This is a genomic window from Mesorhizobium sp. CA16 (assembly GCF_020165175.1).
GTDB lineage: Bacteria > Pseudomonadota > Alphaproteobacteria > Rhizobiales > Rhizobiaceae > Mesorhizobium.
In genome coordinates this window covers 171491-227819 of sequence record NZ_JAIUHP010000002.1, presented here as the reverse complement: position 1 = coordinate 227819, position 56329 = coordinate 171491, and the positions used below count along the sequence as shown (strand labels likewise).

The 56329-nt window shown below is 64.1% G+C and carries 52 protein-coding genes and 1 riboswitch (2 of these 53 cut by a window edge); of the genes, 23 read left to right on the top strand and 29 right to left on the bottom strand.

Features of this window, described 5'->3' with window-relative positions; genetic code table 11:
- Both LB525_RS04870 and LB525_RS04865 read right to left on the bottom strand, forming a co-directional pair.
- Window positions 1–421, bottom strand: the 5' portion of a protein-coding gene (locus LB525_RS04870) for a hypothetical protein (RefSeq protein WP_224543748.1). Its footprint begins 1157 nt before the window's first position; the window shows 421 of its 1578 coding nt (coding positions 1–421); it begins with the start codon at window positions 419–421; its stop codon lies beyond the left edge, outside the window.
- A 149-nt stretch (window positions 422–570) separates the two neighbouring features.
- The gene (locus LB525_RS04865) at window positions 571–1146 is read right to left on the bottom strand and encodes a GNAT family N-acetyltransferase (protein WP_224543747.1); all 576 of its coding nucleotides are present in this window, start codon (window positions 1144–1146) and stop codon (window positions 571–573) included.
- A gap of 65 nt (window positions 1147–1211) precedes the next feature.
- Between LB525_RS04865 and LB525_RS04860 the strand changes: the two genes are divergently transcribed.
- Entirely contained in the window at window positions 1212–2540 is a 1329-nt protein-coding gene (locus LB525_RS04860; protein ID WP_224543744.1) for a DNA polymerase IV, read from the top strand.
- A gap of 4 nt (window positions 2541–2544) precedes the next feature.
- On the opposite strand, the gene LB525_RS04855 is transcribed toward LB525_RS04860, so the two are convergent.
- Window positions 2545–3048 (bottom strand): hypothetical protein, encoded by a 504-nt coding sequence (locus LB525_RS04855; protein ID WP_224543743.1) that lies wholly within the window; start codon window positions 3046–3048, stop codon window positions 2545–2547.
- Between the two features lie 179 nt (window positions 3049–3227).
- Here LB525_RS04855 and LB525_RS04850 point away from each other — a divergent pair, with 179 nt between their 5' ends.
- Window positions 3228–4115, top strand: a complete 888-nt coding sequence (locus LB525_RS04850; RefSeq protein WP_224543741.1) for a DMT family transporter — start codon at window positions 3228–3230, stop codon at window positions 4113–4115.
- 146 nt (window positions 4116–4261) lie between these two features.
- Here LB525_RS04850 and dnaE read toward each other — a convergent pair whose 3' ends face one another.
- On the bottom strand, window positions 4262–7786 hold the full coding sequence (dnaE, locus tag LB525_RS04845; RefSeq protein WP_224543740.1) for a DNA polymerase III subunit alpha: 3525 nt from the start codon (window positions 7784–7786) through the stop codon (window positions 4262–4264).
- 116 nt (window positions 7787–7902) lie between these two features.
- On the bottom strand, window positions 7903–9915 hold the full coding sequence (locus LB525_RS04840) for an acetyl/propionyl/methylcrotonyl-CoA carboxylase subunit alpha (RefSeq protein WP_224543738.1): 2013 nt from the start codon (window positions 9913–9915) through the stop codon (window positions 7903–7905).
- A 268-nt stretch (window positions 9916–10183) separates the two neighbouring features.
- Between LB525_RS04840 and LB525_RS04835 the strand changes: the two genes are divergently transcribed.
- The 7 genes from LB525_RS04835 (at window position 10184) to LB525_RS04805 (ending at window position 15372) form a co-directional block, all read left to right on the top strand.
- A complete protein-coding gene (locus LB525_RS04835) occupies window positions 10184–11311 on the top strand; it encodes an S-(hydroxymethyl)glutathione dehydrogenase/class III alcohol dehydrogenase (RefSeq protein WP_224525396.1) in 1128 nt (375 codons plus the stop codon).
- A 65-nt stretch (window positions 11312–11376) separates the two neighbouring features.
- Window positions 11377–11946: an S-(hydroxymethyl)glutathione synthase gene (gene gfa, locus LB525_RS04830; protein ID WP_224525394.1), complete on the top strand. Its 570-nt coding sequence runs from the start codon at window positions 11377–11379 to the stop codon at window positions 11944–11946.
- Between the two features lie 66 nt (window positions 11947–12012).
- Window positions 12013–12480, top strand: coding sequence for a YaiI/YqxD family protein (locus LB525_RS04825; RefSeq protein ID WP_224525393.1), 468 nt, complete (start codon window positions 12013–12015; stop codon window positions 12478–12480).
- 26 nt (window positions 12481–12506) lie between these two features.
- A complete protein-coding gene (locus LB525_RS04820) occupies window positions 12507–13178 on the top strand; it encodes a DUF1345 domain-containing protein (protein WP_224543737.1) in 672 nt (223 codons plus the stop codon).
- Between the two features lie 98 nt (window positions 13179–13276).
- Complete coding sequence (locus tag LB525_RS04815; protein WP_224543735.1) at window positions 13277–14149, top strand: cytochrome b/b6 domain-containing protein; 873 nt, start codon at window positions 13277–13279, stop codon at window positions 14147–14149.
- A gap of 1 nt (window position 14150) precedes the next feature.
- Window positions 14151–14942, top strand: coding sequence for a molybdopterin-binding protein (locus tag LB525_RS04810; RefSeq protein ID WP_224543733.1), 792 nt, complete (start codon window positions 14151–14153; stop codon window positions 14940–14942).
- Window positions 14929–15372, top strand: coding sequence for a GNAT family N-acetyltransferase (locus tag LB525_RS04805; protein WP_224543732.1), 444 nt, complete (start codon window positions 14929–14931; stop codon window positions 15370–15372). The genes LB525_RS04810 and LB525_RS04805 overlap by 14 nt, the downstream gene beginning before the upstream one ends.
- Here LB525_RS04805 and LB525_RS04800 read toward each other — a convergent pair.
- Window positions 15369–16373, bottom strand: a complete 1005-nt coding sequence (locus tag LB525_RS04800; RefSeq protein WP_224543730.1) for a hypothetical protein — start codon at window positions 16371–16373, stop codon at window positions 15369–15371. The genes LB525_RS04805 and LB525_RS04800 overlap by 4 nt on opposite strands.
- 223 nt (window positions 16374–16596) lie before the next feature.
- A riboswitch (glycine riboswitch) is annotated at window positions 16597–16683 on the top strand.
- Between the two features lie 149 nt (window positions 16684–16832).
- On the opposite strand from LB525_RS04800, the gene gcvT reads away from it, so the two are divergent.
- Genes gcvT through gcvP form a run of 3 tightly spaced genes read left to right on the top strand, consistent with a single transcriptional unit; the run spans window position 16833 to window position 21136 of the window.
- Window positions 16833–17933, top strand: coding sequence for a glycine cleavage system aminomethyltransferase GcvT (gene gcvT / locus LB525_RS04795; protein WP_224543729.1), 1101 nt, complete (start codon window positions 16833–16835; stop codon window positions 17931–17933).
- 7 nt (window positions 17934–17940) lie between these two features.
- Entirely contained in the window at window positions 17941–18309 is a 369-nt protein-coding gene (gene gcvH / locus LB525_RS04790) for a glycine cleavage system protein GcvH (RefSeq protein WP_095765085.1), read from the top strand.
- 16 nt (window positions 18310–18325) lie between these two features.
- On the top strand, window positions 18326–21136 hold the full coding sequence (gcvP, locus tag LB525_RS04785; protein WP_224543727.1) for an aminomethyl-transferring glycine dehydrogenase: 2811 nt from the start codon (window positions 18326–18328) through the stop codon (window positions 21134–21136).
- Between the two features lie 7 nt (window positions 21137–21143).
- On the opposite strand, the gene LB525_RS04780 is transcribed toward gcvP, so the two are convergent.
- From LB525_RS04780 to cpaB, 9 genes are all read right to left on the bottom strand, one after another.
- Window positions 21144–22316 (bottom strand): GGDEF domain-containing protein, encoded by a 1173-nt coding sequence (locus tag LB525_RS04780; RefSeq protein WP_224543724.1) that lies wholly within the window; start codon window positions 22314–22316, stop codon window positions 21144–21146.
- Window positions 22317–22497: 181 nt separating this feature from the next.
- Complete coding sequence (locus LB525_RS04775; protein WP_224543722.1) at window positions 22498–22971, bottom strand: tetratricopeptide repeat protein; 474 nt, start codon at window positions 22969–22971, stop codon at window positions 22498–22500.
- Between the two features lie 228 nt (window positions 22972–23199).
- Window positions 23200–24162, bottom strand: coding sequence for a type II secretion system F family protein (locus LB525_RS04770; protein ID WP_224543720.1), 963 nt, complete (start codon window positions 24160–24162; stop codon window positions 23200–23202).
- A gap of 1 nt (window position 24163) precedes the next feature.
- The gene (locus LB525_RS04765) at window positions 24164–25129 is read right to left on the bottom strand and encodes a type II secretion system F family protein (protein WP_224543718.1); all 966 of its coding nucleotides are present in this window, start codon (window positions 25127–25129) and stop codon (window positions 24164–24166) included.
- A 4-nt stretch (window positions 25130–25133) separates the two neighbouring features.
- Window positions 25134–26555, bottom strand: coding sequence for a CpaF family protein (locus LB525_RS04760; protein ID WP_224543716.1), 1422 nt, complete (start codon window positions 26553–26555; stop codon window positions 25134–25136).
- On the bottom strand, window positions 26552–27766 hold the full coding sequence (locus LB525_RS04755) for a CpaE family protein (protein WP_095765078.1): 1215 nt from the start codon (window positions 27764–27766) through the stop codon (window positions 26552–26554). Before LB525_RS04755 ends, LB525_RS04760 begins: the two co-directional genes overlap by 4 nt.
- Before the next feature lie 13 nt (window positions 27767–27779).
- Window positions 27780–28052 (bottom strand): hypothetical protein, encoded by a 273-nt coding sequence (locus tag LB525_RS04750; protein ID WP_140690575.1) that lies wholly within the window; start codon window positions 28050–28052, stop codon window positions 27780–27782.
- A gap of 4 nt (window positions 28053–28056) precedes the next feature.
- Window positions 28057–29496 carry a type II and III secretion system protein family protein gene (locus LB525_RS04745; protein ID WP_224525373.1) on the bottom strand — a complete coding sequence of 480 codons (1440 nt, stop codon included), beginning with the start codon at window positions 29494–29496 and terminating at the stop codon, window positions 28057–28059.
- Window positions 29497–29525: 29 nt separating this feature from the next.
- Window positions 29526–30440, bottom strand: a complete 915-nt coding sequence (cpaB, locus tag LB525_RS04740; protein WP_224543713.1) for a Flp pilus assembly protein CpaB — start codon at window positions 30438–30440, stop codon at window positions 29526–29528.
- 251 nt (window positions 30441–30691) lie between these two features.
- Between cpaB and parE the strand changes: the two genes are divergently transcribed.
- From parE to LB525_RS04725, 3 genes are all read left to right on the top strand, one after another.
- Window positions 30692–32746, top strand: a complete 2055-nt coding sequence (gene parE / locus LB525_RS04735) for a DNA topoisomerase IV subunit B (RefSeq protein WP_224525371.1) — start codon at window positions 30692–30694, stop codon at window positions 32744–32746.
- 42 nt (window positions 32747–32788) lie between these two features.
- On the top strand, window positions 32789–34870 hold the full coding sequence (locus tag LB525_RS04730) for an FUSC family protein (protein WP_224525369.1): 2082 nt from the start codon (window positions 32789–32791) through the stop codon (window positions 34868–34870).
- 81 nt (window positions 34871–34951) lie between these two features.
- Complete coding sequence (locus LB525_RS04725) at window positions 34952–35389, top strand: VOC family protein (protein WP_224525367.1); 438 nt, start codon at window positions 34952–34954, stop codon at window positions 35387–35389.
- A 16-nt stretch (window positions 35390–35405) separates the two neighbouring features.
- Here LB525_RS04725 and LB525_RS04720 read toward each other — a convergent pair whose 3' ends face one another.
- Window positions 35406–36527 carry a DUF2336 domain-containing protein gene (locus LB525_RS04720; protein ID WP_224525365.1) on the bottom strand — a complete coding sequence of 374 codons (1122 nt, stop codon included), beginning with the start codon at window positions 36525–36527 and terminating at the stop codon, window positions 35406–35408.
- Between the two features lie 152 nt (window positions 36528–36679).
- Between LB525_RS04720 and LB525_RS04715 the strand changes: the two genes are divergently transcribed.
- Window positions 36680–37132: a MaoC family dehydratase gene (locus LB525_RS04715; protein ID WP_224543712.1), complete on the top strand. Its 453-nt coding sequence runs from the start codon at window positions 36680–36682 to the stop codon at window positions 37130–37132.
- On the top strand, window positions 37132–38013 hold the full coding sequence (locus LB525_RS04710) for an HpcH/HpaI aldolase/citrate lyase family protein (RefSeq protein WP_224543710.1): 882 nt from the start codon (window positions 37132–37134) through the stop codon (window positions 38011–38013). The genes LB525_RS04715 and LB525_RS04710 overlap by 1 nt, the downstream gene beginning before the upstream one ends.
- 2 nt (window positions 38014–38015) lie before the next feature.
- Here LB525_RS04710 and LB525_RS04705 read toward each other — a convergent pair whose 3' ends face one another.
- Both LB525_RS04705 and LB525_RS04700 read right to left on the bottom strand, forming a co-directional pair.
- Window positions 38016–38690 carry a methyltransferase family protein gene (locus LB525_RS04705; protein ID WP_224543708.1) on the bottom strand — a complete coding sequence of 225 codons (675 nt, stop codon included), beginning with the start codon at window positions 38688–38690 and terminating at the stop codon, window positions 38016–38018.
- Between the two features lie 76 nt (window positions 38691–38766).
- Window positions 38767–39351, bottom strand: coding sequence for a nitroreductase (locus tag LB525_RS04700; protein WP_095765068.1), 585 nt, complete (start codon window positions 39349–39351; stop codon window positions 38767–38769).
- A gap of 284 nt (window positions 39352–39635) precedes the next feature.
- On the opposite strand from LB525_RS04700, the gene LB525_RS04695 reads away from it, so the two are divergent.
- Window positions 39636–40601, top strand: coding sequence for a hypothetical protein (locus tag LB525_RS04695; protein WP_224543706.1), 966 nt, complete (start codon window positions 39636–39638; stop codon window positions 40599–40601).
- Between the two features lie 9 nt (window positions 40602–40610).
- Here LB525_RS04695 and LB525_RS04690 read toward each other — a convergent pair whose 3' ends face one another.
- The 5 genes from LB525_RS04690 to LB525_RS04670 form a co-directional block, all read right to left on the bottom strand.
- Window positions 40611–41552: a lysophospholipid acyltransferase family protein gene (locus LB525_RS04690; protein WP_224543704.1), complete on the bottom strand. Its 942-nt coding sequence runs from the start codon at window positions 41550–41552 to the stop codon at window positions 40611–40613.
- An 83-nt stretch (window positions 41553–41635) separates the two neighbouring features.
- Window positions 41636–43609: a threonine--tRNA ligase gene (gene thrS / locus LB525_RS04685; RefSeq protein ID WP_095765065.1), complete on the bottom strand. Its 1974-nt coding sequence runs from the start codon at window positions 43607–43609 to the stop codon at window positions 41636–41638.
- A gap of 165 nt (window positions 43610–43774) precedes the next feature.
- Window positions 43775–44587: a class D beta-lactamase gene (blaOXA, locus tag LB525_RS04680; RefSeq protein WP_224525346.1), complete on the bottom strand. Its 813-nt coding sequence runs from the start codon at window positions 44585–44587 to the stop codon at window positions 43775–43777.
- A 145-nt stretch (window positions 44588–44732) separates the two neighbouring features.
- Entirely contained in the window at window positions 44733–45113 is a 381-nt protein-coding gene (gene yidD / locus LB525_RS04675) for a membrane protein insertion efficiency factor YidD (protein WP_224543702.1), read from the bottom strand.
- Window positions 45114–45129: 16 nt separating this feature from the next.
- A complete protein-coding gene (locus LB525_RS04670) occupies window positions 45130–45333 on the bottom strand; it encodes a hypothetical protein (protein ID WP_224525342.1) in 204 nt (67 codons plus the stop codon).
- Window positions 45334–45426: 93 nt separating this feature from the next.
- Here LB525_RS04670 and LB525_RS04665 point away from each other — a divergent pair, with 93 nt between their 5' ends.
- Entirely contained in the window at window positions 45427–46332 is a 906-nt protein-coding gene (locus LB525_RS04665; protein WP_224525338.1) for a LysR substrate-binding domain-containing protein, read from the top strand.
- 9 nt (window positions 46333–46341) lie between these two features.
- Here the strand turns inward: LB525_RS04665 and LB525_RS04660 are convergent, their stop codons facing one another.
- The gene (locus LB525_RS04660) at window positions 46342–46788 is read right to left on the bottom strand and encodes an iron-sulfur cluster assembly scaffold protein (RefSeq protein WP_140627330.1); all 447 of its coding nucleotides are present in this window, start codon (window positions 46786–46788) and stop codon (window positions 46342–46344) included.
- 237 nt (window positions 46789–47025) lie between these two features.
- Between LB525_RS04660 and folE the strand changes: the two genes are divergently transcribed.
- The 3 genes from folE (at window position 47026) to LB525_RS04645 (ending at window position 49210) form a co-directional block, all read left to right on the top strand.
- Entirely contained in the window at window positions 47026–47658 is a 633-nt protein-coding gene (folE, locus tag LB525_RS04655) for a GTP cyclohydrolase I FolE (RefSeq protein ID WP_224511395.1), read from the top strand.
- Window positions 47659–47701: 43 nt separating this feature from the next.
- Window positions 47702–48160, top strand: coding sequence for a phosphoribosyl-AMP cyclohydrolase (gene hisI, locus LB525_RS04650; RefSeq protein ID WP_140840408.1), 459 nt, complete (start codon window positions 47702–47704; stop codon window positions 48158–48160).
- An 84-nt stretch (window positions 48161–48244) separates the two neighbouring features.
- Entirely contained in the window at window positions 48245–49210 is a 966-nt protein-coding gene (locus LB525_RS04645) for a patatin family protein (protein WP_224525335.1), read from the top strand.
- Between the two features lie 380 nt (window positions 49211–49590).
- Here the strand turns inward: LB525_RS04645 and recJ are convergent, their stop codons facing one another.
- The 5 genes from recJ to LB525_RS04620 all read right to left on the bottom strand — a co-directional run bounded on the left by recJ (window position 49591) and on the right by LB525_RS04620 (window position 55692).
- Window positions 49591–51393: a single-stranded-DNA-specific exonuclease RecJ gene (gene recJ / locus LB525_RS04640; RefSeq protein ID WP_224543700.1), complete on the bottom strand. Its 1803-nt coding sequence runs from the start codon at window positions 51391–51393 to the stop codon at window positions 49591–49593.
- Window positions 51394–51531: 138 nt separating this feature from the next.
- Window positions 51532–52515, bottom strand: a complete 984-nt coding sequence (gene glpX / locus LB525_RS04635) for a class II fructose-bisphosphatase (RefSeq protein WP_224543698.1) — start codon at window positions 52513–52515, stop codon at window positions 51532–51534.
- 142 nt (window positions 52516–52657) lie between these two features.
- A complete protein-coding gene (locus LB525_RS04630; RefSeq protein ID WP_224543697.1) occupies window positions 52658–53971 on the bottom strand; it encodes a homoserine dehydrogenase in 1314 nt (437 codons plus the stop codon).
- Window positions 53972–54028: 57 nt separating this feature from the next.
- Window positions 54029–55246, bottom strand: coding sequence for an LL-diaminopimelate aminotransferase (locus LB525_RS04625; RefSeq protein ID WP_095765055.1), 1218 nt, complete (start codon window positions 55244–55246; stop codon window positions 54029–54031).
- 41 nt (window positions 55247–55287) lie between these two features.
- Window positions 55288–55692: a hypothetical protein gene (locus LB525_RS04620; RefSeq protein WP_224543696.1), complete on the bottom strand. Its 405-nt coding sequence runs from the start codon at window positions 55690–55692 to the stop codon at window positions 55288–55290.
- A 97-nt stretch (window positions 55693–55789) separates the two neighbouring features.
- Here LB525_RS04620 and phaC point away from each other — a divergent pair, with 97 nt between their 5' ends.
- Window positions 55790–56329, top strand: the beginning of a protein-coding gene (gene phaC, locus LB525_RS04615) for a class I poly(R)-hydroxyalkanoic acid synthase (RefSeq protein WP_224525320.1). The gene runs 1296 nt beyond the window's last position; the window shows 540 of its 1836 coding nt (coding positions 1–540); it begins with the start codon at window positions 55790–55792; its stop codon lies off the right edge, out of view.

Genomic DNA, 56329 nt, shown 5'->3' with positions numbered 1-56329 from the left:
CGCTGGTGAAGGCGGCGAGGGCCGGATCGTAGATGCTGGTCAGCTTGCCGTCCTTGATCGTGAACTCCATGCTCTGACGGCCTTCCGGTCCTTCGAACTCGAAGGATGCGCCTTGCGAGAAATTCGACGAGACGTCCCAGGATCCGTCGCTGCGCGGCTTCACCATCAGCGCGTATGGCGCCATGTCGAATTTCAGGAGCTTCTGTTCCGGCAACGCATTGACGAGCGCCTTGACGTCAAGCGCAATCTTATAGGCGTCGCCCTCGACCGAAACCTTGAGCACGCCCTTGTCGAAGGCCTGCTTGCCGAAATAGCGCGCCAGATTGTCGGAAAGATCTTTGGCGCCTTGATTGTCGACGGTCTGGGCAAAAGCCGGCGCGCTGAGCGCGAGGGCAAAGGCAAATGGCAAAATACGCTTCACGTCAGTTCTCCGTGATTTCGGAAGACGAAATATTCATGCTTCTGGTAGGCAAGAAGCGTAACAGCCGCAAGACGCCGACTGTAGGCCAAAAGCTCATTCGGCTAAAGCGCCAGGCGCATCAGCGCCCAAAGCACAAGGCGCATCAGTACCTAAAGCACAAGGCGCATCAGCGGCCGGCCGGGCTTGCGCTCCACCAGCCTCTCGAAGCCGGCCTTCTCGAACACCCGCGACGAGCCTACGAAAAGCCCGATCGAGCGCGAATCGCGCGACAGGTCGATCGGGCAGGCTTCCAGCAGCCTGGCTTTATTCTCGCGGGCGAAAGCGATGCCGCCCTCGACGAGGCGATGCGTGATGCCCCGCCCCCTCGCCCTGGCGCGGATGAAGAAGCAGGAGATCGCCCAGACGGCCGGGTCGCCGGCATCGGCGGGATCGACCGGGGCCGAGCCCCTGCCCTGATTGTTCCACTCGGGGATGTCGGCGCGCGGGCCGACCTGCATCCAGCCGACGGCCTTGCCCTCCTCGAGTGCCAAGAGTCCCGGCGGCGGGCCCGTTTCGATTCGCGCCTTGATGAGATCCTTGTTGCGCTCCTTGTCGCTGGCGCGGCGCTCCGCCGGCGACAACCGGAAATGCGTGCACCAGCAGCCGTAGCAGGCGCCCTGCTTCCCGAACAGGTCCTCGAAATCGGGCCAGCGTTCAGGAGTCAGCGGTGCGATGGTCGTGCTCATGCGTTCTCCCCAGGCCAAGCTTGTTGCCAGCCTTGCGCTGTCGTACCATTGCATTTGTTCTCTTTATGTTCGCAGCGATGGCGGCTCCTGTCAACAATCCCGAACACGGTTTTTGCCGTGACTGCCTGGCGCTCCAGCGCGGCGAGACGCGTCGCTGCGATCGCTGCGGCAGCCCGCGCCTTGTCCGTCACGCCGAGCTCTACCGGCTGCGGATCGCCCATATCGATTGCGACGCCTTCTACGCGGCGGTCGAGAAGCGTGACAATCCCGCGCTGAAGGACAGGCCTGTCATCATCGGCGGCGGCCGGCGCGGCGTCGTTTCCACCGCCTGCTATATCGCCCGCATTCAGGGCGTCCGCTCGGCCATGCCGATGTTCAAGGCGCTCGAACTCTGCCCCGAAGCGGTGGTGATCCCGCCCGACATGGAAAAATATGTCGGTGTCGGCCGCCAGGTGCGCGCGTTGATGCAGGCGCTGACGCCGCAGGTCGAGCCGCTGTCGATCGACGAGGCCTTTCTCGACCTCGCCGGTACCGAGCGGCTGCACGGCATGCCGCCGGCGCTGGTGCTGGCGCGCTTCGCGCAGACGGTGGAAAAGGAGCTCGGCATCACCGTTTCGGCCGGCCTCTCCTACTGCAAGTTCCTGGCGAAAATTGCCTCGGACTTCCGCAAGCCGCGCGGCTTTTCCGTGATCGGCGAAGCCGAGGCGCCAAGCTTCCTCGCCGCGCAGCCGGTGACGATGATCTGGGGTGTCGGCAAGGCGCTGGCCGCGACGCTGGAGCGCGACGGCATCCGCATGATCGGGCAGCTGCAGCGCATGGAGCGCGGCGACCTGATGCGCCGCTATGGCGTGATGGGCGACCGGCTCTACCGCCTGTCGCGAGGCGAGGACGACCGCCCGGTCGATCCGGACGGCGATGCCAAGAGCGTCTCGGCCGAAACCACCTTCGACAACGACATCGGAGCCCTGGCGGAGCTAGTGCCGGTGCTGCGCGGGCTGTCGGAAAAGGTCTCGGCGCGGCTGAAGAGATCCGGCATCGCCGGCCGCACCGTGGTGCTGAAGCTGAAGACGCAGGATTTCAAGACCCGCACCCGTAACCGCCAGCTCGGCGACCCGACGCGCCTGGCCGACCGCATTTTCCAGACCGGGCTCGACCTGCTGCGCCGCGAGGCCGACGGCACAAAATTCCGCCTGCTCGGCATCGGCGTCAGCGACCTCTCCGACGACCAAAAGGCCGATCCGCCGGATCTGGTCGACGTGCAGTCGCGCAAGCGCGCGCTTGCCGAAGGCGCGATGGACACGCTGCGCGATAAGTTCGGCAGGAAAGCCGTCGAGACCGGCTATACATTCGGCAAGGGCCGCGCCGCCAATCCGCCCGAGCCGCTGGAAGATTGAAGGGTCAGGTCCGCTTGAGGTCGATCCGGCTCGTCACCACCATCTTGCCGGTTGCCGGATCCATGTCGGTCACCGTCATGCGCATATTGTCCGGCCCGATCTTTTCTACGGTCAGCTCCGCATTGCGGTCGCCATTGACGACTTTCGCCCAGTGGATGTCGAGGTTGATTGCGTCGCCCTTGCGGCTTCCGCTGAGCCCGGCAGGTCCGCTGCGCGAACCTATGTAAGTGCCGGTGTAGCTCGCCCCGTCGACCTTCAGGTCGGCGCGGATTTCCCGCGACATGATCAACAACGCACGACAGGTGCCGTCAAGCGAGAGCGAGTCCGCCGTCGCGTCCGAAGTGAAGTTGCAGTTGATGTTCATCACCGGCGTGTTCGTTCTGATCCTGACCATCCCCTTACCGGAGAACTTCCCCTGCAGCGATCGCAGGAAAGCCGCCTCGTCGGCATGCGCGCCCGTCGCGCAGAAAAAACAGGCGGCGGCCAGCAAAGCGGCGGTCGATTTCATCAAGACGTTTCCCTCTCGCGATCATGCGCCCTCCGACGGAAGGCGTGGACTTAACGGATGCCCAGGCGCCAGGTTCCGCCGCCGCGATGACGGTTTTTTGACGCCCGCTCCGCTGGCCCAGTGGAATGACGCCACTAACGGTTGCGGCCCGGGTCCGGGCTTGCGACATAGGGCCCCAAATGGCGTCCGCTCCCTCGATCCCAAAAGCCGCGTTCTGGATGGCTCTGTCAATCGCCTCGATGCTGGCGATGTCGGTTGCCGGCCGCGAGACGACGGCCGAGCTCAACGTCTTCCAGGTGCTGGAGCTACGCTCGGTGATCGGTTTCTTCATCCTTTTGCCGCTGGTGATGATGAGCGGCGGTTTTGCCGCTATGCGCAGTGAGCGCCCGTTCGCCCATGTCGCCCGCAACATGATCCACTATACCGGCCAGGCCGCCTGGCTCTACGCGCTGACGCTCATTCCGCTCGCCGTGCTGATCTCGATCGAGTTCACCACGCCGATCTGGACGGCGATCCTGGCGGTCAGCTTTCTGGGGGAAAGACTGTCCCGGTCGAAGCTCACGGCGATCGTGCTTGGCCTGATCGGCGTGGTCGTCATCGTGCGCCCCAGCGCCGGGTCGATGGATCCGGGCCACCTCGTCGTCTTGGGCGCCGCGGTCTGCTTCGGCATCTCGATGGTGCTGGTCAAGTCGATGACCAAAACCGAAAGCGTGGTGCGCATCATCTTCTGGATGCTGATCATCCAGTCGGCGGTTGGCCTGATCCCGGCTCTCTACAGCTGGCACAACCCTTCGCCAGGGCTCTGGCCATGGATCTTCGTCATCGCCTTCACCGGCATGTCGTCGCATTTCTGCCTGGCCCGTGCGCTGGTCCATGCCGATGCCACGATCATCTCGCCGATGGACTTCCTGCGCGTGCCTCTGACGGCGCTGGTCGGCTGGCTGCTCTACCATGAGCAGATCGACGTCTTCACCGCGGGTGGCGCGGCTCTGATTCTCGCCGGCAATTTGCTCAACCTGCAGAAGAAGACGCCGCGGGTGGCAGAGGCGGAGGCGGCAACGCCCTGAGCTCGGGTGTGTTGAGATTCAGGTCAGGCCAAGCCGAAAATGGTGGCTTTCGAGAACCGGAGCGGAGCGGACATTCGGGTCCGTGAGCACCGGAAGCGCAGAAAACCAGCATTTGCAGGCTGGCATCACCTGAATATCAACACAACCTAGACCAGCTCCACGTCCACCACGCCCTGCACCGCGCGCATGGCGGAGGCGATCTGCGGCGAGACGCGATAATTACCCAGGCCGATCTCAATCTCGCCCTGTGCCTCTCCCTTGAGAACGATGATGCTGACTTGACTGTCGCCACGCTGTTTGAGCTGCGATTGAATGATCGACGATGGTCCATCATCCCTGACAAAGATGCGCAGCGCTTTCTGGATGCGGCTGGCTTCATCGTCCAGTGATTGCACCGAGTTGATGCGCAGGTTCACACCCTCAGGCCTGTCTTCGGCCGCAACCATAATCACCACCGAACTGCCGGGCTCCAGCATGTCGCGATACTGCGCCAGGCCTTCGGAAAACAGTACGGCCTCATACTGTCCCGTCGTGTCGGAAAACTGCACGACGCCCATCTTGTTACCCGTACGGGTCTTGCGCTCCTGCTTGGAGGTGACCGTGCCGGCGAGGCGCCCGGCGGCGGCGCCGCGTTTGACCGCAGCCGAGAATTCCGCCCAGTTCTGCACCCGCATCTTCTGCAGCGCGGACTTGTACTCATCGAGCGGATGCGCTGAAAGATAGAAGCCGACGATCTGGAATTCACGGTGCAGCTTGTCGGCAGCAAGCCACGGATCGGTCGCCGGCAGGTTGAGAGCCTGCGACTGGCTCCCAAGCGAAGCGCCGAAAATGTCGGCCTGGCCGGAGATGGCGTTTTGTTGCGCCAGCGAGGCAAGGCCCATCATCCGCTCGACGCCGGCCATCATCTGCGCGCGGTCGTGGCCGAAGCAATCCAGCGCGCCCGCCATGATCAGGCTTTCGAAGACGCGCTTGCCGACGATCTTGGGATCGACCCGCTCGCAGAAATCGGCAAGGTTCTTGAACGGCTTCTCGCCGCGCTTCTCGACGATGTGCTCGACCGCCGCGTCGCCGACGCCTTTCAACGCCGCCAGCGAATAGAAGATCTTGTTCTCGCCGACCTCGAAGGGACGGAAGCTCGACATCACCGACGGCGGCACCACCTCGATGCCGAGGCGCATGGCGTCCTGGCGGAAATCGGCCAGCTTGTCGGTATTGCTCATGTCGAGCGTCATCGACGCCGCAAGGAACTCGACCGGGTAATGCGCCTTGAGATAGGCGGTCTGGTAGGAAACGACCGCATAGGCCGCGGCGTGCGACTTGTTGAAGCCGTAGTCGGCGAACTTGGCCAGGAGGTCGAAGATGAAATCGGCCTGCGGCTTTGAGACGCCGCGCTCGACCGCGCCCGTGACGAAGCGCTCTCGCTGCTTGTCCATCTCGGCGCGGATCTTCTTGCCCATGGCGCGGCGCAGAAGGTCGGCTTCGCCGAGCGAATAGCCGGAAAGCTCCTGCGCGATCTGCATCACCTGTTCCTGGTAGACGATGACGCCTTGGGTCTCCTTCACCAGATGGTCGATCTTGGGATGGATTGAGGCCATCTCCTCCTCGCCATGCTTTCTGGCATTGTAGGTCGGGATATTCTCCATCGGGCCGGGGCGATAGAGCGCCACCAGCGCGATGATGTCCTCGATGCAGTCCGGCCGCATGCCGATCAGCGCCTTGCGCATGCCGGCACTTTCAACCTGGAACACGCCGACCACCTCGCCGCGCGACAGCATCGCGTAGGTGTCGGGGTCGTCGAGCGGTATCTTGGCGAGATCGATGTCGACGCCGCGCCGCCGTATCAGCTTCACTGCCGTTTCCAGCACCGTCAGCGTCTTTAGGCCGAGGAAGTCGAACTTCACCAGCCCCGCCTGCTCGACATATTTCATGTTGAACTGGGTGACCGGCATGTCCGAGCGCGGATCGCGGTACATCGGCACCAGCTCGGACAGCGGACGGTCGCCGATGACAATGCCGGCGGCATGCGTCGAAGCATGCCGGTAGAGGCCTTCGAGCTTCTGCGCCGTGTCGAGCAGCGTCTGCACGATCGGCTCCTTCTCCGCCTCCTCGGCAAAGCGCGGCTCGTTGGCGATGGCATCCGCCAGCTTGACCGGGTTGGCCGGGTTCTGCGGCACCATCTTGGAGAGCTTGTCAACCTGGCCGTAAGGCATCTGCAGCACGCGGCCGACATCGCGCAGCACCGCGCGCGCCTGCAGCGTTCCGAAGGTGATGATCTGCCCGACCTGGTCGCGGCCGTATTTCTGCTGGACGTAGCGGATGACTTCCTCGCGCCGGTCCTGGCAGAAGTCGATGTCGAAGTCCGGCATCGACACCCGGTCCGGATTGAGGAAGCGCTCGAACAGCAGCGAGAAACGCAGCGGGTCGATGTCGGTGATGGTGGTCGAATAGGCGACCAGCGAGCCGGCGCCCGAACCGCGCCCCGGCCCGACGGGAATGCCTTGCGCCTTCGCCCATTTGATGAAGTCGGCAACGATCAGGAAGTAACCCGGGAACTTCATCTTCTCGATGATGCCGAGCTCGAATTCGAGCCGCTCGCGATATTGCTCGACCGTGTAGCCGGGCGTCGGCCCGTGCGCGGCCAGCCGCGCCTCCAGACCTTCGCGCGCCTGCCGGGCAAGCTCGGCCGCCTCCGCCTTCTCGGCCGCGTCCTTGTCGACGGCATCGGCGCCGGTGAAGCGCGGCAGGATCGGGCTGCGGGTCTTCGGATAGTAGGAGCAGCGCATTGCGATCTCGACCGTGTTGTCGATCGCTTCGGGCAAATCGGAAAAGAGGCGCGCCATCTCGGCCTGCCCGCGCAGGAAATTGTCAGGCGAAAGCCGCCGGCGGTTGTCGGCGGCGACCACCGAGCCTTCGGCAATCGCAATCAGCGCGTCATGTGCCTCATAATCCTCGCGTTTGGAGAAGAAGGCCTCGTTGGTGGCGACCAGGGGCAGGTCATGCGTATAGGCAAGGTCGACGGTCGATTTCTCGACCATGCGGTCGTAGCCGGCGACCCGCTCCAGCTCGACATAAAGCCTGTCGCCGAACAGGCCTTTGAGGAACAGCAACCGCTGTTCGGCGAGGTCGCGCCGATCCGCTTTGAGCGCACTGCCGATCGGACCGCGCGGCCCACCGGTCAGACAGATCAGCCCGTCGCACCGATCTTCCAGCATAGCGCTGGTCAGATGCACCGGCTCGCCTGGCGGCGTCTCCAGATAGACCTTGCTGATCAGCCGCACGAGATTGCTGTAGCCGTCCTCACTGGCGGCGATCAGCACGACCGGCGACATCTCCGGCCCATGGCGGCGGCGGTCGCGCTGGCCGTCGCTCGCTTCCCCGGAAAAGGCCAGATCGATCTGGCAGCCGATGATCGGCTGGACGCCGTCCTTGACCGCCTTCTGCGCGAATTCCAGCGCGCCGAACAGATTGTTGGTGTCGGTGACGGCGATCGCCGGCGCCTCGTCCTTGACGGCATGGCCGACGATCGCGCTAAGCTGCAAGGCGCCCTCGAGCAGCGAATAGGCCGAATGCACGCGCAGATGGATGAACCTACGCGCCGGCGTTTCGGGCCGCGCGGCCTTCACTGCCGCCTCGCGCTGCAAAGGATCGCGTGGAAGTCGTTCATCCGCCATGTTTTTTCACGCTGTGCCAAGACTCATCGGTGCAGATGTATTGTCCCGGACGGGGCCATGCCAGTCCAGCACAAATGACCGCGAAGACACAGGCTTGCGTCCCGCACCGCCCTTTCTCAGGCAAACTCCATGATCACCGCATCGACCGCCAGGCTGTCGCCGGGCTTGGCGTTGAGCTTGGCTATCGTTAGGTCGCGTTCGGCGCGCAGCACGTTTTCCATCTTCATCGCCTCGACCACGGCCAGCGTCTCGCCGGCCTTGACCTCCTGGCCCTCGGCCACGGCGATCGAGACGACGAGACCAGGCATTGGGCAAAGCAGCATTTTCGAGGTGTCGGGCGGCAGCTTCTCCGGCATCAGCCTTTCGAGCTCCGCGATGCGCGGCAGCATGGCGCGCGCCGTCACCGACATGCCTTTCCAGGCGATGCGCAAACCGTTCAGCGTCGGACGGATCTGCGCCGCGACCTTGTCGGCGCCGATCGTGCCCTGCCAGATCGCGTCGCCCGGCCGCCAGTCCGAGGCGACGGTCAGCGGCTTGCCGCCATCGATCGACAGATCGACCTCCATCGGGATGGAAATCATGCCGTCGACGATCTCGACCGGCAGATAGTCAGCGCCGATCTTTACCACCCAATCGCGCTTGAGATGTCCTGAATGCGGCGCCAGCCGGCCGCTGAGGCGGTCGAGCCGGTCGCGGCGCAGCAGCTCGATCGCCGTTGCGACGGCGGCGAATACCGCCCTCTCCTCGCCATCCGGCGCGACCGGCGAAAAACCGTCCGGATATTCCTCGGCGATGAAGCCTGTCGACAGCCGCCCCTCGCGCCAGCGCGGATGCTGCATCAGCGCCGAAAGGAACGGGATGTTATGCTCGATGCCGTCGACGATGAACCTGTCCAACGCCTCTGACATGGCGTCGATGGCTTCCAGCCTTGTCGGCGCCCAGGTGCAGAGCTTGGCCACCATCGGGTCATAGAACATCGAGATTTCCGAGCCTTCCGTAACGCCGGTGTCGTTGCGGATGACGGTGCCGCCGAACGTACCCTCCTCGGGCGGCCGATAGCGCGTCAGCCGACCGATCGACGGCAGGAAGTTGCGGAAGGGATCCTCGGCGTAAAGGCGGCTTTCCACCGCCCAGCCGTTGAGCTTCACGTCGCTCTGCTTGATGCCGAGCTTCTCGCCGGCGGCAACGCGGATCATCTGTTCGACCAGGTCGATGCCGGTGACCAGCTCGGTCACCGGGTGCTCGACCTGCAATCGCGTATTCATTTCAAGGAAATAGAAATTCTTGTCCTTGTCGACGATGAACTCGACGGTGCCGGCGCTCTGGTAGTCGACTGCCTTGGCCAGCGCCACCGCCTGCTCGCCCATCGCCTTTCTGGTCTTGGCATCGAGGAACGGCGACGGCGCTTCTTCGACCACTTTCTGGTTGCGGCGCTGGATCGAGCATTCGCGCTCGCCGAGATAAAGTGCCGTGCCATGCGCGTCGGCCAGCACCTGGATTTCGATATGGCGGGGATCTACGACGAACTTCTCGATGAAGACGCGGTCGTCGCCGAAGGAGCTTTTCGCTTCCGAACGCGCCCGCTCGAAGCCGTCGCGCACCTCCGATTTGCTCCAGGCGATGCGCATGCCCTTGCCGCCGCCGCCGGCCGAGGCCTTGATCATGACCGGATAGCCGATCTCGCCGGCGATCCTTTCGGCATGGTCGGCGTCTTCGATGACGCCCAGCCATCCGGGCACGGTCGAGACCTTGGTCTCGTTGGCGAACTTCTTCGATTCGATCTTGTCGCCCATGGCCTTGATAGCCTTGGACTTCGGCCCGATGAAGACGATCCCTTGCTTCTCCATCGCCTCGCAGAAAGAGGCGCGCTCCGACAGGAAGCCATAGCCCGGATGCACGGCTTCGGCGCCGGTCTCCTTGCAGGCGGCGATGATCTTCTCAGGCAACAGATAGCTCTGTGCCGCCGGCGAGGGTCCGATATGCACCGCTTCGTCGGCCATCTCGACATGCACGGCATCGCGGTCGGCATCCGAATAGACCGCGACGGTGGCAATCCCCATCTGGCGCGCCGTCTTGATCACGCGGCAGGCGATCTCGCCGCGATTGGCGATCAGGATTTTCTTGAACATTCGGATGTCGTCCTCCGGCGAAGCGGTCCAGTTCTATGGACAATCCCGCCATGTCTCAAGTGGCCGGCCGGTGCGCATCCGACTTGCTCGAATTGCGACTGCCGCGGCGAAAAACGTCGCAAGGGAAGTTGGCCGCCAGCAAGGAAAGCGATAAGGTGGTCGATGGGCTCGGAGAAACAAACGGCGGGCAGAGATTTCGTCCCGCCAGGCGGGAACGGCGGCCTGCCGTAACCTGAAACTTACTGATTGCCTTGGGAGGAAACGCCTGATGAAAACGCGTGCCGCAGTCGCCGTCGCCGCCGGAAAGCCGCTGGAGATCATGGAGGTCGACCTCGAGGGGCCGCGCGAAGGCGAAGTGCTGGTCGAGGTCAAGGCGACCGGCATCTGCCATACCGACGAGTTCACGCTGTCGGGCGCCGATCCGGAAGGGCTGTTTCCGGCCATCCTCGGTCATGAGGGCGCCGGCGTGGTCGTCGATGTCGGCAAGGGCGTGACCTCGGTCAAGAAGGGCGACCATGTCATCCCGCTCTACACGCCCGAATGCCGGCAGTGCCCGTCGTGTCTGTCGCGGAAGACAAACCTGTGCACCGCCATCCGCGCTACGCAGGGACAGGGCCTGATGCCCGACGGCACCTCGCGCTTCTCGATGGGCAAGGACAAGCTGTTTCATTACATGGGCTGCTCGACCTTCTCCAACTTCACCGTGCTGCCCGAGATCGCGGTGGCCAAGGTCAATCCCGACGCTCCCTTCGACAAGATCTGCTACATCGGCTGCGGGGTCACCACCGGCATCGGCGCGGTCATCAACACCGCCAAGGTCGAGCAGGGCGCAACCGCCGTGGTCTTCGGCCTCGGCGGCATTGGCTTGAATGTCATCCAGGGCCTTCGCCTTGCCGGCGCCGACATGATCATCGGCGTCGATGTCAACAACGACAAGAAGGCTTGGGGCGAGAAATTCGGCATGACGCATTTCGTCAATCCGAAGGAGATCGACGGCGACATCGTGCCTTACCTGGTCAACATGACCAAGCGCGGTGCCGACCAGATCGGCGGCGCCGACTACACCTTCGACTGCACCGGCAACACCAAGGTGATGCGCCAGGCGCTGGAAGCCTCGCATCGCGGCTGGGGCAAGTCGGTCATCATCGGCGTTGCCGGCGCCGGCCAGGAGATTTCGACGCGTCCCTTCCAGCTGGTCACCGGCCGCACCTGGATGGGTACCGCCTTCGGCGGCGCGCGCGGCCGCACCGATGTGCCGAGGATCGTCGACTGGTACATGGAGAAAAAAATCCAGATCGATCCGATGATCACGCACACGCTGAAGCTCGAGGACATCAACAAGGGCTTCGACCTGATGCATGAGGGCAAGTCGATTCGCAGCGTCGTGGTTTACTGAGGGAACAAGCCGCCGACCTATGGCCAGCGACTGAAGTTGCACAGGTTCAACAAGGGAGGAACTCAATGCCTGAAAAACTGCATCCGAAGATCGACAATGGCTTGCCGAGGGAAAGCGCATCCTTCTCCGGCGGCACGCTGGTTTGCCTATGCACCAGCAATCCGGTGAAGGTGAAGGTCAAGGGCCAGATCGCCCACAATCATGCCTGCGGCTGCACCAAGTGCTGGAAGCCGGAAGGCGCCATCTTCTCGGTGGTGGCCGTTGCCGGCACCGGCGACGTCACCGTCACCGAAAACGGCGACAAGCTCAAGGTGGTCGACCCCTCGGCGCTGATCCAGCGCCATGCCTGCACAAGCTGCGGCGTCCACATGTACGGCCCGGTCGAGCGTGACCATCCCTTCAAGGGCCTGTCCTTCATCCATCCCGAACGTTTCGAGGAGGATGGCTGGTCGCCGCCGGGCTTCGCCGCTTTCGTGTCGTCGATCATCGAATCCGGCGTCGATCCGAGCCGCATGGACGGCATCCGCGGCCAGCTGAAGTCGATCGGACTCGAGCCCTATGACTGCCTCAGCCCCGGCCTGATGGACTATATCGCCACTTGGACAGCCAAGAAGTCGGGAGCCTTGGCGGCCTGACAAATCTCGCGATTTCTGCCATGGGGCTGGCTGACACGCCGGCCCCATATTCGTTTGGAAGTAACGATGCCCGAGCCCATCATCTATGTCGATGCCGATGCCTGCCCGGTGAAAGCCGAGGTCGAGAAGGTCGCGGAGCGCCACCGCGTCGTCGTCACCTATGTCTCCAATGGCGGCCTGCGGCCGTCGCGCGATCCGATGATCCGCAACGTCGTCGTCTCCAAAGGCGCGGATGCGGCCGACGACTGGATCGCCGAGAACGCCAGGGCAAACGATGTCGTGATAACGGCCGACATCCCGCTTGCCGCGCGCACGGTGGCGCTCGGCGCGCATGTGCTCGGCCCTACCGGCCGCCCCTTCACCCCGGAAACCATCGGCATGGCGGTGGCGATGCGCGATCTCAAGCAGCATCTGCGCGAGACCGGCGAAAGCCGGGGCTTCAATGCCTCCTTCACACCGAAGGACCGTTCGCAGTTTCTGGGCGAGCTCGACCGCATCTTGCGGCGCGCGCTCAAATCCGTCACACCGGACTGATCCAACGTCTTCAAGGGCCTCGGGCCATGGGTGACGATCTCAAGACGCCGATGCATCGGCACATGCAGTTCGCCCTCGCCGCGGCCATCGGTATCGTGGCACTGCTGCTTGCCTTGTTGCTGCGCTGGCCGCTCCCCTACTCGATCGGCGCCAATGTGTTCTTTGCAAGCTATATCGCCCTGGTGCTGACCCTGATGCCGAGCCTTACCGGCCGCTATCTCCGCAAGAATGCGCGCGCGACCGACCTGCCCGTGCTGCTGATCTTTGCCGTCACCCTCTTTGTCGTCGGCGCGGCCATCGTCTCGCTGTTCCTGCTGATCAACCGCAAGGATGCCGCGCATCCGCTGCAGCTCGCCTTCGCCATATTGTCGATCCCGCTCGGCTGGTTCACAATCCACGCTATGGCGTCGCTGCACTACGCGCACGTCTATTGGAAGGATGGCGACGGGATCGACGAGAAAACCCACAAGAAGATGCCGGTCGGCGGCCTCGATTTTCCGGGCGGCAAAAGGCCGGAAGGCTGGGATTTCCTCTATTTCGCGACGGTCATCGGCATGACGGCGCAGACGGCGGACACGGCCGTCACCACCTCGCAAATGCGGCTGGTCGTGCTTGTTCATTCGATCCTGACCTTTTTCTTCAACACGGTGATCGTCGCGGCGGCAGTCAATCTCGCGGTCACCCTGGGCTCCCCGTAATAAATCCGTGATCGCATGAAACATTGCCTTGTGCGGCGACGTATTGAGGGGGAGACAATGACCTGAGAAGCCGCTTGCTTGAGGCGGCCGGAGGCAAGATGGACACTGTTGCCAACAACCATTCCGCCGTCGAGGCGGACGGCAAGGACACGACCCTCATCTACCGGCAATCGCGCTGGACGCGGTTGACCCACTGGGTCTGGGCTTTCTCGCTGTTCTTCATGCTGCTTTCCGGCCTGCAGATCTTCAACGCGCGGCCGCAGCTCTATGTCGGCAAACAGTCCGGCTTCGAGTTCAACAACACGATCCTCCAGATCGGCGCCGAGAACACCGCCAACGGTCCGCGCGGCTTCACTGAAATCTTCGGCCATCGCTTCGACACAACCGGCGTGCTCGGCTGGTCGGGCCCCCCGGGACAAGAGACGCCCCGCGCCTTCCCGGCCTGGGCGACAATTCCCTCCTATTACGATCTCGGCACCGCCCGTGTCGTGCATTTCTTCTTCGCCTGGATCCTGACCACCACCCTGCTCATCTGGCTGATCGCCAGCCTGGTCAACGGCCATATCCCCCGCGATCTTGCCCCTCGCGTGGCAGACCTGCGCAAGCTGCCGCGCGACATCGTCGATCATGCGAAGCTGAAGTTCCACCACACGCGCGAATACAATACGCTGCAGAAAATGGCCTATGGCGGCGTGCTCTTCGTGCTTTTGCCGCTGATGATCGTCACAGGCCTCGCAATGTCGCCGAGCATGAATTCGGTGCTGCCCTGGCTCAACGAAATCCTCGGCGGCAGGCAGACGGCGCGCACCATCCACTTCACCGCCATGGTGCTGCTCGTGCTTTTCTTCATCGTCCACATCCTGATGATCCTCGCCGCCGGCCCGATCAACGAGCTGCGTTCGATCATCACCGGCTGGTACCGCACCGACCCGCCTGCGAAGCACGTTGAGCCGACCGAGAGGAGCGCCTGACATGGCAAAATTCCAGATCAGCCGCCGCAAATTCCTCACCTCCGCCAGCCTCGGCCTGTCCGGCATCGCGCTGTCCGGCTGCGATGTGTTCGACAGCGGCCTCGGCATCGGCGGCGGACTGCGCAGCTTCCTCGAAAACGCCAATAGTCTGACCTGGCGCGCGCAGCGCCTGCTTGCCGGCCGGGACGCGCTGGCGCCGGAATTCACCGAGGCCGATATCCGCCAGCCGCAACGGCCGAACGGCGTTACCGCGCCGGACGACGACACCTACAAGGGCCTGCTCGCCAACAATTTCGTCGACTGGCGCCTCGAGGTTTCAGGCCTCGTAGAGAAGCCGCTTTCGCTGACCCGCGAGCAGCTTCAGAACATGCCGAGCCGCACGCAGATCACCCGCCACGACTGTGTCGAAGGCTGGAGTTGCATCGCCAAATGGACCGGCACGCCGCTGTCGCTGGTGCTGGACCAGGCCGTGGTCAAGCCGCAGGCCCGCTATGTCATGTTCCACTGCCTCGACACGATCGAGCAAAGCCTGTCCGGCGGCATCAAATATTACGGCACCATCGACCTGATCGACGCCCGCCACCCGCAGACGATTCTTGCCTACGGCCTGAACGGCAAGCCCCTGCCGGTCGAGAACGGCGCGCCGCTGCGCGTGCGGGTCGAGCGCCAGCTCGGCTACAAGATGCCGAAATACATCTACAAGATCGAGCTGGTCGACAGTTTTGCCAATGTCGGCGGCGGCCGCGGCGGCTACTGGGAGGACAATGGTTACGACTGGTATGGCGGGATTTGACGGCCCTCGCCTGCAGGCCGAGCACGATCTAGCGGCCGCCGAGCTTGGTGTCATCGAGGAGCGTCTCGACAACGACAACCGGCGGCTGACCGGTCGTGGCGACGACCGTGCTCTCGTCTTTGCGCTGCGGGATGAGCAAGGCCGCGCCGTCGGGGCGGCCGCCGGCTATTCCTGGGCGGGCATTGCCGAGCTCACGCTGATGTGGGTCGACGAAGCCTATCGAGGCCTTGGCCTCGGCAGGAAGCTGCTCGATGCCTTCGTCGCGGAAGCCGCCGCTCGCGGCTCGCTGCGGATATGGGTTTCGACCCATGACTTCCAGGCGCCGGGCCTTTACGAAAAGGCCGGTTTCGAGCGCATGGCCGAAATGACCGGCTGGCCCGAAGGCCATTCCAACATCATTCTTTGCAAGACGATTGCAGGAAACGCCTAAGCCACTTTCTCAAGCAGCGGTTTCAGCGTCGGATGGATTTCCGGCGCCGCGTGCTTGATCAGCGTCAGCAGCGCGCGCTCGTTGTCGCGCAGCGGCCGCCGGCCGCCGCCGACACGCTCGGCAAGCCATTCGGCCTCGCTGGCGTCGATCGTCTCGGCGCGGCGAGCACGCGCTTCGGCGGCCCGGTTCCTGGCTTCCCATTCGGCCTCGATATCGCCGGACGAATGATAGGCTTCGAGGATCGCCGCGAAACCACCCGAGACCATCCGGCTGAAGAAGCCGCCAAGCGTCGGCGCTGCCTCGTCGAGGAAGTTTTCGTGGCGCAGCGCCACATCCCGCGTCGGCGGCTCGTAGCCGGTCGAGCACATGACGTAGTTGGCGATCGCCTTGACGAAGAGGTCGCTCCAGGACGGATCGTTGTCAGCTGCCGCGGTCCGGTCGTTGATCCTGAACAGGACCTCCGCCTCGGCCTTGCTGATGGCGATGTTGCCGTCGCCGCCATAGGCATAGAGGATGCGCCGCAGCAGATCGACCTCGGCCTTGGCGATATGGCCGGGAATCAGGCTGCCGCCATGCATCAGCGGACCCTTGCCGTCGATCACCGCATGCGCGACCTGTTCCAGCGCATAGGCCGAGAGCTCGCTGGGGGAGGACCTCGCTTCCTCCAGCACATGCACCAGCAGTTCAAGCTCGGTGCGGCCGTCAACTATGCCGTCGCGCGAGACGGTGCGGACAAGCCAGTCGGCATTCTGCTCGGAGATATAGCCTTCCGGCTTTTCCTGGTGGACGATGTAGTCGGTCACCGCCTCGACGAAGAACGGCGCCCATTCGCCGCACTTGTCGCGCGCCGTCTGGTCGAGCGCGAACAGCGCCTCCGCCTCGCCGCGACTCACCACGCCGTCGGCGAAGACCTCGCGCCGCAGCATCGTCACGTCTTCGGCCGTGATCTTGTTCTTCGAGGTCAGCCCCGCCACCGGAGCGCTCATGATCAATTCGCCCATTTGCCGTCCCTGCCCGTCGCCCGTTGCCGGCGAACTGAGTGCGTTACCCCGCCAAGCTTTATCAGCATTATCTTGAGAAACCGGCAAACGGCGTGGTTAGCGAAGCCTTGTCGGCCAATCCATGTCGCTGAAAAGCAGGGCGCGCTTAAAATGTCGCTGGGAGGTGACAAGGTGTCGCCGACGGGCTATGGATGACACGTCGAGGACTTAGGCGACTGAGTCCTACCTGTTTGCGGGAGAGAGCAGCGCAAGCTGTCGCCGAAGGGGAAATCGCCCGAAATCTCTCAGGCAAAAGAACCGTGCACGGGAAAGACAACTCTGGAAAGTCGGGAATCTTCCCGCGCCGAAGGTGTAAGCGCTGCCGACAGAGTTACGGGGCGCGAGTCTCTCAGGCTTCAGACAGAGGGGCACGACTAGGCCGCCAATGGCGGTCGATCGCCGTGCGACTCTGGAGAAGACATGACAGGCCAAGACACCAGACACCTCCCCCTTGAGGATTTGCATCAGGCCGCGGGCGCGCGTTTCGGCGCCTTCGCCGGCTGGTCGATGCCGCTCACCTACCCACCCGGCGTGATGAAGGAGCATCTTCACACGCGCGAGCATGCCGGCCTGTTCGACATCTCGCATATGAAGCTGTTCGAGGTCTCCGGTCCGGGGGCCATCGCTTTGTTGAACCGCGCCTGTCCGCTCGATGCCGGCGCGCTGGAAATCTCGCAGTCCAAATACACCTTCTTCCTCAACGAGGCTGCCGGCATCATCGACGACCTCATCGTGACTCGCCTAGGCGATGACCGGTTCATGGTGGTGGCCAATGCCGGCAACGCGGTGGAGGACGAAAAGCATCTGCGCGCGCTTGCTGCCGGTTTCGAGGCCAGGGTCGATCCGCTCGACCGCGTCTTCCTGGCGATCCAGGGGCCGGACGCCTGGGCAGCTTTGGCGCGGGCCGGCATCGAGACCGGCTCGCTGCTTTTCATGCATGGGGTCGAGCCCCGGCAAAACTGGTTCATGAGCCGCTCCGGCTATACCGGCGAGGACGGTTTCGAGATCGGCCTGCCAGAAGCGGATGCGCGGGATCTGGTCGCCAGGCTGCTGGGAGACGAGCGCGTGCAGTGGATCGGCCTTGCCGCCCGCGACAGCCTGCGGCTCGAGGCCGGGCTTTGCCTGCACGGCCAGGACCTGACGCCCGAGATAGACCCGGCAAGCGCGGGATTGATGTGGGCAATTCCCAAGGAAGTTCGCGCTTCCGGCAATTTCATCGGCGCCGACGCGCTGCGCTCGATCATCGAGCGCGGGCCGTCGCAGAAGCGCGTCGGCCTGAGGCCCGATGGACGCCAGCCGGTGCGCGCGGGCGCCGCATTGATCGACGCCGACGGCCATCCGGCCGGTCATGTCGCTTCGGGCGGCTTCGGCCCATCGGCGGGTCACCCGGTCGCCATGGGCTATGTCAACGCCGCGCTTGCCAAGGCCGGCACGAAGCTCTTCGCCGATGTCCGCGGGACGAAAATTCCAGTGGACGTCACGCCCCTGCCCTTCACCCCACATCGCTACCGCAAAGGATGATTTCCAGATGGCAAAGACCTATTTCACGGAAGACCATGAGTGGCTGCGCGTCGACGGCGGCGTCGCTACGGTCGGCATCACCGATTATGCGCAGGAACAGCTCGGCGATCTCGTTTTCGTCGAGCTGCCGGAAATCGGCCGCAAGCTCGCCAAGGGCGACACCGCCGTCGTGGTCGAATCCGTCAAGGCGGCCTCGGACGTCTACGCGCCGGTCGACGGCGAGATCACCGAAGCCAACGCCTCCCTGTCGGCCGACCCCTCGCTGGTCAATTCGGCCGCGACCGGCGACGGCTGGCTCTGGAAGATGAGGCTGGCCAACGAAAGCCAGCTCGACAGCCTCATGGATGAAGCCGCCTACAAAGCCCATATTGGCTGATATCAGGATCTTGGAAATGACCGCAGCACCTATTCCCTTCTCGGCCCGCCACATCGGCCCAGGCGTCAACGACGTCAGGGCGATGCTCGCCGTCATCGGCGTTCCATCCGTCGAAACGTTGATCAGCCAAGCCGTGCCGCGATCGATCCGCCTCGACCTGCCGCTCAATCTGCCCGCTCCGGCGAGCGAAGCCGAAGCGCTGGCCGAATTGTCGGCGATCATGGCGAAGAACACGGTGCTGAAGAGCTTCATCGGCGCCGGCTATCACGGCGTCTTCGTGCCGCCGGTCATCCAGCGCAACCTGTTCGAGAACCCGGCCTGGTACACGGCCTACACCCCATACCAGGCCGAGATCAGCCAGGGCCGGCTGGAGATGCTGTTCAACTTCCAGACCCTGGTCGCCGAGCTTACCGGCCTGCCGGTGGCGTCGGCCTCGCTGCTCGATGAGGCGACCGCCGTCGCCGAAGCCGTCGGCATTGCGCTGCGCCACCACCGCGACAAGCGCAACAAGGTGGCGCTTGCCGGCACGCCGCATCCGCAGACGCTGGATGTCGTGCGCACCCGCGCCGAGCCGCTCGACATCGAGGTCGACGGCGAGACGATCGACGACAACACCGCCGCCCTGCTCGTCTCCTGGCCGGACACGTTCGGCGTCTATGGCGACCACAAAGCGGCGATCGAGAAGGCCCGCGCCGTCGGCGCGCTGGTCGTCTTCATCGCCGATCCGCTGGCGCTGACGCTGACGGATGCGCCGGCGAAGCTCGGCGCCGACATCGCCGTCGGTCCGATGCAGCGCTTCGGCGTGCCGATGGGCTTCGGCGGCCCGCACGCCGCCTATTGCGCCGTCTCCGACAAGCTGACCCGCCTGATGCCAGGCCGCCTCGTCGGCCAGTCGACCGACACCAAGGGCCGCCCGGGCTACCGGCTGGCGCTGCAGACGCGCGAGCAGCATATCCGCCGCGACAAGGCCACCTCCAACATCTGCACCGCACAGGCGCTGCTGGCCAACATGGCCACCGCCTATGCGATCTGGCACGGCCCCGCCGGCCTGCAGGCAATTGCCGGGCAGATCCACGCGTTGGCCGGCCGCCTCGCCTCGGGCCTCAAAGCAACCGGTGTTTCGGTGCTCGGCGCGAGGCGCTTCGATACGGTCACGGCCGAGGTGAAGGGCAAGGCCGCTTCGATCGCGCAAGCCGCCGAGAAGACCGGCCGGCTGTTGCGCGTCATCGATGCCGACCATGTCAGCATCGCCTTCGACGAGACCTCGACGGAAGCCGATCTCGAGGCGATCGCTGCCCTGTTTGGCGCCAAGCCCGGCGCGGCTGAAGGCAGCTCCATGCCGGGCAAGCCGCGCGGCAAGGAATTCCTCACCCAGCCGGTCTTCCACGACAATCATTCCGAAACCGAGATGATGCGCTTCCTGCGCCGTCTGGCCGACAAGGACCTGGCGCTCGACCGCACGATGATCCCGCTCGGCTCCTGCACCATGAAGCTCAACGCCGCCGCCGAGATGATGCCGGTGAGCTGGCCGAGCGTCGCCAATCTGCATCCCTTTGCGCCGGCCGGCCATTCGGCGGGCTATCGCAAAATGGCCGCCGACCTGGAGGCATGGCTGTCGGAAATCACCGGCTTCGACGCCGTCAGCCTGCAGCCCAATGCCGGCAGCCAAGGCGAATATGCCGGCCTGCTCGCCATTCGCGCCTATCACCGCGCGCGCGGCGAAGGCCACCGCACCATCTGCCTAATCCCGTCTTCGGCGCATGGCACCAATCCGGCAAGCGCCGCGATGGCCGGCATGAGCGTCGTCGTCGTGCGTTGCCTGGACGACGGCAATATCGACATGGACGATCTGCGCGCCAAGGCCAATGAGCATTCCAAGGACCTCGCGGCGCTGATGTTCACCTACCCTTCGACGCATGGCGTCTACGAGGAAGGCGCGCGTCATCTGTGCGCGCTGATCCACGAGCATGGCGGCCAGGTCTATTTCGACGGCGCCAACCTCAACGCCCTGGTCGGCCTCGCCCGTCCCGGCGACATCGGCGCCGACGTCTGCCACATGAACCTGCACAAGACCTTCTGCATCCCGCATGGCGGCGGCGGCCCGGGCGTCGGTCCGATCGGCGTCAGGGCGCATCTGAAACCCTATTTGCCGGGCCATGTCACCGAAGGCTCGGCGCATGCCGTGGCGGCGGCGCCCTTCGGCAGCGCCTCCATCCTGCCGATCACCTGGATGTATATCCGCATGATGGGCGGCACCGGCCTGAAGCAAGCGACGGAGACGGCGATCGTTTCGGCCAACTATGTGGCGACACGGCTCGCGCCGCACTACCCGCTGCTTTACAAAGGCAGAAGCGACCGCATCGCCCATGAGTGCATCCTCGACACGCGCGTTCTCAAGGAGAGCGCCGGCATCAGCGTCGACGACATCGCCAAGCGCCTGATCGACTACGGCTTCCATGCGCCGACGATGTCGTTCCCGGTTGCCGGCACGCTGATGGTCGAGCCGACCGAGTCCGAGCCCAAGCGTGAGCTCGACCGGTTTTGCGAGGCGATGATCGCCATCGCCGCCGAGGCGGCGAAAGTGGCGAAGGGCGAGTGGCCGTCCAACGACAACCCGCTGGTCAACGCCCCGCACACCGCGGCGGAAGCGCTTGCCGGCGAGTGGAAGCATCCCTATTCGCGGCTGGAGGCGGCCTATCCGGCGGGCGACGCCGATCTGGCCGCGAAATACTGGCCGCCGGTCTCGCGCATCGACAACGTCGCCGGCGACCGCAACTTGGTCTGCTCCTGTCCGCCGCTGTCGGAATATCTCGGCGCGGCCGAGTAGCGTCTGCTCAGGCAGACTTCAGGGCCGGCCCGGCATCGGGCTGGACCGCTCCGTCCTGAACGACGACACGGTTGCGCCCGGCACGCTTGGCCGCATAAAGCGCGGCGTCGGCCTGCGCCAGCACCTCATGGAGCGGACGGCCCGCGATCGACCCGAAACCCATGCCGCCGCTGACACTGCTGCGCAGCGGCCCGCGATGGGTCGCGACGACCTCGGTGCCGAAAGCGACGCCGATCCGGCTTGCAATGTCATGCGCTTTTTCCGGTGTCACGCGCGACATGACGAGCGCGAATTCCTCGCCGCCCAGCCGGAACGCGTCGATCCCTGTCCTGCCATATTTCCTGATCACCGCCGCGAAGCGGCAAAGGACCTCGTCGCCGACCGGGTGGCCGAAGACGTCGTTGGTCGTCTTGAAATGGTCGAGATCGAACATGGCGATCGCCATGAACGGACCGAAGCTGCGCTCGCCGTAAAGCTCGTTGAGCGCCCTGCGGTTCATCAGTCCGGTCAGCGGATCGGTCATCGTCTCGGCCTTGAGTTCGATCTGCGCCTGCAGATGGTGCAGCGACAGCGTCAACGCGCCGAGGCCGGTCATGCAGGCGACCGCGACGACGGAGTTCAAGCGCTCGGCCCAGTTGTCGGGCGCAGCGCCGAGCACCCACTGCCCTTGCGCCAGCAACGCCAGGCCGCACAGGGCGAAGGATAGGCCGCAAGCGCCGCTGAGGAACGAAACGACGAGCAGGATCCGGCGGTCATGATCCCCCTTCATCCAGAACATCGCGCCGATCGCGGCGAGCAGCGCCGTCACGGCCGCATAGGTGATCTGGAAGCCGATGCCGTCGAAGCCGAGATAAGTGACCAGCGCGCAGGCAGCCATTGCGGCCAGCGCCGGCACGATGGCGCGGCGATAGTCGCGGAAGCCGAGATACTGCATGGCCGACAGGCAGATCACCAGAAAACCCAAGGTCAGCAGCGCGAGCACGACCTGACACAGCCAGGGCTCGGGATCTTTGGTATAGCGCCAGAAGGCGACGACATGGGCGACGAGCACGAAGATGCCGCAGGCGACCGTGAGCACGAAGCGCGCCCGCGGCGTGGTGAACCAGATCGCAAACATGGTGATGCTGAGGCATGTGCCCGACAGCGCCGCCGCGAGCAGGAGCGAACTGAAATCCAACATCCCTGAAGAACTGCCTCTAGCGTCTGCCCGGTGCCCTTCCCTTCAGTGTAGGCTGGCGGGGGCCGGCGCAAATCGTTTTCGGCCGACGCCCATCGCTACCTCGACACAGGGTTTACAAAGCGTCGACAGGCGAGGCGAAACCCCCATGACAAATACACGGGATACGGGAAGCACAGAGGAATCAGCCCTTGTCGAGCAGCGCCAGATTGGCGTTGACCACTGTCTGGTCGGCCATGCCGGCCTTGGCCTCGAGCAGCAGCGCGCGCGCCTTTTTCTTGTTGCCGCGCAGGAGCTGCGAATAACCCATATTGTTGACGATCTGCGGCTTGCGCCCGGCGACCTTCAGCAGCTGCGCGTAGGCGCGATCGGCGAAGTCGAAGCGGCCGAGCTCGTCATAGGACGCGGCGAGCCCCATCCAGGCCTCGGCATTGTCGGATTTGAGTTCGACCGCCTTGCGGAAATGCTGCTCGGCAAGACCGAAATTCGCCTCGCGGAACTGCGCCTTGCCTTCGATGAGGTCGTTGGCGCTGACATCCTTGGCCACCGGCTGGATCGCCGTGGTCTTGGTCGTGTCGACATTGTTGTTCGTCGTACAGCCGGTAATCATCAAGACGGCCGCCAACGCCGCCGCTGCCCTGGGAAGTCTTTGACGCATGCCCCTGCCCCATCGCCCGATTTGCCGGGTCGTTCTTCAGGAAAAACGATACAGGACAGCGATTAAGCTTCGGTGCCGAAATGCAGATAAAATTCGGTTGCGCGCCAAGGAGGCGTTAACCACGGCTATGTCCTGGATTCAGGTCAGGCCGAGTCGAAAATGGCGGATTCCGAGAACCGGGGCGGAGCGCAGGAAGCTGCCGTTTGCAAACCGGCCTCAGCTGAATACTCAATGCGCGGTCAGCTTCACGATGATCGGAATGATAGCGATCATCAGCACCACCGGCAGGATACAGACCGTCACCGGGACCGACATCTTGGCCGGCAGGGCATGCGCCTTCTCCTCGGCCAGCGACATGCGCTTGTGCCGCATTTCGTCGGAAAAGACACGCAGCGAGCCCGACAGGCTGGTGCCGAGCTCCTTCGATTGCTGCAACAGCGTCGCGAAGGAGCGAACCTCGTCGAGGCTGAGACGGTCGGCTAGCGCCTTCAGCGCATCATCGAGGCTGCGCCCGGCGCGCAGCTCCAGCGACACCAGGATCAGGTTTTGGCTGAGCGACGGGTAGGTCCTGGCTAGCTCCTTGGAGACCCGCTCGATGCCGGCCTCCATGCTCATGCCGGCATCGGAGCAGACGATCATCAAATCCATGAAATCGGGAAAGCCGTTGCGGTATTCGCGCATCTTTTCCCGCACCTTCTGCGTCAGCACCAGGCCCGGCAGGAAATAGCCGCCGGCCCCCGACAGGATGATGAAGGTCCAGCGGCTGGTCATGGTTGACTCGGCGCTGGCCGCCCAGTGGTTGATCAGGAACGCGCCGAGCGCTGCCCCAACCATGGTGGCGAAGCGAACGAGGAAGAACATGCCGACTGCGCGCGGCTCCATATAGCCGGCCTGGATGAGTTTCATGCGCAGCCGGGCGACATTTTCCGGGTCGCTCTTGGCATAGAACTCCTGCGCCCGCTTCACCGCCTTCTCGCGCACGGCATTGGTGCTCTTCTTGGGCGCGGACTCCGCCTGCTCAGCCGGCTGCAATGTCTCGACCTTCAGCCGGCGCTTGACCTCGCCGCGATCGCCCTTGGCGAGCACCAGCGGCCAGGCGACGGCGCCGCCGCCCAGCACAAGCAGCAGCACCGCAACCGGGACCAGCGAGCTCGGCGCGAGCGAGGCGAGGAAGCGGATGACGTCTTCCATCTCAGAACCTGAAATTCGACATCTTGAACATGATGGCGTTGCCGAGCAGCAGCCAGATGATGGAGCCGCCCAGCATGTACCAGGTCTTCGGCACGTCCCAGACATCCTGGTAGAACTGCGGCATCAGCACCATGATGGCGGTGAACAGAAGCACCGGCACCGCGGTCAGGATGTAAGCCGACATGCGCCCTTCCGTCGAAATGGCGCGCACCTTGCGGCGCAGCTTGCCGCGGTCGCGGATCGTCGCCGACAGGCCGTCGAGGATTTCGCGCAGGTTGCCGCCCGAACTGCTCTGGATCGACACCGCCGTGACGAACAGCGGCAGGTCCTCATGGCCCACCCGGTCGAAGAGATTGTTCAACGCCGAGACCAGATCGGAGCCGTAGGTCACCTCGTCGGCGACGACGCCGAACTCGGTGCCGATGGGATCGGCCATCTCGCGCGCCACCATGGCGATCGCCACCGGCACCGGATGGCCGGCCTTCAGGCCGCGCGTGATCAATTCAAGCGCCTCAGGCAGTTGCATCCCGAAACGCTTGTGCCGGCGCTTGCGCATCCAGCGCAATGCCATGACCGGCAACACCGGCAACAGCAAGAGAAGCAGGATAAGGCCGAACAGGAGCGGCAAGCCCTTCCAGATCGCCACGAGCGCCAGGGCGAGAGCGATCCCCGATGTGATCGTCAGGAATTTCGGCAGCGGCGTGCTTATGCCGGACTGCGTGCGCAGGGCGCGGAAGCGGTCGAGGGAAAAGATGGAGGTGCCGCCGTCGATACCGCGTTCCTTGCGCAGTTGGATCAGCACCTGCTCCTGGCTGATCTTGTTCTCGGCGAGCTTCATCCGGCGGTTGATGGCCGTGCGCTTGTCGCTGCGCCCGGCATAGAGCAGATAAAGGCCCTCGGCGATCATGATGCCGGTGAGCGCCGCCGCGGCGTAGACGACGTAGACCGGGCTGAATCCCTCGAACACCGGCCTAGTCCTGCGGCCGGCCGGGCTCGAAATACTTGCCCGGGAATTCGATGCCCATGTTGCGCAGATCCTCAAGGAAGCGCGGGCGGATGCCGGTCGCTTCGAAGTGCCCGAGGATCCTTCCGTCCGCTTCCATGCCGGTGCGCACGAAGCGGAAGATCTCCTGCATCTGGATGACGTCGCCTTCCATGCCGGTCACTTCGGCGACGCTGGTCACCTTACGTTTGCCGTCGGAAAGGCGCGTCAGTTGGACGATGATGTCGATGGCGCTGGAAATCTGGCTGCGGATCGACTGCACGGTCATCGGCATGCCGGTCATCCCGAGCATCTGTTCCAGACGCGAGATGGCATCGCGCGGCGTGTTGGCATGGATGGTGGCCATCGACCCTTCATGGCCGGTGTTCATCGCCTGCAGCATGTCGAAGGCTTCCTCGCCGCGACATTCGCCGAGGATGACGCGGTCGGGGCGCATGCGCAGCGCGTTCTTGACCAGGTCGCGCTGCTTCAATTCGCCCTGGCCCTCGATGTTGGCCGGACGCGTCTCCATGCGCGCGACATGCGGCTGCTGCAATTGCAGCTCGGCCGCGTCCTCGATGGTGATCAGGCGCTCGTCTTCCGGAATGAAGGCCGACAAAGCGTTGAGCATCGTCGTCTTGCCCGTGCCGGTGCCGCCGGAGATGATCGTGGTCTTGCGGGCATGCACCGCCGCCGCCAGCACCTCGGCCATGTTCTGGGTAATGGCGCCGAATTCGACGAGCTTGTGCAGGCCGAGCTTGTTCTTGGAGAACTTGCGGATCGACACCAGCGGGCCGTCGACGCCGACGGGGCGGATCGCCGCGTTGAAGCGCGAGCCGTCGAGCATCCGGGCGTCGACCATCGGCTGCGATTCATCGACGCGGCGGCCGACTGCGGCGACGATTTTATTAATGATTCTAAGCAGATGCGCCTCATCCTTGAACGGGATGTGGACCTGCTGCAGCTTGCCGCGTTTTTCGACGAAGCAGTTCTGGTGGCCATTGATCAGGATATCGTTGATCTCGGGGTCCTTGAGCAGCGGCTCCAGCGGGCCGAGGCCGACCATCTCGTCGACGATGTCGTCGACCAAGGCGTCGAGCTCGGCATTGTTGATTGCCATCCGCTCCTGGCGCGTCTTTTCCGAGACGAAATCATGCACCTGCCGGCGCATTTCATCCCGGGGCAGCCGCTCCAGCGCCACGAGGTTGATCTCCTCGAGCAGCATGCGATGGATGCGCACGCGTGCGTCCAGCACCTTGTTGGCGCTCTTTGCGGGGGCTGCCTCAGGCCTGGGCGGCGCCGGTTTGCGGGTCGTCGGGATGATCACTGCATTGTGCGTGACCGGCGCGGGTTCGGGCGCCCGCTGCGGGCGGACGTCGCGGCTCTGCAGGTTGGAGAAGCGGCTGGTCATCCTGCCTTCCTCTTCAGCAAGCCTTTGCCCAGGCCGAACAGCGACCTCGACTTGGCGATCGTCTGGACGGCCTCCTCGGGCAGGATGATCTTCTTCAGGTCGTTGACGACATTGGCGTTGGGGTCGATGGCGTGCAGCGGTACGCCGCGGTCGACCGCCTCGCGCACCAGCCGGTAATTGTTGGAGATGCCGCCGACGAAATGCTCGCCGAGTATCTCCTGAACGTCGGCCTGCTTGATGCCGTTGTCGAACATCTTCTGCTCGAAGCGGTTGACGATGACGTTGGGCTTCACTTCCTTGCCGGCGGTCTCATACACGGCCTGGATGAGACGCTGCGTATGGCGCAGGCAGGGCACCGTCATCTCGGCGACGATATAGAGCTTGTTGGAACCCAGCAGCACCGTCTCGGTCCAGGGGAACCAGGTGCGCGGCATGTCGATGACGACATTGTCGAAATAGGCCGCCACGAGGTCGAGCATGCGCACCACGACATCGGTCTTGAACGAGCGCATGTCCGAGGGTCGCGTCGGCGCGGCAAGCACGCACAGCCCGCTCGCATGCTTGGACAGCATCACGTCGAGCAGTTGCCGGTCGAGGCGCTCCGGCTGGTTCTCGATTTCGGTGATGTCGAAGCGCGGTTCGAGGTCGAGATATTCGGCGCAGGCGCCCTGCTGGAAATTGAGGTCGACGACGCAGGTCGAGGCGCCCCGCATCACCGAATGATGCAGCTGGAAGGCCGTCTGCAAGGCGAGCGTGGTGGTGCCGACACCGCCGGCTGCCGGCATGAACGTGTAGATGTGCGATTCGGTGTTCTCTTCCCGCCCCGGTCCTTGCAGCGCACGGATGACGGAACGCACGAGGTCGGCCGTGGTGATCGGCTTGACCAGGAAATCGGCGACCTTGAGCTGCACCAGGATGCGTACCGCCGCCGCGTTGAATTCCTGGGTGACGACGACCACCGGAACGCTGCCTTCCAGCCGCCGCATGACGCGCTGCAGCGACTCGATTTCCTCGAGCTTGGCTGCATCCATGTCGACGATGACCGTGCCGAAGTCCGCCTCGAGGATCTCGCCGCGCAGTTCGTTGACGCTCTTTTCCAGCGTCAAGAGCTCAATGACCTCGGAGGCCGCGAAAGCCGTCCGCGTGTCCTGCAAGAACGTCCTGTCCGTCGAAACGAGCAGGATCTTCTTGGTCTTGCTACCAGATGCCATCCTCGCCAGCCCATCAATTCGATGTTGTTGATGATGTCGTCGGTGACGACACGGAGCCGGCCTTCGCACCGACGGCAGCGCTCTCGGAGCCCGGACGCTGGGCTGGCACCAGGAGCCTTGTGTTCTGGACGCCGTACTTCCAGGGATCGACCATCTGCATGGCGGTGTTGGACGCCTGCGCGTTGCCGGCCGCCAAGGTCACCCCTTCGGCGCGTACATAGTCGTCGCTGGTGCAACCGCCGGCGAAACCGGCGAGCAGCAGAGCGATGCAAACGGGGATGCGCATGGCCTTAATCCTTTGGCAGATCGAGGAAGTGGCCGGACGTGGCGGCAGCCACCGGGCGGGCGGCGCTGCCGTCAGCCAGCGCCACCGGACGCTTTGACGCCGAGGCGTTCACTTCCTCGGTGTTGTTCAGGAAATAGTCGGCGGGACTTGCCGGCTGGGTGCCGTCGGTCGGCTCGACCATCTTCTTCGAGGGATCGACCGGCTTGACCAAGTAGGGCGTGACGATGATCACCAGATCGGTTTCGCGCCGCTGATAGGACTTCGAGGAAAACAGCGGGCCGAGCACCGGCAGCTTGCCGATCCCCGGCACCCGCGATGTCGTGATGTCGTTCTGCGACTGCAGGAGGCCGGCGATCATGAAACTCTGGCCGTTCTTGAGGTCGACCGATGTCCTGGCGCGGCGCACGATGAAGGCCGGAATGGAAATGCCGCTGCTGACCTGGATGGAAGCGGACGGGTCGATCGAGGACACTTCCGGCGCGATGTCGAGGCTGACCAGCCCGTCCTTCAGCACCGTCGGCGTGAAATCGAGGCCTACGCCGTACTTCTTGTAGGTGACGCTGATCTTGCCATTGTCTTCGGAAACCGGGATCGGGAATTCGCCGCCGGCAAGGAAGCTCGCCGTCTGGCCCGAACGCGCGATCAGGTTCGGCTCCGCCAGCCGTCGCGCCAGGCCGCGTTCCTCCAGCGCCTTGATGGCGATATCGATGGAAACGCCGTTCGACAGCAGGCTGCCGATGATCTCGCCTGTTCCCGCTGCTGTCAGGTTTCCTCCATCCGGATTCAGCACGACTTTGCGGTTGCCGATGCCATAGGCGAAATTGGCGGCGTATTTGGCGCCGAGGTCCTGGCCGGCCTGGCGGTTGATCTCGACGAATCGGACGTTGAGCTGAACCTGCTGCGAGGACGAGATGTTGACCGAGTTGATGACTTCCTCATTGCCGGAAAAGCGTGACGCAATCTTGCTGGCTTTGTCGGCGGCGACCGCATCGTCGGCTTCGCCCGACAGCACGACGCGCCCGTTTGCCGAGCCGACCTTGATCTTGGCGTCGGGCACGCTGGCGCGGATGGTGCTGGCCAACTGGTCGGTATCCAGCGTCACCTCGATGTCGATGGTGCCGACAAGCTGCTTGTTCTGGTCGAACAGGGCAATGCCGGTGGTACCCAGGTTGTTGCCCAGCACATAGAAGGATTTGTCGGTCAGCGGGTTGACGTTGGCGATCTCCGGATCGCCGATGACGATCTGGTAGAAGGCGGCGCTCGTCATGATCGTCTTCGGCTTGCCCTTGGCGACCTTGATCGAGGCGTTCTTGTTCGCCGAGACATAGACGACGTCATTGCCCGCCCTTGCCGGCGCGGCGACGGCAAGCACTGTCGCCGCCAGCGCAATCACGCCGAGAAGACGCCATCCCCCGGTCGTCCGAAATGTATCAAACCCGAACATCTTGCCCCGTCCCCGCCGGTCCCCACCGGCTATTGCTGCAGTTCCTGCGGCGGTTGCCGCGAAGGAACCTTGTATTCCTCGACCTTGTCGCCGCGCGTCACGATCACCGTCTTGAATTTCGGCTCGTCCTGGTCCTTCGTCACCGCATTGACGAGCGAGGCGCCGCTCGCCTGCGCATTTGCGGCAACCGAACCGCCGAAGGACGAGATGGTCGTCAGCCCGCTTTCGCTGGCGCTGGCGTCGGCGGCCGACCGCAGCGACAACGACAGCGTGCCGACGGTGCGGGCAAGCGCCACCTTCTGCGCCCCGTCGTTGGTCACCTCGATGGTCACCGAATTGGCGACTTGCGGCTCGGTCTTGCGTTCATCGGCGCCCTGTCCGACCGAGAGCACCTTGGCATCGGAGACAACGATCTCGGACGTGACGGTCGAGCCGGCAGCCCCTTGAGCATTCTTGGACACTTCCTGGATGTCCCCAGCATCGCGCGTCAGCACGACGTCGACGCGGTCTCCCGGCGTGATGAAGCCGCCGACGCCGGCGATCTCGTCGGTGCGGATGGTGACGGCCCGCATTCCCGCCGACAGCATGTTGGAAAGCGTGGCGCGGCCGTTCGGTCCCGACAGCTTGGTGAGCAGCACCGGTTCGTTGACCTCGATCGGCGACAGCACGACCCGGCTGCCGTCCGCAAGCAGCTTGTCGATTGTCGGGAAAGCGCCCTGCGGTAGTGAATCCTGCGGCCACGGAATCTCGGCGAGTTGCGGCCGTCCAAGCTCCATGCCGTAGCGCAGCGGCGCTTGCGCCACCACGATGGTCTTGAACTCGACCTTGGGCTGCTGCGGCGCCACGACGACCTTGACCTCGGCCTGAGCCTTCGCCTGGCTCTTGACCCAGAAATCCGCCGCAAAGATCGAGATCGCGCCGAAAACGGCGGCGATGCCGATCATGGTTATGGCCCTGCCCCTCACAATGGAACCCCTGACGCCCGTGGTCTTTTGTTGGGCCTCACGCTAGGCGTTAATGTTAAAGAATCAGGAATCCCGCGACCCGCCAACCGCCCTATTTCGGCCGGCTTGGTTATCGAATGGTTTTAGAATAAGAGACAGTTTGAATCCCTGAACGGAACAGGAACTCGTTCGCCCGCCAAAAGCGTGGCAGTATCCACGAATGATTCGCATTACCGGACGCTAGGCCTCGCATGGACGACAACAACGACCTCTTCGGCAAGATGGAAAAGCCGGCACAGCAAGTGCGCGCGCCCTCGCGGCCCGCCGATCCGCTGGTGCAGGCGGCGAAGCGTACGACCGCCACCCGCGACGGCAGCGAGGGCTACAGCGCCGCCGATATCGAGGTGCTGGAAGGGCTCGAGCCGGTGCGGCGCCGTCCTGGCATGTATATCGGCGGCACCGACGACAAGGCGATGCATCACCTGTTCGCCGAGGTCATCGACAATTCGATGGACGAAGCGGTGGCCGGCCACGCCACCTTCATCGACGTCGAGCTTTCCGCCGACGGGTTCCTGACCGTCACCGACAACGGCCGCGGCATCCCGGTCGATCCGCATCCGAAATTCAAGAAGCCGGCGCTCGAAGTCATCATGACCACGCTGCATTCGGGCGGCAAGTTCGACTCCAAGGTTTACGAGACCTCCGGCGGCTTGCACGGCGTCGGCGTCTCGGTCGTCAATGCGCTGTCCGACCACCTCGAGGTCGAGGTCGCGCGGGGTCGTCAGCTCTACCGGCAGCGTTTTTCGCGCGGCGTCCCGGTCAGTGGATTGGAGCATCTCGGCGAGGTCCACAACCGCCGCGGCACGAAGACCCGCTTCCATCCCGACGAGCAGATTTTCGGCAAGGGCGCCGCCTTCGAACCGGCGCGCCTTTACCGCATGACGCGCTCGAAGGCCTATCTGTTCGGCGGCGTCGAGATCCGCTGGACCTGCGATCCGTCGCTGATCAAGGACAAGGATCAGACGCCGGCAAAGGCCGAGTTCCATTTCCCCGGCGGCCTCAAGGACTATCTCAAGGCGACGCTGGGCGACGAATTCCAGGTCACGCGCGAGGTTTTCGCCGGGAAGAGCGACAAGCAGGGCGGCCACGGTTCGCTCGAATGGGCTGTGACCTGGTTCGGCGGCGACGGTTTCCTCAACTCCTATTGCAACACCATTCCGACCCCCGAAGGCGGCACGCATGAGGCCGGCTTCCGCAACGTGCTGACGCGCGGGCTGCGCGCCTACGCCGACCTCATCGGCAACAAGCGAGCTTCGATCATTACCACCGATGACGTGATGATCTCGGCCGCCGGCATGCTGTCGGTGTTCATCCGCGAGCCGGAATTCGTCGGCCAGACCAAGGACAGGCTGGCGACGATCGAGGCAATGCGCATCGTCGAAAACGCCCTTCGCGACCCGTTCGACCACTGGCTGGCGGACAATCCGCAGGAAGCCTCCAAGCTTCTGGAGTGGGTCATCGCGCGCGCCGACGAACGCGTGCGGCGCCGGCAGGAAAAGGAAGTCTCGCGCAAAAGCGCGGTGCGCAAGCTGCGCCTTCCGGGAAAGCTTGCCGACTGCACGCAGAACGCCGCCGCGGGCGCCGAGATCTTCATCGTCGAGGGCGACTCGGCCGGCGGCTCGGCCAAGCAGGCGCGCGACCGTGCCAGCCAGGCAGTGCTGCCGCTGCGCGGCAAGATCCTCAACGTCGCCTCCGCCGGCAACGACAAGCTTGCTGCCAACCAGCAGATTTCCGATCTCATCCAGGCGCTCGGCTGCGGCACGCGTTCGAAATATCGCGACGAGGATCTGCGCTACGACCGCGTAATCATCATGACTGACGCCGACGTCGACGGCGCGCACATCGCTTCGTTGCTGATCACCTTCTTCTATCAGGAGATGCCGAACCTGATCCGCGGCGGCCATCTCTACATGGCCGTGCCGCCGCTCTATTCGATCCGGCAAGGCGGCAAGGTCGGCTATGCCCGCGACGACGCGCACAAGGACGAACTGCTGCGCACCGAGTTCACCGGGCGCGGCAAGGTCGAGATCGGCCGCTTCAAGGGCCTGGGCGAGATGATGGCCTCACAGCTCAAGGAGACCACGATGGATCCGAGGAAGCGCACGCTTTTGAGGGTCGACGTGATCGACGCCGAGCAGGCCACCAAGGATGCCGTCGACGCGCTGATGGGCACCAAACCCGAGGCGCGCTTCCGCTTCATCCAGGAGCGCGCCGAATTCGCCGAGGCGGACGTGCTGGATATCTGATCGCCTACCGGTCCATAACAGTCTCCTGCACGGAGAACCGGTGTGACCTGGACGCGGTTTAAAGAGCTTGTCGAGACGCCCTTAAGCGGTCTGACGCAGCCGACCCGTTCGGACTGGGTTTTTGCCCTGCGCACGGTTTCGGCCGGACTGGTCGCGCTGCTTGCCGCCTACGCGCTGAAGCTCGATCATCCGCAATGGGCGATGATGACGGTGTTCATCGTCGCGCAGCCGGTCGCCGGCATGGTGCTGGCAAAGGGCTTCTACCGGCTGCTCGGCACGCTGGCCGGCGGTCTCGCTGCAGTCGGCATCACATCGCTGTTCGGCGCCGACCCGTGGCTGCTTGTCACCGTGCTGGCGCTCTGGATCGGCGTCTGCACCCTGGTCTCGTCGCTGTTGCGCAACCCCGAAGCCTATGGCGCCGCGCTTGCCGGCTACACGGCGATGATCATCAGCCTGCCGGCCCTCGGACAACCGCATATTGTCGTCGACCTTGCCGTCGCGCGTTGCGCGGAGATCGTGCTCGGCATCGTCTGCGCCGGCGTGACCAGCCGGTTGATCCTGCCAAAGCTCGCGGCCGACGCTATCATTTCCAGGTTGAAGCGCAGCATCCTCGACCTTGCCGAATATGCCGGCGGCGCCTTTTCCGGCGGCGACCCGGCGAGCCTCGCCGCGCTCCAGCGCAAGCTGATCGCCGATGCCCAGACGCTCGCCGAGATGCGCACCTATGCGCGGCTGGAAGCGCCGAGCTTCGCCACCCGCGCCCATCCGGTGCGGCGCACGATCGGTCAGCTTCTGTGGGCGCTTTCGGCGGCGCGCGCATTGCACAGCCACCGCAGGCCGAAGAACGCAGCGCTCATTCCCATGCGCAGCGAATTGAAAGCCTTCGTCGGTGAACTGGCGGCGACGCCCGGCGCGCTCGATGACACAGGGCCATGGGTGGCAAGGCTCGACGCGATCGCGAGCAAAGCCAGGGAGATGCCCGAACTGCCCAACGATACCGGCTCCAACGATAACGGCGAAGACAAGGTCGGCACCATCACCCGCCTGACCATCGCCGGCGATTTCGCCGAGGCGCTGAAGCAGGTGATGCGCGGTCTTGACGCGCTTCGTTCGCCTGTCTCCCGCAAATCGAGCGAGCGGGGCCAGCCGGCGCTGGTTGTCCACCGCGACTACCAGGCCGCATGGCGCAATGCCGTGCGCGCCGCGCTGGCGACGTTGCTCGTGGCGATCTTCTGGCTGACGACCAGATGGTCGGAAGCGGCCGGCACCGTCATCCTCGTCGCCGTCGTCTCCAGCCTGTTCGCATCGCGCCCGGATCCCGTGCAGTCCGCCTGGGGTTTTTTCACCGGCACGCTGATCGCGCTGCCTTTTGCCTTCCTTGTCGGCCAGGTCGCGCTTCCGGCGCTGCCGGGCTTCGGCTGGTTCACACTCTTCGTCGTGCCGATCTTGGTGCCCGCGGCGCTCGGCATGGCCAATCCGCGCCATGTCGGCGTCGCCACCGCCTTCGCCATCAACTTCCTCGCCTTCCTCAGCCCGCATCAGCAGATGATCTACGATCCCGGGCCGTTCTTCGCCGGCTCGGCCTCGATCCTGGTCGGCATTCTGATTGCCATCGGTGTCTTCATCGTCGTGCTGCCCGCCGATCCCTGGATCACCGTGGAGCGCATCTCGCAGGCGATGCGCGAGGACCTGGCCCGGCTTTGCCTGCATGAGCGCATTCCCCGCCGTTCGGCCTTCGAAAGCCTCGCCTATGACCGGATCAATCAGTTGATGCCGCAGGTCCAGCAGACGGGCCGCAAGGGCGATCCCATTCTCGGCGGCAGCATCGCGGCCGTCACCGTCGGACTGGAAGTGCTGCGGCTGCGCCACGCGCAACTGAACTCCGCCGTCCCGCACGAAACAGTCGAGTCCATCGGCAATTTCCTGCGCGGCCTGGCGCGCGAATTGCTGTTTCGGCAACTGGGCGAGCCGCAGACCGCGACCATCGCGGTGGCGAGGCAATACGCGGCCAGCATCGCCCAACGCAGCGATCGGCTCGAAATGCTGCAGATCGCCGCCTCGCTGCGCATCATTGCCGCGGCGATGGAAGATTACCCGGATTTCTTCGCGAGGGGTCGCGCTTAACCACCTCGGGACCTGTCTGGTTTGGGCCCTTTCCGGGCATAGGTCCTTGCTGGACTGGTCGACACCTTTTAGGTTGGACACATGGCGCTCAAGCGGATGGACAATGTCGGAATCGTCGTCGATGACCTCGACAGCACGGTTGATTTCTTTCGCGAGCTCGGCCTTGAACTCGAAGGGCGTGCCGCGATCGAAGGAGAGTGGGCCGGGCGTGTCACTGGGCTCGGCGACCAGCATGTTGAGATCGCCATGATGCGCACGCCGGACGGCCACAGCCGGCTCGAGCTGTCCCGCTTTCTCAGGCCGCCTGTCATTGCGGATCACCGCAATGCCCCGGTGAACGCATTGGGCTATCTCCGGATCATGTTCGCCGTGGACGACATCGACGACACGCTAGAGAGGCTCCGCAAGCGCGGCGCTGAGCTCGTCGGCGAAGTCGTCCGGTACAAGGACGCGTATCGCCTTTGCTACATCCGTGGACCTGAAGGCCTTCTCATCGGCCTCGCCCAGGAACTCAGCTGAGACGTGATATGTGTCCTTAGGCGGCGGCGATGGCCAGCGCGTGCCCACGCGCGTTTTCACGCAGGGCGTCGAGATGGATCGACTTCACCAGCCCTGCGAGATCGCCCTCGGCCGCTTGGCCGCCGAGCTCTTTCAGCATCAGCCAGCTCACTTCCTGAACGCCGGCGACACGCCGGCCATTGGCGACCTCGCGCCAGACTTTCAGCGCCCGCAGGATGATGCCATGCGTGGCCGGCGCAAGCCCGGCGCTGCGGAACAGCGCCTGCAGCGCAACGTCGTGCCCGCCGGCGAGAAGTGCCGTCACCCGTTGCTCGGATTGTCGGGCTAGAGCCACCAGGGTCGAGCCGAAGAAGTCCACCTTGCCATGTGCGATGGTGCGGATGATGAAACCGGCGGTGAGGTCGCCGCGCAGCCGCAGATGCTCGATCAGTGCGGCATGCTCCTCCATGCGCGTTCCCTCGATCAGCGTGACCGAGGCTTTCACGCAGGCATCGCGCATGACGCGATCAGCGCGCGCCGCCCCCATCATCGCCAGCACCAGCGGCGAACCTTTCAAGGTCTCGCCGAGCTTGACCAGCAACATGTGCCGGCAGTCGGCCGGCAGGCGCCGATCGGCAATCAGCGCCTCGCGCACGAGCGGCAGGTGGCCATGCCGCTCGGCCATGCGGCGGAAGCTGAGCGAAGCAATCTCGGCACCGCTGTTGCTAATCAGCACGGCGCAGGCTTCCGGTTCGCCGATCTCGGCGATTGCCGCCGCAAGCGACATCGACACCACCGGACGGTTGGCAATCAGCTTCTGCGTCGCCTTCTGGCCGCAGGCGACGCGCTCGACCAGGTCGGCATCGGTAAGCAGCGGCGAACGCGCGAGCACCAGCGCCGCCACTTCCGGCTGGTCGGCGGCCAGAGCGCTGATCACCTGCGGCGGCGCGTGATGGCTCATCGACAGCGCCTCGGCAAGCGCCAGGCGCACCTTGGACGAAGCGTCGTCCAGAAGCAGCGTCAGCGCCGCCTCGGCGGCACAGCGATCCTCGAACGGCAGATCGGAGTTGATATAGGCGCGCGCCAACGCGCTCGCGGCGGCGGCACGCTCGGAAACCCTTGCCGTATCAATCCATTTTAGAAAATGCGAAACAACCATACCGACCAGCTGCGCCCTTGCCGGAAAGGTCCCGGCCCCGTTGTGAACGGTAGGCTGCAAATGGTTTACGAACGGTTCACCATGTTTCTTAACCGGCTTGATGGGGGCGCCGCCAACGCCTATCAAGCAAGGACATCGGAGGAAATCGAACCATGGCCGGGCTTTATCTGGAAGAGTTTGTCGTCGGCCATGTCTTCCGCCACACGCTGCGCAAGACCGTGACCGAGAGCGACAACATGCTGTTTTCGGTGATGACGCTTAACCCGCAGCCGTTGCACATCGATTTCGACTTTGCCGCGAAAACCGAATGGGGCAAGCCGCTGGTGAATTCGCTGTTCACGCTCGGCCTGATGATCGGCATCTCGGTGAACGACATCACCGTCGGCACCACGGTCGCCAATCTCGGCATGAAGGAAACGGTGTTTCCGTACCCCGTCTTTCACGGCGACACCATCCGGGTCGAGACGACGGTCATCTCCGTGCGTGACTCCAAATCGAAACCCGATCGCGGTATCGTCGAGTTCGAGCACCGCGCCTACAATCAGAACGACATTCTTGTCGCCAAATGCACCAGGCAGGCGATGATGCTGAGGAAGGCGGCCTGATGCGCTCGCTGCTCTTCGTGCCCGGCGATTCCGAGCGCAAGCTGGAAAAGGGATTCGAGGCCGGCGCCGACGTGGTCATCGTCGATCTCGAAGATTCCGTTGCCCCCGCCAGCAAGGCGGCGGCGCGCGCGACCGCGGCCGGGTTCATCTCGAGTCAAAGAGACCGGACGGGTTCGGCAATCTATGTGCGGGTCAACGATCTTTCCACCGGCCTGACAGACGCCGATCTCGCGGCGCTCGTCGTGGCGAAGCCCGACGGCATCATGCTGCCGAAGTCGAACAGCGGGCAGGACGTCCAGCAGCTGGCGTCAAAGCTTCGAGTGCACGAGGCCGAGAACGGGCTTCCGGACGGCGCCATAAGAATCCTGCCGATCATCACCGAGACCGCGGCGGGCGTGCTGGCGGCGGCGAGCTATGCCGGCGCAAGCGCGCGGCTTGCCGGCCTGACCTGGGGCGCGGAGGATCTGTCCGCGGCAATCGGCGCGCGCGCCACCCGCGACGAGAGCGGCCGCTACACCGACGTGTTTCGCCTGGCGCGGACCATGACCATTCTGGCGGCCGGCGCGGCCGAAGTCGCCGCCATCGACACCATCTTTCCCGACTTCCGCGACATGGCCGCCCTCGAGAAGGAATGCTGCGAGGCCGAGCGCGACGGCTTTACCGGCAAGATGGCGATCCATCCGGCGCAGGTGCCGGTCATCAATGCCGCCTTCACGCCGTCCGCCGAAGCGGTCGCGCGATCGCGGGCGATCGTCGATGCCTTCGCGGCGGCGGGAAATCCGGGCGTCGTCGGCATCGACGGCAAGATGTACGACAGGCCGCATTTGCGTCTGGCCGAGCATTTATTGGCTCGCGCCCGAGCGGCGGGCAGCCTTGCCTGAGGTTACCAGACCATCGGGATCAGCTTGTAGCGCACGCGCGCGGCATAAACGTCATAGCCCTGCAGGCCGGTTCGCAACGTCTTTTCCTCGATGAAGGTGCGGATGCCGAGCAGGACGATGAAGACAAGCACCGACGCCAGTCCCCACCAGGAACCAAGCAGCAGCGCCGTGCCGGCGAAATAGAATATGGCGCCGGCATACATCGGATGGCGGACATAGCTGTAGGGACCTGTCGTGATTACCTTCTGTCCGCGCTCGTCCTGGATCTTCACGACAGGCGCCGCGAAGCTGTTTTCCAGCATAGTGAGATAGCAGATCCAGATGCCGGCGAGCAGGACCAGCACGCCGACCAGTTGCACCCAGACGGGAGCTGCCGACCAGCCGAAACGGATATCGAGCCCCATCAGGACCAGCCAGGCGAAGATACCGAGCAGCAATATGCTGAGCACAATCTTGTCGGCCGCGGTCTGGGTCTTCTGGATCGGCGGGCGGAGGCGCTCATTCATCAGGCCTGGATCGCGCCGGGCGAGCGCGACGCCCATGGTCAGGCTCAGCCCGACCATCACGACCACATACACCCAAGCTCCGGTCCAGTGCAGCGTGCCGGCCGACAGAAACAGCAGCACGCCCATGATGCCGAACCATACGAATGTCTGGAAAACCAATCTCGAGATCATGACCAACCTTCCGTGACGTCCCCCACCACTATTGGCCGCCCGCTGCCGCCGTTCCTCCGAAAACCCGCAAAAACACCTAACCGGCCCAGGGACCGGCGTAATCGCCATAGAGCTTTGCCGGATCGGGCCGCGGCCGCTCCGGCGCCGGCCCCTGATACGAGCCGATATGGACGAAGCCGATGACACGCTCCTGCGGCGACAGCCCGAGGATCGCCCTGCCCTCCGGAACGTCGGAATACCAGTTGCTGATCATGTTGGTGCCATAGCCCAGCGCGTTCGCCGCGATCATCAGGTTCATCGCCGCCATGCCGCCCGACAGGAACATCTCCCATTGCGGGATCTTCGGGTTCTCCTTCGGCACCGACACGACGCCGATCACCAGCGGCGCGCGCGAGAAGCGCGCCAGTTCCTGGTTGCGCCGGCCTTCCGGCAGCGGCCCCTCGCGCTGTTCGGCAAGTGCTGCCAGCTTCTTGCCGATCTCGATGCGCGCCTCGCCGCGATAAAGGATGAACCGCCATGGCTCGAGCCGGCCGTGGTCGGGAACGCGCGAGGCGGCTGCGATCATCGTCGCGATCTCGGCATCGCTCGGCGCCGGTTCCTTGAGGTCGGGTATCGGCGCGGAATTGCGGGTGAGCAGGAAGTCGATGATCGGCGACGCCATGGGCGCAAGTCTCCTAAGCATTCAATAGCATTCAATTTTGAGCTGAAGCACGCCATCGGGAGGTCGGGCGGCTCGGGCGGTGGCGTTTTGCGCCGGATAAGAAGCCGCCGCGCAAGGCGGCGCGCTTCTAGAGCATGATGCCGAAAAGTGTGAAGCGGTTTTCGGACGACATCATGCCCTACTTCTTTGACTTAGAGCCGGATTCAGATTTCAGGTCAATTCGACCTGAAATCATCCGGCCCTAGGCCTTGAAATTGCCACCGCCTTGGGCTTCAACGCAAGGCATGTTTGAGGGGATCTTGCGCCTTTTCGTGATCGCACTCGTCGCTGCGTTGTTCGCGGTGCCGGTTTCCTTCGCGCTGGCCCAGAACGCCAACGACATCGGCGACATCAAGCTTCCAGGCATTTCGAGCTACGCAACGCCGAAGGCCGGGACGCCGCTGGCGCTCGGCAACGGCGGCGCCATCACGCTGTCGGCGCAGTTGACCGACAAGGGCGCCGACATCACCCGCGGCATCGTCTGGCGGGTTTTCAGGCCGCAGCCCGCCAGTGATGGCAAACTGCCGATGGTAGCATCCGCCCATGGCGGCACGGCCGTGTTCCAGCTCGACCCCGGCAGTTATCTTGTCCATGCCTCCTACGGACGCGCCGGCGCCACCAAGCGCATCACCGTCGGCAAGGAGGCAAGGCGCGAAAGCCTTGTGCTCGACGCCGGCGGCCTTAAGCTTGACGCGGTGACGTCCGGCGGCGCGCCCATCCCGCCGAAGAAATTGCGCTTCTCGATCTATGAAGGCCAGGCCGCGGCCAATGGCGACCGGGCGCTGATCGCCCCCGACGTCGCGCCGAACACCGTTGTGCGGCTGAACGCCGGCACCTACCACGTCGTCTCCACCTATGGCGCGGTCAACGCCGTGATCCGCTCCGACATCCGCGTCGAGGCCGGCAAGCTGACGGAGGCGACCGTCGAGCACCGCGCTGCCGAGATGACGATGAAGCTGGTGCGCGAGCCCGGCGGCGAGGCCATCGCCGACACGTCCTGGTCGCTGCTCAACGAGAGCGGCGATCCGATCAAGGAAGCGGTCGGCGCCTTCGCCTCGATGGTGCTGGCCGAAGGCCAATACACCATCATCGCCAAGAACCGCGACCGTATCTACCAGAAGGATTTCACGGTCGTTGCCGGCCAGAACCAGGAAATCGAGGTCGTGGCCAACGAATCCTCAGCCATCGACCCCGAGGAAGGCGCGGACTGATCGGGCTGATCAGGCCGCCTTGCGCATCCGCTTCGGCAGGAACGGCACGCGGCCACGCTGCGCGGAAGGCGTCGCCAGATCGAAGACCGCGCGATAGAGGCGATCGAGCAGCGCCTTGCGGTCGCGCAGCGGCTCGAGGTCGCTCCATCTCAGCACGTCGCCGATGCGCACCTCGATCGCCTTGCCCGACAGTCGGGCGAATTCGCGGATAAGCAAGGAGGTGCGCAGCGTCAGCGACGCCTTGCCTATGAACTTCGCCACGCGATTGTCGCGCTCGGCCATATTCATCGGGCCGCTGACGAGATGGAACAGGCGGCCGTTCTGGCCGGAGAAATGCATCGGGATGACCGAGGCCTTGGCGTCCTGGACGAGCTTGGCCGGGAACATCTTCCACGGCAGGTCGATGGCGCGGCCGAAACCCTTCGGCGCCGTGGCGACGCCGCCGGCCGGGAACACGACGATAGTGACGCCTTCCTTCAACAGCCGCACCGCTTCATGGCGCACAGCCATGTTGTTCTTCAACGCTTCCTTGGTCTCGGAAAAATCGATCGGCAGCGAATAGGGCTCCATCTCGCGGATCCTGAGCAGATCCTTGTGGATCATGACCCGGAACGGCCGGCCGAGCTGCTCAGCCAGCGACAGCACCGCAATGCCGTCGCCGATACCGAAGGGATGGTTTGCGACGATGACCAGCGGCGTGTCCGGCAGCGCTGGCGGCGGCCATTGCACGGCGTTGCGGACCTTGACGTCGATCAATTCCAGCATGCGGCTGAATACGCGGTCGCCTGTCGGCACCACCTGGCGGCGCCAGAAATCGTAGAGCACGGCGAAGCGGTCGCGCCCCGAGAGGCCCTCGACCGAATGGATGAACCAGCGCGTCAGCACCGGTTGATGCGGGTTGGCGTAGGAAAGCTCGGGAAACCGTCTTTCCCGCAGTTTCAACTTGAGCATGGCGGCTCGTTACAAGGCTGGCGTGACAGGCATATGAAAATGGCGGTGGACACGCCACCGCCATTCAAGGAAGCGCTGGTAAGTCACGCTGCGCGACGCTTGCGGTCGGGCGAGACCGCCTCGTCGGTGAGAGACTTCACGGCATCCTCGAGCTTCAGCGATTCCTGGTCGCGGGAGCCAAGCCGGCGGACATTGACGGTTTCCTCTTCCGCCTCGCGCCTGCCGCAGACGAGGATGACCGGCACCTTGGCGAGCGAATGCTCGCGTACCTTGTAGTTGATCTTCTCGTTGCGCAGGTCGGCTTCGGCGAGCAGCCCCGCGGCCTTCAGCCGCTCGACCACATTCAAGGCGTACTCGTCCGCATCCGAGGTGATCGTCGCCACCACCACCTGCAGCGGCGCGAACCACAGCGGGAAATGGCCGGAATAGTTCTCGATCAGGATGCCGAGGAAGCGCTCCATCGAGCCGCAGACGGCGCGATGCACCATCACCGGCTGCTTCTTCTCCGAATCCGAGCCGATATAGAAGGCACCGAAGCGCTCCGGCAGGTTGAAGTCGACCTGCGTGGTGCCGCATTGCCATTCGCGGCCGATGGCGTCCTTCAGCACATATTCGAACTTCGGCCCGTAGAACGCACCCTCGCCCGGATTGATCGAGGTCTTGATGCGGTTGCCGGAGCGCGTGCGGATCGTCTCCAGCACATTGCTCATGATCGCCTCGGCATGGTCCCAGGCCTCGTCGGTGCCGACGCGCTTGTCCGGCCGGGTCGACAGCTTCACGCTGACCTCCTCGAAGCCGAAATCAGCATAGGTGGACAGGATCAGGTCGTTGATGCGCAGGCATTCGGCCGCGAGCTGCTCCTCGGTGCAGAAGATATGCGCATCGTCCTGCGTGAAGCCGCGCACGCGCATCAGCCCGTGCAGCGCGCCCGACGGCTCGTAGCGATGCACATTGCCGAACTCCGCAAGCTTTACGGGCAGTTCGCGGTATGACTTCAACCCATGCTTGAAGATCTGCACATGGCCCGGACAGTTCATCGGCTTCAGCGCGAAGACGCGGTCGTCGTCGGTGTCGTCGCCGGCGACCGTGACCTTGAACATCGCATCACGGTACCAGCCCCAGTGTCCGGACGTCTCCCACAGGCTCTTGTCCAGCACCTGCGGCGCATTGACTTCCTGATAGCCGTGCTCGTCGAGGCGGCGGCGCATGTAGTTGATCAGGTTCTGCACCATCTTCCAGCCCTTGGCGTGCCAGAAGACGACGCCCGGTCCCTCTTCCTGGAAATGGAACAGGTCCATCTCGCGGCCGAGCTTGCGGTGGTCGCGCTTCTCGGCCTCTTCCAGCAGGGTCTGGTAGGCATCGAGCTGCGCCTGGTCGGCAAAGGCTGTGCCGTAGATGCGCGTCAGCATCGGATTGTTCGAGTCGCCGCGCCAATAGGCGCCCGCCACCTTCATGAGCTTGAAGGCATTGCCGATCTGCCCGGTCGAGGCCATGTGCGGACCGCGGCACAGGTCGAACCAGTCGCCCTGTGCGTAGATTTTGAGGTCCTGGTCCTCCGGAATCGCGTCGATCAGCTCAAGCTTGTAGCGCTCGCCCTTCTCGGCGAAGACCTTCTTCGCCTTCTCGCGCGACCACACTTCCTTGGTGAACGGCTTGTTGCGCTGGATGATCTCGCGCATCTTCTTTTCGATCACCGGAAAATCGTCCGGCGTGAACGGCTCGTTCCTGGCAAAGTCGTAATAGAACCCGTTCTCGATAACCGGCCCGATCGTCACCTGCGTTCCCGGCCACAGCTCCTGCACGGCCTCGGCCAGCACATGCGCCGCATCGTGGCGGATGAGCTCCAGCGCGCGCGGATCCTCGCGGGTGATGATCTCGACCTTGCCGGACGTGCCGAGCGGATCGGAAAGATCGCGAACGATGCCGTCGAGGCTATAGGCCACAGCCTTCTTGGCCAGCGACTTGGAGATCGATTCGGCAAGACCGGCACCGGTCAGCGCCGCGTCGTAGTCGCGGACGGAACCATCGGGAAATGTCAGGGAAACGGAATTCGGCATCAGGGTTCTCCTATCCAGTCCCGCAAACGAGCGCGGGTGGTGAAATGCATGTCGCTGGATGCGTTGCGGCTTGCAGAGGGTTAGCCGGAGGCGTCCGGCGCGGCAGTCTTTTATGAGGAGTTTCCGCCGCCGTAAAGCCGCCAGCCATCTATTTGATAGGCTGTTCTATTTGATGAGGTCGGGCAAATCCTTCAGGAACGCCGCCCGCGTCGCGAGACCCTTCGGCTCTCCGGTACGCTTGGCATCGACGACCAGCCTTGCAAAGACGATGCGGCGGCTCCCCTTCTCGGCCCAGCCGACGAACCAGCCGAGCGAGTGCTTGCCGTCCTGGCCGAGTCTGGTGCTGCCCGTCTTGCCTCGCACCGTCCAGTCCCCTGCCGCGAAGGTCGGCAGGATCGCCCTGGTCATCTCATGCGCCTTCGCTGACACCGGCATCTTGCCGGCGAGCAGCTGGCGCAGAAACGCCGTCTGCTCGACCGGCGATATTTCGAGCGAGGAATTGATCCAGGATTGCGTCAGCCCGTTGTCCTTGCCGGCATCGCCCGAGACGTCCTTGTTGCCATAGCCGAATTTCGCCACATAACCGGCGAACTTCTCGGCGCCGAGATGCCGCGTGATCTCGCGCGAATACCAGACGATGGAATCGCGCTCCCAGATCGTCGGATCGACGGTCTTCTGGTCGCGCTTCGCCGCCTTGAACTCCGGCTTGTACTCCCAGCTCGGCGTATGCTCGTCGCTCAGGATGCCGGCATCGTAGCCGATCAGCGCCAGGGGCACCTTGAAGGTAGAAGCCGGGCTGACGCGCTGCTCGCAGACGCCGTCCTGGTAAAGTGTTGCGCCGCTTTGCTGGTCCTGGATCAGCGTGCAGTGGATGTCGCCGAGCGGCGCCGATTGCGCCCGCACCGGCAAGCCCAGCATCCAGGCCAGCAGGAAAAGGACGATGGCGAAAATGAAAGGATAGCGGTCCATCTGGCGCATGGCGAAGTCACTCCGGAATGAGATTGCAGGAGCGGCTTAGCGAGGCGACTTGTCTCGATTTTGTCTCAAATTCGCAGTGTTCGTGCAGCTTCGCGTTAACCCTACCGGATCGTTAAAATCCGCGTCGCGCGGGACGGCGAAGCGATCAGATTTCGGGCTCGCTGTGCCTTTTGCCGATCCGCCAATAGCGCCAGGGCATGAACCAGACATAGCGCTGGGCAAGCACCTCCGGCACGCGGTCGATGCCATGCGTCCCAAACGGCCCGCAGCGCAGCACCCGGAACAGTCCCATCCAGCCGCCCGCCCACAGGCCATGGCGGGCAATCGCCTCATGCGCATATTCGGAGCAGGTCGGCAGATGCCGGCAGCTGTTGCCGACAAAGCCGGACAGCGTCAGCTGGTAGAGACGCACGAGCGAGGTCCCCAGGATGCGCCCGGGCGTCTTGCGCCAAGGCCCCGGCCAGTTGCGCCCGCGCTGGATTGGCCGGCCACCATGCGTATGTTCGGGATGGTCGCCCACCCGCATCTCCGCGGTTGTTTTGCTACGCGATAGATGTGTCCTTCCGACCTCGAACGCAACGCCTTTTCCCCTCACGGCCTGCGGCGACGGACAGGATGCCGGTCGGCCACTGGCGCATGGAACTGCCGGGCCTTTTCTCGCACCAGCCGGGGTGCCGGCTCTTGTCGCGCCACTGAAACGTCGCGATCAGCATGACATCGCTCAGAATGGCCAGGAACTGGTTCATGGCAGTGCTCCTTTGAGCACCGATTAGACTGCCGCTGGCCTTCCGCCTCAAACGAGTATAATTTCCGCTTCGGATAACCTGAGGTTATGCGATATGAAGCGTGGCCGGCTGCCGCTGACGGCGCTCAGGAGCTTCGAATCTGCCGGCCGGCACCTTAGTTTCAGCCTGGCGGCCGAGGAGCTTTATGTCTCGCAGGCCGCGATCAGCCGGCAGATACGCGAGCTCGAGACCTTTTTGGGCAGACCGCTGTTTCTGCGCCTCCATCGCCGCGTCGAGCTGACGGATGCCGGGCAAAAGCTGCTCGACCGATTGGTCAGAAGCTTCGACGACATCGACCGGGTGCTATCGGAGCTTACGGCCTCGCCGGCGCAGGCCGTGGTCCGTATAAGCGTCGAACCCTCGCTTGCCGCCGTATGGCTGGTGCCACGGCTCAATCGCTTCCGCCAATTGCGGCCTGATATCGATGTGTCGCTGGAGGTCGATCCGCGCCTAATCGAGTTCCGCAGCGATCAGCCCGAACTCGCCTTGCGTTTTAGCGCCCACGCCACGTCATGGCCGCGTAGCGAGGCCGAGCGCCTGGCCTCGACTGTCGATTCACCGGTCCTGTCGCCGGCGCTGCTCGCCTCCGGCCCTCCGCTGAAAAGGCCGATCGACCTTCGCCATTACACGCTGCTGCATGAGGAAAACCGCCAGGGTTGGGCGCGCTGGTTCCAGGCCGCCGGTGTGCCCGCCGACGCAGTGCCCGCGCGTGGCCCGATGCTGGCCGACATCTCGCTGTCGAAACAGGCCGCGCTGCTCGGACATGGCGTGGCGCTCGGCGATCTCTTGCAGATCGGCGAGGACCTTGCGTCAGGCACTTTGATCAAGCCGTTCGATATCGATGTGGCTTCCGGCGCCTACTGGCTGGTGGCCAGGAGCCTGCGGAATCTGCCGGAACCCGCCAAGGCATTTGCCGACTGGATACGAAGCGAATTCGCCGTGACCAGGGAAGCGGCCTGACCGCTGCGCTCAAGCCGCCTGTTCGGCGCGCTTCTTCTCGATCTGGCCGATCGCGTCGACCACCGCGTCGAAGGTCAGCATGGTCGAGGCATGGCGCGCCTTGTAGTCGCGCACCGGCTCCAGATATTTGAGGTCGGCGAAACGGCCTTCCGGCGGCGCGCCGTTCTCCTTCAGCATCTTCAGCATGGTTTCGCGCACGGCGCGCAATTCGTCGGCGCTGGCGCCGACCACATGCTGGGCCATGATCGAGGACGAGGCCTGGCCGAGCGCGCAGGCCTTCACGTCATGGGCGAAATCGGTCACCACGTCACCGTCCATCTTGAGGTCGACGGTGACGGTCGAGCCGCACAATTTGGAATGCGCCCTGGCCGTCGCGTCGGCATCGTCGAGCCGGCCGATCCGCCCAATATTCCCGGCGAAACCGAGAATTTTCGCATTGTAGACGTCGTCGATCATATTTTTCCAGTCCGTCGCCGCCAAGCGAACAGGCTTTGCCGCTCTCGCGTCTTCCTTTCGCGCCGCTCGAACCATATATAATGATCGCAGTCGGGCATCGACAAGGCGACGAAAAAGCCGTTGTCGCTACTCATCTGTTCACGCCGCTTGCGGGATGGAAATGGGCGATTTTCACCCAAAAGGTCGTGGTCCGTTCAACTCGTTCCACCTTTGAGTGGGACTACGGGAGACGCCTTTATGGATGCCGTCATCAAGAAAATCATGCCCCCGTCCGAATATTTGGAAAAGCCCGTCACCGACCGGCCGAGCGAAGCCGAGGTCGAAGCCGCCGTGCGCACGCTTTTGCGCTGGACCGGCGACAATCCGGACCGCGAAGGCCTGGTCGACACGCCCAAGCGCGTCACCAAAGCCTTCCGCGAAATGTTCAACGGCTATGACATGTGCCCGGCCGATGAGCTTGGCCGCACCTTCGAGGAAGTCGCCGGCTATGACGATCTCGTCATCGTCAGGAACATAAAATTCCATTCGCATTGCGAGCATCACATGGTGCCGATTATCGGCAAGGCGCATGTCGGCTATCTGCCTGACGGCAAGGTCGTCGGCCTATCGAAGATCGCGCGCGTCGTCGACATCTTCGCGCACCGGCTGCAGACGCAGGAGGCGATGACCGCGCAGATCGCAGGCGTCATCCAGGACGTGCTCAACCCGCGCGGCGTCGCCGTCATGCTCGAGGCCGAGCATATGTGCATGGCCATGCGCGGCATCCGCAAGCAGGATTCGACCACGCTGACCTCCACCTTCACCGGCGTCTTCAAGGACACGCCGGAGGAGCAGGTCCGCTTCGTCACCATGGTGCGCGCCGGCGGCTGATCGCCGGCCATCGCCGGCCACTAGAAAGAAAGATCTACCGGCGATGTCGGCACTGCAATTCCCCAAAGCCCCATCCGATAAGAAATCGCTGGAGGAAGGCTCCGTCCTTTCTCCGCGCTTCGATGCGGCCGGCCTCGTCACCGTCGTCGTCACCGATGCCGGCGACGGCATGCTCTTGATGGTCGCGCATATGAATGCCGAGGCGCTAGCGCTGACGCTGGAGACCGGCATTGCCCATTACTGGTCGCGCTCGCGCAACGCGCTGTGGAAGAAGGGCGAAACCTCGGGCAATTTCCAGCAGGTCGTCGAGATGCGCACGGATTGTGACCAAGACGCGATATGGTTGCGCGTCAAAGTGTTGGGCCACGACGCAACCTGCCACACCGGACGGCGTTCTTGTTTTTATCGGACGGTGGGGCTCAGCGACGGCAAGGCAGTGCTTGTCGGCGATGGCAGCAAGCCGCTGTTCGATGCGAACCAGACGTATCGGAAGCCGGTGTGAACCATTCGATATTCACAAACCATTCAGATTCACTATTCTCAAATATCCTTTTGGTAGAAGGGATATGGGACAAGGGAGATCATGATGCTCGAATGGGCGTCATTGCGCAGCAGACCTGACGTTCGGGAGGCCAATGGCCCGGCATCGTCCGGCGGCGCGTCTGACCCGACCTCTCAGAAGAAAATCGGCATTTCGCTGGCGCTCGGCGGCGGTTGCGCCAGGGGCTGGGCCCATATCGGTGTGCTGCGCGCGCTCGACGAGGCCGGCATCGAAGTATCGATGATTGCCGGCACCTCGATCGGCGCGCTGGTCGGCGGCTGCTACCTTGCCGGCAAGCTGGACGAGCTGGAGGAGTTTGCCCGAAGCCTGACCAAGCGGCGCATCTTCGGCCTTCTTGATCTCAATCTGCGCGGCAGCGGCCTGTTCGGCGGCATGAAGCTCGACGCGCGGCTGCGCGAGCATCTGGCCGGCGTCCGCTTCGAGAACTTGTCGAAGCCCTTTGTCGCCGTCACTTCGGAAATTCGCACCGGCCATGAGATCTGGCTGTCGAATGGCTCGCTGATCACCGCCATGCGCGCCTCCTACGCGCTGCCCGGCGTTTTCGAGCCGGTGAACTGCAACGGCCGCATTCTGGTCGACGGCGCGCTGGTCAATCCGGTGCCTGTGTCGGTCTGCCGCGCCTATGAGCAGCCGCTCGTGGTCGCCGTCAACCTGCACTACGACCTGTTCGGCCGCGCCGCCGTGATAAAGCACAGCGCCGGCGAACTGGTCGTGGAGAATGATGCGCCGAGACTCGGCCAGCCCGAGCATCAGGCCCATCATACCCGCCTTGGCATCACCGGCGTGATGGTCGAGGCGTTCAACATCATCCAGGACCGGATTTCGCGCGCCAGGCTGGCCGGCGACCCACCGGATATGTCGCTGCAGCCGAAACTCAGCCATATCGGCCTGACCGAATTCCACCGCGCCGACGAGGCGATCAGCATCGGCTACCAGGCGACGAAGGCGCAGATCAGCGAACTGACCCGGCTGCAGTCCGTTCTGGTGTGAATTCCGCTACTTCCTCTACACAGTGATTTGGAAAGATTCCGGGCTTATCGGGCAAGTCTATCAATGTCCGTTGCCATAGTCAGCGCAAACGCTGGCCATGAGCTGAAGGCTCCTGAACCTCGTCATTCCAGGGCGGAGCAAGGAGCGAAGCGACGCGCGCAGACCCTGGAATCCATGCCGTTACCTGGCCCGAGGTGTGCAACGGTGCAGAATTCTGGACCGCCGCGGCGCTTCGAGGCCACGGCATGGATCCTCGGGTCTGCGCGCGTCGCTTCGCTCCTTGCTCCGCCCGTGGATGACGACCGCGATAGGCGTCTCGGCCAATCGCCAAGGCATGGGATCTGCCAACGCACACCAACCAACCGGTCAAAACGTCTATGTCAAGGTACTACTGCGTCGTTAACGAGCGCCGCATCGCTGATGCGAAACTGCACCGTGCGGTTGCCGTTCCAGTAATTGCCCGATAACGAACCGGCGATATGCACGGTCCTGCCCCTGTTCTTAAACAGGAATTCGCCGAGCGCGGTGTCGACCGCACGGAACGCTATGGCTTGGATGTTGCCGCCGCTTTGCGACTGCAGATCCACGCGGATGTGGTTGGTGCCGATCGCGCGCGCGTCGGCCAGCCGATGGCGCGGCAGCACGAACACCGGCGCAATGTGCCCGGCCCCGAATGGCCCGGCTTTCTCCAGCGCGTCGAGCAGCGCGATCGTGGCGCCCTCGGCGGCCAAGGCGCCGTCGATCGCCAGGCTCTCCTCGTTCTGCAGCCGGAACACGTCGGCCGCGGCGCGGTCCTCAAAGAAGGCGCGCAGTTCGCCGAGCTTGGCACGCTCGACAGTGATGCCGGCGGCCATCGCGTGGCCGCCGCCCTTGACGATCAGCCCGGCCTCGGCAGCCTCGCGCACCAGCCGGCCGAGATCGAAGCCGGTCACCGAGCGGCCGGAGCCCGTGCCGATGCCGGTCGAATTGAAGGCGATGGCGAAGGCTGGGCGGCGTGCATGATCCTTGAGCCGCGAAGCGATCAGCCCTACGATGCCCGGATGCCAGCTATTGCTGGCGGTGACGATGACTGCCGGGCCGTTGCCGCCGGCAAGCTCGGCATCGGCCTCGGCGCGGGCCTGCGCCAGCATCTCCTGCTCCATCTGCTGGCGTTCCTGGTTCAGCCGATCCAGTGTCTCGGCAATGCCTGCCGCCTCGACGGGATCGTCGGTGGCCAGAAGCCGGCTGCCGAGCGCGGCATCGCCGATGCGGCCGCCGGCATTGATGCGCGGGCCGATCAGGAATGACAGATGGAAGGTGTTGATCGGCTCGCCGATGCGCGAGACCCGCGCCAGCGCCGCCAGCCCCTCATTCTTCTGTTGGCGCAACACCTGCAGCCCCTTGACGACGAAGGCGCGGTTGACGCCGGTGAGCGGGACCACGTCGCAGACCGTCGCCAGCGCCACCAGATCGAGCATCGAAAGCAGATCGACCGGCGCGGCGTCCGGCAGCCTCTCGCGCAGCACTTTGGCCGTCTGCACCAGGCACAGGAAGACGACGCCGGCGGCGCACAGATGTCCCTGCCCCGACAGGTCGTCCTCGCGATTGGGATTGACCACGGCGTCCGCCGCCGGCAACGGGCCGCCGACCTGGTGATGATCGAGCACCACGACATCGGCGCCGGCTTGCCTGGCCGCGTCGATCGAGGTCGCGCTGTTGGTGCCGCAGTCGACGGTGACGATCAGCTTCGCGCCGCGCGAGATCAAGTCCCGCATCGCTTCCGGATTGGGCCCGTAGCCTTCGAAGATGCGGTCCGGGATGTAGATTTCCGACGGCACCGAAAAATGGGTGAGAAAGCGTTTGATGAGCGCCGACGAGGCCGCGCCGTCGACATCGTAATCGCCGAAGATCGCAACTTTTTCGTGGGCGACGACCGCATCGGCCAGCCTCGCCGCCGCCTTCTCCATATCGGTCAGCGATGCTGGATTCGGCAGAAGCTCGCGAATGGTCGGATCGAGGAAGCGCGCGGTCTGCTCCACGCTGACGCCGCGCCCGGCAAGCACCCGCGCCACGATGTCGGGCACGCCATGGCCCTGCGCCATGGCCAAGGCGGCCATGTCCTGGCGCTCGGTCAGCCGGTGTTCCCACGAAACACCGGTCGCCGACTGCCTGACATCGAGGAAGAACCGTTTCTCGCCCGTCATGCGACGCGCCGTCTGCACATCATCATTGCGCAGATATCAATATGCGACGGCCGGAGCAATTGCGGGGAAGCGGGCAATGCGGGGAAAGGTGTGGAACGTTTTCCTCGAATTGCGGCAAAGCGCCCGGACGAAGGCAAATCAGAACTTATCCAGATCCTGGTGACGCGCCTTGATCTCGCGCACCGTGCGCGAGGACGACCGCAGCACGATGGTGTGCGTGGTGATGAAAGTGCGGCCGAACTTCACCCCGTCGAGCAAATTGCCGTCGGTGACGCCGGTCGCCGCGAACAGCACGTCGCCCCGCGCCATGTCCTGGGCGCGATAGATCCGCTTCGGGTCGGAAATGCCCATTTGGTGCGCGCGCGCCACCTTCTCCGGCGTGTCGAGGATCAGCCGGCCCTGCATCTGCCCGCCGGTGCAGCGAAGTGCGGCCGCCGCCAGCACGCCCTCCGGCGCGCCGCCGGTGCCGAGATAGATGTCGATGCCGGTCTCGTCCGGATCGGTGGTGTGGATGACGCCCGCGACATCGCCGTCGCCGATCAGCCGGATCGCCGCACCCGTGGCGCGCACGGCGTCGATCAGCTTGGCGTGACGCGGCCGGTCGAGGATGCAGGCGGTGATATCGGAGACGCCCACGCCCTTGGCTTTGGCCAGATTGGCGAGGTTTTCGGCCGGCGAGGCGTCGATGTCGATCAGACCTTCGGGATAGCCGGGGCCGATGGCGATCTTGTCCATATAGACATCGGGCGCGAACAGCAGGCTGCCCTTTTCCGCAATCGCGATTACGGCAAGCGCGTTGGGCAGGTTCTTGGCGCAGATCGTCGTGCCCTCGAGCGGATCGAGCGCGATGTCGACGGCCGGACCCTTGCCGGTGCCGACCTCCTCGCCGATATAGAGCATCGGCGCCTCGTCGCGCTCGCCCTCGCCGATCACCACCGTGCCTTTGATGGCCAGCCGGTTGAGCTCCTGGCGCATGGCGTCGACCGCCACCTGATCGGCAGCCTTCTCATCGCCGCGCCCGCGCAGCCTTGCCGCCGCGACGGCGGCCCGTTCAGTGACGCGCACGACTTCCATCGTAAGGATCCGGTCGAGACCGGCGGTGATGTCCTGGGCTATGTTCATGGAGAGAAATTCCTCGTGAAACTCAACCTCCCGCCAGAGGTGGGCTTCTTCTGACAAAGCTCCATGACAACGGCAAGACTTGCCCCGTCAATTTTTGAAATAACAGCAAAATCAATCGATTGAAGACGAAACCGGACTTGGTTTATTCCGCCCGCTCGATGCGGATCACCTGCGGCTTGTCGGTCAGATGACCGTCCTTGGTGATGCCTTCGACGGCCTTGCGCACCGCCGCTTCCGTGGTCTCGTGGGTAACAAGGATGACCGTCTTCTGCGCCTGCGTTTCCGCGCCGGCCGCCTGCTGGACGATCGATTCCAGCGAGATGTCGTTGTCGGCCATGCGTTTGGCGATGGCCGCGAAGACGCCCGTGCGGTCATGCACGGTCAGCCGGATGAAATAGCCGCCGGCATGGCTGCGCATCTGCGCTTTCTTGTAAGGCTTCAGTTCCTTCGCCGGCCAGCCGAAGACCGGGCCATGCTGGAAGCCCGGCCGGCTCTTGGCGATGTCGGCGATGTCGCCGACGACCGCCGAAGCGGTCGCATTGCCACCCGCGCCTGGACCCGAGAGCAGGAGCTCGCCCAGGATATCGGTCTCGATCGCCACCGCGTTGGTGACGCCATGCACCTGCGCGATGACCGACGCCGTCGGCACCATGGTCGGATGGACACGCTGCTCTATGCCGCTGTCGGTGCGCTGGGCTACGCCGAGCAGCTTGATGCGGTAGCCGAGATCGCCGGCCGCGCGGATGTCGGCCTGGGTGATGTTGGAGATGCCTTCCATATAGATGTCGCCGGCGGCGATCTTGGTGCCGAAGGCAAGGCTGGTCAGGATCGACAATTTGTGCGCCGTATCGTGGCCTTCGATATCGAAGGTCGGATCGGCTTCGGCGTAGCCGAGCCGCTGCGCATCCTTCAGGCAGACGTCGAAGGAGATGCCTTCGGCTTCCATGCGCGTCAGGATGTAGTTGCACGTGCCGTTGAGAATGCCGAAGACGCGGGTCACCGCGTTGCCCGCCATTGCCTCTCGCATCGTCTTGATGACCGGGATGCCGCCGGCCACCGCCGCCTCGTAGTTGAGCAGCACACCCTTCTTCTCGGCGATCTCGGCAAGCGCCACGCCATGCTTGGCAAGCAGCGCCTTGTTGGCGGTCACGACATGGCGCCCGGCCTCGAGCGCCGCTTTCACCGAGAGCCGCGCCGGCCCCTCGTCACCGCCGATCAGCTCGACGAAGACGTCGATATCGGCCTTTTCGGCCAGCTTGACCGGATCGTCGAACCATTTGGCGACGCTGAGATCAATGCCTCGGTCGCGTTTCGGATCGCGGGCCGAAACGGCGGTCACAACGATGTCGCGACCGCACTGCCGGGTAAGCTCGGCCGCCTTGTCGCGCAGCACGCGCGCCACCGAGGCGCCCACCGTGCCAAGGCCGGCAATTCCAACACGCAATGCTTCAGCCATGACCGGCGACGCCCCTCAACTTGCAAAAAATGTCAGGTGCAAAAAATGTCAGGCAACTCAACGATGAGCGGCTAAAGGCACCACATTGTTGGGCTGCTTGGCGGTGGTCGCGAGGAACTTCTTGATGTTGCGCGCGGCCTGGCGGATCCGGTGCTCGTTCTCGACCAGCGCCAAGCGCACATAGTCGTCGCCATGCTCGCCGAAGCCGACGCCCGGCGCCACCGCGACATCCGCATGCTCGATGAGCAGCTTGGAGAATTCCAGCGAGCCGAGATGGCGGAACGGCTCCGGGATCGGCGCCCAGGCGAACATCGACGCGGCCGGCGCGGGAATGGTCCAGCCGGCGCGGCCGAAGGAATCGACCATCACGTCGCGCCGCTTGTGGTAGACCTCGCGCACCTCCTCGATGTCCGCGCCGTCGCCGTTCAGCGCATGCGCCGCCGCAACCTGGATCGGTGTGAACGCGCCATAGTCGAGGTAGGACTTCACCCGCGTCAGCGCCGAAATCAGCCGCTCGTTGCCAACCGCGAAGCCCATGCGCCACCCGGGCATGGAAAAGGTCTTCGACATCGAGGTGAACTCGACGCAGACATCCATCGCGCCCGGCACCTGCAGAACCGATGGCGGCGGATTGCCGTCGAAATAGATTTCCGAATAGGCGAGATCCGACAGGATGATGATGTCGTTCTTCTTCGCGAAGGCCACCACGTCCTTGTAGAAATCGAGCGAGGCGACAAGCGCCGTCGGGTTAGACGGATAATTGAGGATCAGCGCCAGCGGCTTGGGGATCGAATGGCGGATGCCGCGCTCGACCGCCGGGATGAAGCCGTCATCGGGCTCGACCTGCAGTGAACGGATCACCCCGCCCGACATAATGAAGCCGAAGGCATGGATCGGATAGGTCGGATTGGGGCACAGGATGACGTCGCCGGGCGCGGTGATCGCCTGCGCCATGTTGGCGAAGCCCTCCTTCGAGCCCAGCGTCGCCACCACTTGCGTATCGGGATTGAGCTTCACGCCGAAGCGGCGCTGATAATAATTGGCCTGGGCGCGGCGCAGGCCCGGAATGCCGCGCGAAGCGGAGTAGCGATGCGTGCGCGGATCGCGCACTACTTCGCACAATTTGTCGACGATGGCTTTCGGCGTCGGCAGGTCCGGATTGCCCATGCCAAGGTCGATGATGTCGGCGCCGCGCGAACGGGCGCTGGCCTTCAGCCGGTTGACCTGCTCGAACACGTAAGGCGGAAGCCGGCGGACCTTGTGAAATTCTTCCATTTCAGTTCCAGACCATCAGAGTTTCGGCGCGCGATATAGACCTAATTGCAGCTAGGGTCGAGGGCGGGGTCGCATTTGCCCTCGATCTGCTTCAGCGTGTCGGCGCCATGCGTCTTGGCCAAAGTATTGAGCGCGGCCGAATTCGCCGGCGCCTTGACGCCGCTGCCCTTGGCAATCTGCATCTGCTCCTCGGCCTTGAGCTGGGCGAGGTTCGCCGCGGTCTCTTCCTTGGTGAGCTGCTTGGCGGCCACCTGCGGCGGGATGTTGAGGTTCGGATAGGAACCGGTGTCCCTCGGACCTTCGGTCAGCGCCGTCGGCGCATTGTTCGTGCTGGTGCTCGTGCAGCCGGCAGCGGGCACAAGCATGCCGACCAGCCCCGCCATCAGCGCCATGCGGCAAATCGAACCCGGCTTGAGAAAAAAAGTCCCGCCAACATTAATCGTCATATTGTTTTCCTGGCAGCCGGGTTAGAGCGAATTGGACCCGGTCAGATGTCCCATGGTAATATGTCAAGAAAACGCTCCGGGAGGAACCCCGCGAACCATGTCCAAACCTGACGATTCGGACAAAGCGGAAAATGGCGGACCTTCGGCCATCGAGCAATATCTGGTGAAGGATCCCGAGCGCTTCGCCCTGAACATGGCGCGCATGGTCGAGCAGGCCGGCAAGGCGGCTTCCGCCTGGGCCGAACCGCGCGAGAAGGGCGAAGTGCGCGACCATGTCGCCGAACCCGTCGTCGACATGGTCAAGACCTTCTCCAAGCTTTCGGAATACTGGCTGGGCGACCCGCAACGCGCGCTCGAAGCGCAGACGCGGCTGTTTGCCGGCTACATGACCGTCTGGGCGAACGCCATCCAGAAGGTCAATCCCAACGCCGAAGCGCCACAGGACGCGGTTCAGCCCGAGCGCGGCGACAAGCGCTTCCAGGACCCCGAATGGGGCCGCAACGCCTTCTTCGACTTCCTCAAGCAGGCCTATCTGGTCACGTCGCGCTGGGCGAACGAGCTTGTCGAGCATGCAGAGGGCCTGGATGAGCACACCCGCCACAAGGCGAGCTTCTACGTCAAGCAGGTGTCGAACGCG

What these genes read in the sequence shown, in the direction of transcription:
- LB525_RS04670 (WP_224525342.1), bottom strand. Translation starts at nt 45,333, where the DNA reads ATGAACCAGTTCCTGGCCATTCTGAGCGATGTCATGCTGATCGCGACG.
- LB525_RS04715 (WP_224543712.1), top strand. Translation starts at nt 36,680, where the DNA reads ATGGCCGGGCTTTATCTGGAAGAGTTTGTCGTCGGCCATGTCTTCCGC.
- recJ (WP_224543700.1), bottom strand. Translation starts at nt 51,393, where the DNA reads ATGACGGGCGAGAAACGGTTCTTCCTCGATGTCAGGCAGTCGGCGACC.
- LB525_RS04755 (WP_095765078.1), bottom strand. Translation starts at nt 27,766, where the DNA reads ATGGCATCTGGTAGCAAGACCAAGAAGATCCTGCTCGTTTCGACGGAC.
- folE (WP_224511395.1), top strand. Translation starts at nt 47,026, where the DNA reads ATGGATGCCGTCATCAAGAAAATCATGCCCCCGTCCGAATATTTGGAA.
- gcvH (WP_095765085.1), top strand. Translation starts at nt 17,941, where the DNA reads ATGGCAAAGACCTATTTCACGGAAGACCATGAGTGGCTGCGCGTCGAC.
- LB525_RS04725 (WP_224525367.1), top strand. Translation starts at nt 34,952, where the DNA reads ATGGCGCTCAAGCGGATGGACAATGTCGGAATCGTCGTCGATGACCTC.
- LB525_RS04855 (WP_224543743.1), bottom strand. Translation starts at nt 3,048, where the DNA reads ATGAAATCGACCGCCGCTTTGCTGGCCGCCGCCTGTTTTTTCTGCGCG.
- gfa (WP_224525394.1), top strand. Translation starts at nt 11,377, where the DNA reads ATGCCTGAAAAACTGCATCCGAAGATCGACAATGGCTTGCCGAGGGAA.
- LB525_RS04625 (WP_095765055.1), bottom strand. Translation starts at nt 55,246, where the DNA reads ATGGAAGAATTTCACAAGGTCCGCCGGCTTCCGCCTTACGTGTTCGAG.
- blaOXA (WP_224525346.1), bottom strand. Translation starts at nt 44,587, where the DNA reads ATGCGCCAGATGGACCGCTATCCTTTCATTTTCGCCATCGTCCTTTTC.
- LB525_RS04705 (WP_224543708.1), bottom strand. Translation starts at nt 38,690, where the DNA reads ATGATCTCGAGATTGGTTTTCCAGACATTCGTATGGTTCGGCATCATG.
- LB525_RS04710 (WP_224543710.1), top strand. Translation starts at nt 37,132, where the DNA reads ATGCGCTCGCTGCTCTTCGTGCCCGGCGATTCCGAGCGCAAGCTGGAA.
- LB525_RS04835 (WP_224525396.1), top strand. Translation starts at nt 10,184, where the DNA reads ATGAAAACGCGTGCCGCAGTCGCCGTCGCCGCCGGAAAGCCGCTGGAG.
- LB525_RS04720 (WP_224525365.1), bottom strand. Translation starts at nt 36,527, where the DNA reads ATGGTTGTTTCGCATTTTCTAAAATGGATTGATACGGCAAGGGTTTCC.
- LB525_RS04860 (WP_224543744.1), top strand. Translation starts at nt 1,212, where the DNA reads ATGTTCGCAGCGATGGCGGCTCCTGTCAACAATCCCGAACACGGTTTT.
- LB525_RS04665 (WP_224525338.1), top strand. Translation starts at nt 45,427, where the DNA reads ATGAAGCGTGGCCGGCTGCCGCTGACGGCGCTCAGGAGCTTCGAATCT.
- LB525_RS04700 (WP_095765068.1), bottom strand. Translation starts at nt 39,351, where the DNA reads ATGGCGTCGCCGATCATCGACTTCCTGCTCACCCGCAATTCCGCGCCG.
- thrS (WP_095765065.1), bottom strand. Translation starts at nt 43,609, where the DNA reads ATGCCGAATTCCGTTTCCCTGACATTTCCCGATGGTTCCGTCCGCGAC.
- LB525_RS04695 (WP_224543706.1), top strand. Translation starts at nt 39,636, where the DNA reads ATGTTTGAGGGGATCTTGCGCCTTTTCGTGATCGCACTCGTCGCTGCG.
- LB525_RS04800 (WP_224543730.1), bottom strand. Translation starts at nt 16,373, where the DNA reads ATGGGCGAATTGATCATGAGCGCTCCGGTGGCGGGGCTGACCTCGAAG.
- LB525_RS04825 (WP_224525393.1), top strand. Translation starts at nt 12,013, where the DNA reads ATGCCCGAGCCCATCATCTATGTCGATGCCGATGCCTGCCCGGTGAAA.
- LB525_RS04840 (WP_224543738.1), bottom strand. Translation starts at nt 9,915, where the DNA reads ATGTTCAAGAAAATCCTGATCGCCAATCGCGGCGAGATCGCCTGCCGC.
- cpaB (WP_224543713.1), bottom strand. Translation starts at nt 30,440, where the DNA reads ATGATCGGCATCGCCGCCGTTTTCGGCGCGATCTCGATCTTTGCGGCG.
- LB525_RS04815 (WP_224543735.1), top strand. Translation starts at nt 13,277, where the DNA reads ATGGACACTGTTGCCAACAACCATTCCGCCGTCGAGGCGGACGGCAAG.
- LB525_RS04865 (WP_224543747.1), bottom strand. Translation starts at nt 1,146, where the DNA reads ATGAGCACGACCATCGCACCGCTGACTCCTGAACGCTGGCCCGATTTC.
- yidD (WP_224543702.1), bottom strand. Translation starts at nt 45,113, where the DNA reads ATGCGGGTGGGCGACCATCCCGAACATACGCATGGTGGCCGGCCAATC.
- LB525_RS04620 (WP_224543696.1), bottom strand. Translation starts at nt 55,692, where the DNA reads ATGACGATTAATGTTGGCGGGACTTTTTTTCTCAAGCCGGGTTCGATT.
- hisI (WP_140840408.1), top strand. Translation starts at nt 47,702, where the DNA reads ATGTCGGCACTGCAATTCCCCAAAGCCCCATCCGATAAGAAATCGCTG.
- LB525_RS04805 (WP_224543732.1), top strand. Translation starts at nt 14,929, where the DNA reads ATGGCGGGATTTGACGGCCCTCGCCTGCAGGCCGAGCACGATCTAGCG.
- LB525_RS04690 (WP_224543704.1), bottom strand. Translation starts at nt 41,552, where the DNA reads ATGCTCAAGTTGAAACTGCGGGAAAGACGGTTTCCCGAGCTTTCCTAC.
- LB525_RS04775 (WP_224543722.1), bottom strand. Translation starts at nt 22,971, where the DNA reads ATGCGTCAAAGACTTCCCAGGGCAGCGGCGGCGTTGGCGGCCGTCTTG.
- parE (WP_224525371.1), top strand. Translation starts at nt 30,692, where the DNA reads ATGGACGACAACAACGACCTCTTCGGCAAGATGGAAAAGCCGGCACAG.
- LB525_RS04810 (WP_224543733.1), top strand. Translation starts at nt 14,151, where the DNA reads ATGGCAAAATTCCAGATCAGCCGCCGCAAATTCCTCACCTCCGCCAGC.
- gcvT (WP_224543729.1), top strand. Translation starts at nt 16,833, where the DNA reads ATGACAGGCCAAGACACCAGACACCTCCCCCTTGAGGATTTGCATCAG.
- dnaE (WP_224543740.1), bottom strand. Translation starts at nt 7,786, where the DNA reads ATGGCGGATGAACGACTTCCACGCGATCCTTTGCAGCGCGAGGCGGCA.
- LB525_RS04760 (WP_224543716.1), bottom strand. Translation starts at nt 26,555, where the DNA reads ATGACCAGCCGCTTCTCCAACCTGCAGAGCCGCGACGTCCGCCCGCAG.
- LB525_RS04850 (WP_224543741.1), top strand. Translation starts at nt 3,228, where the DNA reads ATGGCGTCCGCTCCCTCGATCCCAAAAGCCGCGTTCTGGATGGCTCTG.
- LB525_RS04630 (WP_224543697.1), bottom strand. Translation starts at nt 53,971, where the DNA reads ATGGCTGAAGCATTGCGTGTTGGAATTGCCGGCCTTGGCACGGTGGGC.
- LB525_RS04745 (WP_224525373.1), bottom strand. Translation starts at nt 29,496, where the DNA reads ATGTTCGGGTTTGATACATTTCGGACGACCGGGGGATGGCGTCTTCTC.
- LB525_RS04770 (WP_224543720.1), bottom strand. Translation starts at nt 24,162, where the DNA reads ATGGAAGACGTCATCCGCTTCCTCGCCTCGCTCGCGCCGAGCTCGCTG.
- gcvP (WP_224543727.1), top strand. Translation starts at nt 18,326, where the DNA reads ATGACCGCAGCACCTATTCCCTTCTCGGCCCGCCACATCGGCCCAGGC.
- LB525_RS04645 (WP_224525335.1), top strand. Translation starts at nt 48,245, where the DNA reads ATGCTCGAATGGGCGTCATTGCGCAGCAGACCTGACGTTCGGGAGGCC.
- LB525_RS04780 (WP_224543724.1), bottom strand. Translation starts at nt 22,316, where the DNA reads ATGTTGGATTTCAGTTCGCTCCTGCTCGCGGCGGCGCTGTCGGGCACA.
- LB525_RS04660 (WP_140627330.1), bottom strand. Translation starts at nt 46,788, where the DNA reads ATGATCGACGACGTCTACAATGCGAAAATTCTCGGTTTCGCCGGGAAT.
- LB525_RS04750 (WP_140690575.1), bottom strand. Translation starts at nt 28,052, where the DNA reads ATGCGCATCCCCGTTTGCATCGCTCTGCTGCTCGCCGGTTTCGCCGGC.
- LB525_RS04820 (WP_224543737.1), top strand. Translation starts at nt 12,507, where the DNA reads ATGGGTGACGATCTCAAGACGCCGATGCATCGGCACATGCAGTTCGCC.
- glpX (WP_224543698.1), bottom strand. Translation starts at nt 52,515, where the DNA reads ATGAACATAGCCCAGGACATCACCGCCGGTCTCGACCGGATCCTTACG.